Origin of the sequence: Arthrobacter sp. RAF14 (assembly GCF_052114185.1) — a bacterium.
GTDB lineage: Bacteria > Actinomycetota > Actinomycetes > Actinomycetales > Micrococcaceae > Arthrobacter_E.
The window spans coordinates 1-55,066 of sequence record NZ_JBFREG010000003.1 but is presented as its reverse complement, the minus strand read 5'-3'; the positions used below and the strand labels follow the sequence as shown (position 1 = coordinate 55,066).

Below are 55,066 nucleotides of genomic sequence, written 5' to 3'. Positions count from 1 at the left end.
CGCACCCGCCGCCCAGCGCATAGCCGGACACCGCCGCGATCACGGGGATCCTCACCCGGGAGAGCTCCTCCCAGCCGCGGAACCAATCGGCCCGGTACATCTCGAGATGGTCCTTGGACGCCATCTCCTTGATGTCCGCGCCGGCCGCGAACGCCTTGGCCGATCCGGTCAGGACGACCGCTCCCGTGCCGGGATCCGCATCCGCGGCGCGGACCGCCTCCACCACCTCGGTCATGGTGGCCAGATTCAGCGCGTTGAGCGCCTCCGGCCGGTTGAGGGTCACGATCGTGACGCGTCCACGGCGCTCCACCAGGATGTTCTGCATGCGTGCTCCTTCGCAATCGGCGTCTGAAGAATGGGGTCGGATGGGTTCGCCTCCGGCGTCAGAGGTTCAGGTCTCCGCCGTCCGTCTCGCCGGGTTCGAACGGCGCGAAATAGGAGCCGACCAGATCCGGGCTGACGTCGGTCAGGGCGGCGTGCTCCCAGTGCGGGGTGCGGTCCTTGTCGATCACCTGGGCGCGGATGCCCTCCCGCATGTCCGGGGACGCGAGGCACCGCACGGCCACACGGAACTCGTCCCGCAAGGCCTCCTCCAGCGTCCCGGAGCAGTGCCGCCGCACGGCTTCGAGCGCCACGGCGACCGAACGCGGGGACTTGGTCCGGATGGTCGCCGCTGCCGCCTGGGCCTGCGGGTCCGGGTGGGTCTCCAGGCGGCTCAGGATGACGGCCGCGGAGGCGTCGCCGGACAGGGCGCCCGCATAGCAGTCCTCGATCCAGGAGGCTGCCCCGTCAGCGTCCCCGGCCGCGCCGAGTTCCGCATGCGGCGCCGCACCGGCGAAGCGTGCCACGGCGTCGTCGGCGGTGTCAGTCTCCAGGAACGCCAGAAACTCCGGAAGGCTCGCGGCCGGCACGAACGCGTCGGCGAGTCCCAGATGGATGGCGTCCCCGGCGCCGACGTGGTCGCCGGTCATGACGGCGTGGACACCCGCGGCGCCGGCATGGCCCAGCAGCCAGGTCCCACCGACATCCGGGACGTATCCGATGGTGACCTCCGGCATGCCCATCCGCGTGCTCTCGGTGACCACACGATGTGAGGCGTGCGCGGAGATGCCCACCCCGCCACCCAGGACCAGACCGTCCTGCACCGCGATCACCGGCTTGGGATAGCCGAAGATGAGCGAGTTCATGCGGAACTCCGCCCGGAAGAAGTCGTGGGAGGCCCGTTCTCCGGCCACCATGTCCCGGTACATCGCGACGACGTCACCGCCGGCACACAGCCCGCGCTCCCCCGCGCCGGTGATGACCACGTGCTCGATCGACGGGTCCGACGCCCAGGCCCTCAGCTGCGCGTCCACGGCCTCGACCATGTGCTGGTTGAGCGCATTGACCGCGCGTGGCCGGTTGAGCACGACGACGCCGGCGTGCCCGCGCTGTTCGAACATCACCTCCGAGAACATCACCTCCGCGGGAGGCTGCTCGGCCGTGGGGCCGGGGGCGGAGACGGCGGACGGGGCGCTGGTACTGGAAGGCTCCATGGCTCTAGCTTGCCCGAAAGGCGTTCCAGTTTCATCTGCGGCGGCCCGTCATGTGGAAAAGCCCTCCTCACCCTGCCGGGCGGCAGGGTGAGGAGGGCTGCCCGGCGACAGTGCCGGGCCGTGCTGACGCGGGCCGTCCTCAGGCGGCGAGTTCCTGCGGCTTCTCGCCGAGGTCGGCGGTGCGGACCTTGTAGGTCTCCCGCAGGCCGAGAACGCACAGGACCAGGATCAGGCAGGCCGCACCGGAGTACAGGGCGATGCCGAGGGAACCGCGGTTGAAGGCGATGAACAGCGCCGTGGCGATGCTGGCCGCCGTGCCACCGCCCAGCGCGGCGCCGGTCTGGTACGTGGCCGAGATCGAGGAGTACCGGCTCTCCTTGGAGAACTGCTCCCCCAGGAAAGCGGGGATGCAGCCCTGCGGCATCGCCATGAAGACGTTCACCAGGATGAAGGCGACCGTCGCCAGGAAGGCCACCTGGCTGTCCACCATGCCGAAGAAGACGAAGAAGAACACCGCGTAGATCACGGCGCCGCCGGCGATGACCTTCTTCCGCCCGATCCGGTCCGAGAGCAGGCCCATGAACGGCGCCGCGAGCATGAAGGCGAAGGAGCCGGCCACCTGGAAGAGCAGAGACTGGGTGTCCGTGTAGCCGCGTTCCTCGGTGTACGTGACCGTGAAGAGCGAGCCGATGTAGGCGATGGTGTTGTAGCCGAACGCCACACCGATGGCCAGGAGCATCTGCTTCGGGTGCTTGCGGATCGCGTCCAGGAGCGGCACCCGGGGAGCGCTCTCCTTGTTCACGGTCTCCTGCGGCATCCGGGTGCGGGCGATGATGCCGACCAGGACCAGCAGGCCGCCCAGCCAGAACGGGACGCGCCAGGCCCAGGCCGTGAGTTCGGACTCGGGCAGGAGCGTCATGACCGTGAAGACGCCCGTGCCGAACAGGCTGCCGATGCCGATGCCCGTGCTGGTGAAGCTTCCCCAGAGGCCACGGCGGTTCTCCGGCGAGTTTTCGATGCCGAAGAGGGACGCGCCGCCCCATTCACCACCGGCCGCGAAGCCCTGCACCAGGCGCAGGACCACCAGCAGCACGGGAGCCAGGAGGCCGACGTTCTGGTACGTGGGGAGGCAGCCGATCAGGAAGGTGCTGCCTCCCATGAGGAGCAGGGTCAGGACGAGCATCGACTTGCGGCCAATGCGGTCGCCGAAGTGGCCCACCACGATGCCGCCCAGGGGCCGCACGATGAAGCCCGCGCCGAAGGCCGCGAACGCCACCAGGGTGCCGGTGAGACGGTCGGTGGCCGGGAAGAAGAGCGTGGGGAAGACCAGCGCGGCGGCCAGGCCGTAGACGATGAAGTCGTAGAACTCCAGGGCCGTGCCGAACCCGGAGATGAAGAAGGTCCGCACGGCGGTGGTGGCCTGTGCGCCCAGCTTCGAGGCATCCTGCGGGGCCGGGGCGGCCGCCGGGGAGGACTTGGTGTGGGACATGGGAGTGGTTCCTTGAGGAGATGAAGCGGGGAGGGGGTCAGAAGCGCGCAAGGCCGTGAACGGCGGCTTCGTCGGGACGGCCGGCGAAGTAGTCGAGAGCGAAGCGCTCGACGTCGACGCCGATGGTCAGCAGGGTGCCCCACTGGTCGATGAGGGGCTTGGCGGTGTCCGGGGTCATGCAGATGGCGGCGGCGGATCCTTCGCCTCCGCAGGCGGCGCGGACACGGCCGACGGGATCCAGACCCGTCAGGTTTCCGCGGACGGCGTCGAGGTGCTGGTAGCGCTCGGCCGTGGTGGAGTCGGCGGGCATGGTGTCGCCCTGGAACAGCTCGGGGTCGAGGAAGTGGTTGGTGTGGAAGAGCCAGCCGTCCTCGCCGGGGCGGACGACGCCGAGACCCGCCGGGGCGAGCTCGAGGCTCACGGCGCGCGAGTCGCCGTCGTGGAATTCGAAGACGGTGAAGACGGTGGAGGCGCTGACGGTGGCGCTCGCGGCGATGGCCTGCGCCTCCTCCAGCGTGGCGGCCTCCTCCAGGATCCGGCGGGCGATGGCGTGGACCGGGACCCCGCCCTGATCGGAGTCGCTGCGGTGGGACAGGATGTTGAAGTGCAGGCCGAGCCCGGCGTCGTTGACGCCGATCTTCGCGGCGGTGCCGAATTCGGTGAACATCTTGACCCGGCGGCCGGTGGGGGTGGTGAGGTCCAGGAGCAGCCCGTCGGGGACCAGGAACTCGTGCCAGTCCCAGGTCTGCATGGTCTCCGGAGCCCGGCCTTCGCCGGTGAGGACCGCGGTGGAGCATTCGCCTTCGCCGCGAGGCGGCTCGGCGGCCAGGACCTCGGTGCGGGCGCCGACGGCGGCGAGCTGCCAGAGCTCGAGACCGGCGGCCGAGGCGATGGCCTCGGTCTCCGCGGCCAGCCCGGGCGCCCAGGCGGCGAGCGCCGCGTGGCTCGTCTCGGCGATGCGCCGGACGGTCTGTTCGGAGATCTTCAGGGCTTCGAAGTGCCGGAGGTAGAGCTCGGTGCTCCGTTCGAAGCGGTCACCGAATTCCAGCCCGAGGTCGCGGCCGCGGACGGCCGGATCCTGGGTGGTGGACGTTGCGGTGAAAAGCTTCATGGGATGTTCCTTCGACGGTGCGTTTACTGAGGTGTGGATCACATTAGGGACGTAAAACGTTTTATGCAATCATGGATTTCACCGTCGCCTTCCGGGAACCGCTTGCGGGCTGTTCCGTCCCTGGTGAAAGGTGGGTACGAACGATCACAGGAGGGTCCATGGCACGGGGCAAAGGAGTGACCATCCGGGACGTCGCACGCCGCGCGGGGGTGTCCATCACCGCGGTCTCGCACTCGTTGAACGGCAAAGGGACCATCAGCGAAGAGACCCGCGCCCGGGTGAAGGCCGCCGCCGACGAGCTCGGGTACCAGGCGGACGCGTTCGCCCGCGGCATGCGCCAGGGCAGCATCGGCGCGATCGGCCTCGTGATGCGCTCCCTGGACGCCCTGGGCGACTACACCCCGGCCGGCGTCGACGTCTTCGAGCGCTTCGCCGGGATCCTCTCCTCCCGGGCGCTGGCCCGCGGCCTCAGCCTCACCCTGGTGCCGGATCTGACCAGGAGCCCCGTCCCGCCGCTCGCCTTCTCCATGGACGGCTACGTCATCATGAGCCCCAATGCCCAGGACCCTGTGATCGACCTCCTGGAACGGCGGGGCATCCCCTACGTCTGTTACGGCAAACGCCTGGACAATGCGGACTTCACCCACTGGTCCTCCGAAGACGATCCCCTGGCGGCCCGGCAGATCCTGGCGCATTTCGAAGCCGCCGGGGCCCGTGAAGTGGTCCTGGTCTCCGGAACGGACCGGAACGCCTGGAACGCGGATTTCCTCCAGGAGTACCTGGCGTGGTGCGGACGCCACGGGGTGACCCCGAGGGTCTATGAGCAGTCGGAGCGGTCCGGTCTGGACGGCGGGCGCGACGCCGGACTCCGCATCCTGGCGGACGGCGTCCCCGAGGCGGTGTTCTGCATGACGGGGCGGCACGCGGCCGGTGTGCAGCAGGCGATCCTGGCGGCCGGGCTGAACGTGCCGGGCCAGGTCATGATCGCCGCCGCGTCCGATTCCGAGCACGCCCGGTCCAGCCGGCCCGCCATCACGGCGTTCGAACTCAATCCCGCCGGAACGGCGGACCTGCTGCTCGACATGCTTCAGGAGCTCCTCAAGACCGGCCAGACGGTCGGCCCGCGGCTGACCCGCGCCCGCCTCCGCCCCCGGGCGTCGACCAGGACCTCGGCCCGTCGCGAGTGAGGCGCTCCCCCGGGCCCACTGATGCGTGGGGAGAACCGGCGGGGTCTCAGGGACGCGACTCGATGATCCTCACGATCTCCGTGAAGCCCATCCGCCGCGCGTTCTCCAGTGCCGTCCGCCCCTGAGGATCCCGGATGCCCGGGTCGGCCCCCGCCGCCAGGAGCAGCCGCACCGCCTCCTGCTGGCGGGGTCCACCGGTGTTCAGCAGGATCGCCTCCTGCATCCCGGTCCAGCCCAGCCGGTTCACGTGATTCACCGGAACGCCCGCGGCGATCAGGATCCGGATCGTCTCGACGTGGCCGTGCTCGCAGGCCGGAATGAGCGCCGTGCCGCCGTAACGGTTGATGCTCTTCACATCGGCCCCGGCGGCCAGGGTCAGCCGCAGGACCTCGTTGAACCCCTCCGCCCCGGCGTAGAGGAACGCCGAGTCCTGGATGGAGTCCTTGGCGTTGACATCACCGCCCCGCTCGATCAGCTTCCCGACCTCGGCCGGGTCGTTCCGTTTCGCGGCCCGGATGAGGTCCTGATCCAGCTGTGCACGCTCCGCAGGGGTCAGGCGGCCGCGGGCAGCCGCGCGCGCAGCCGCACGTGCCTGGGCCGCGGGCGTCGACGGAGCGGACGACGGCGTGCCGCCGCCCTCCGCGAGCGGCGACCCTCCCTGAGTCGGGGACGCCGCCGGAGATGAGGCTGCCGCGGAGGGCGCGGCGTCGTCGTTCTTCTGTGCTGTTCCCGCAGGCGACGGGCCAGGGGCGCAGGCGGCGAGGAGCCCGGCGGCCAGGACCGCCAGGCCCCCCTTCAGCACTGCGCCACGCGTCGGCATGGCATTCATCATGGGTCCTAGCGGCCCAGGATCGCCTCGGCGCCGGCCGTGGCGCACGCCTCGTCGAGGGCGCCGTCCGGAGCGCCGCCGACGCCGATGCCGGCCACGGACACGCCGTTCACCTTGAGCGGGACGCCGCCGGCCAGGAAGAGGGTGCCCGGCAGATCGGCGATGGAGGGCTTGCCGTTGCCGCTGATCCGCCCGGCCAGCTCACTCGTGGGAGCGCCGAACGCAGCAGCCGTGTAGGCCTTCTGCTTCGAGGCTTCGAGGGTGTGCTGAGCGGCGTTGTCGCCGCGCAGCACGGCCTGGACGGTGCCGAAACGGTCCACGACCGTGACGGACACGAACGGGAGCTTGTCCGCCACGCACTTGGCCAGCGCGGCCTGGCCGGCCTTGGCGGAGGCGGTGGCGGAGATCCGGTTCTGGGCCACCGTGGTGCCCTCGCCTGCGGGGATGTCCGCGGTGGGGAAGCGCTTGGCGGACTCGGCCGCCGGAGCTGCGGCGGGCTGCGAGACCTGTCCGGCGTTGGCGGCCGCGGTGACGCCGCCGGTGAGGAGGAGCGCAGCCGCAGCGGCGGAGAGGACCTTGATGTTGCTCTTGCTGATGGCCATGGTGTGCCTGCCTTTCGGGAACGGATCGAGTCCGATGGATCAGAGTGCGAGCTCACGGACCCCGGCGCGCCGGGGGCATGCCCGGCCTTCCTGGCGAGTCCGTGAACTCCTGACATCCATCCTTCCGGGGCGGGGTCTCCGGCACATCGGCTGATCCGGCAGGGGTTCCTCATGCCTTCGGGTGGCCGTATCAGCCAAAAGGATGAGACGCGTCTTTCCTGTCGGAGCCGTCTCGTAGAGTGGCCCCATGATCACCGCACCCGCAGCAGGCCGCGAGCGCTATCTGAGCGTGGCCGTCCACTGCGGATTCGCGGTGCTCCTGACCGCGTCCCTGATCCGTTACGTGCTGCGGCACGGGCCGGATGAGAATTCGCTGGTCCTGGTTCTGGCCGCCGCACTCTGCGCGCTGTACGCGGCGGCGGTCCGGCTGCGAGGCCCCGCGCGCCCGGTCGTCACCTGGGTCCTGGTGGCGGTCTGGGCCGCTCTGGTCATCCTGGCCCCGAGTTTCGCCTGGTGCGCGTTCGCGGTCTTCTTCGTCTGCCGTTCCGCCGTGTCCGGGAAGGCCGCGGCACTGGCCACCGGCCTGACCGCGCTGAGCACCGCCGTCGGGCTGTTCAAACTCAGCGGGTACACCGACGTGGCAGCTCTCCTCGGCCCTGCGGCGGCGGCACTCGTCCTCACGCTCGTCTATGACCGGCTGGAGGACACTCTGGCCCGGCAGGCCCAGCTGAACACGGAGCTGCGCACGGCGCAGGCCCAGACGGCCGCCGCCGAACGGGCGGCCGGAACACTGGCCGAACGCGAGCGCGTGGCCCGCGAGATCCATGACACCGTGACGCAGGGGCTCGCCAGCACCGTGCTCCTGCTGGAAGCGGCGGACCGCACCGAAGGGCTCAGCCCGGAGGTCCGCCAGGCCACCGAGCAGCTCCGGGTGAATCTGGCGGAGACCCGGGGGCTGGTGCACAATCTGGCGACCTCCCCGGAACCCGATCTGCCGCTGGAGGAAGCTCTGTCGGTTGCCGTCCGGCGTCACGTCCCGGACATGAGGATCAGCGTGACCGGCACCGTGCGGCCGCTGCCCCCGGACGTCCGGCACGCGGTCGTGCGGATCGCCCAGAGCGCCGCCGCGAACGTCGAGCGGCATGCGTCCGCCCACGCTGCGAGCGTCACGCTGGGCTATCTGCCGGGGTCGGTGACGCTGGACGTGTACGACGACGGCGTGGGCTTCCAGCCCGCCGCCACCTCGGCGCCGGGGCCGGGTGGCGGGTACGGGCTGCGTGCCATGCGGCAGCGGGTGGAGCAGCTCGGGGGTACCTTTGCGGTGGAGTCGGCGCCAGGCGAGGGAACGGTGATCGGGGTGCAGATTCCGGCCGGGGACACCGGCACGGTGGAAGGAGGAACGGCATGATCACGGTGCTGCTGGTGGATGACCATTTGGTGGTGCGGAGTGGGCTGCGGGCACTGCTCAGCACTCAGCCGGACATCGAGGTGGTGGCCGAAGCCTCCTCGGGTGAGGACGGCGTGACTGCGGTCCACGAACACGAACCGGATGTGGTCCTGATGGACCTGGCGATGGGGCCGGGTATCGACGGCATCGAGGCGATCCGCCGGGTGCGCGCACAGCGCCCGGCACAGGCCGTCCTCGTGTTCACCACCTACGATTCGGACGCGGACATCGTGCGTGCGGTTGACGCCGGAGCCATGGGATACCTCCTCAAGGACGCCGCCCCGGACGAGATCTTCGCGGCGGTGCGGGGCGCGTCGCGGGGGCAGAGTCACATGAGCGCACCCGTGGCGAGCAGGCTCTTCCAGCAGATGCGGAACCCGGACGAGGCGCTGACACCCCGGGAGGCCGAATTGCTGACCCTGCTGACCCAGGGCCTCTCGAACAAGGAGCTCGGACGGAAGCTGTTCATCTCCGAGGCCACGGTGAAGACCCACCTGGCTCACATCTACGCGAAGCTCGGGGTGGATTCACGGGCCGCCGCCATCGCCAAGGCGCTGCGCCGCGAGGGCATGCGGTGACGGGTCTCGCCGACGGGGTCGCCGGGCTGGTGTCCCGGCGCGAGGGAGCCGTGCGTTTCCTCCTGTTCGCGCCCGGGGTGATGGACCATCCCCTGGACGATCACGACGACGTGTTCGTGACCGCAGTCGAGGACCTGGGCGGGGACGCCGTGCTGCTGGGCGAGACTCCCCTCCTCTTCGCCGGGTTGCAGGCGAAGAACCTGTTCGCCAGGACCGTGGAGAGCGTCGGATTCCTGGTGACGGACCAGGCCGTGCACGTCCGGGACGCCCCGTCCACGCCGTTCGAGCCGGCCGTCCCGCGGGCGGTGCCGATCCTCGCGGACCCTGACCCGGCGCAGGCGGCCCGGAGGATCGTTCGCCGGGCCTCGGCGACCTTCGACCGGAAGTGGGCCGAGACCCTGAGCGACGCCGCCGCGCTGCAGGAGGCGCTCGACGTCGTGCGCGAGGTGGTCGAGCTGGTGCTGACCGCGGAGTGAGCTCACCCGCGGTGTGCGCGAGTTCACCACGAAACGGCGGGTTCTTCGCCCCGGAGCAGGCCGCTCCGATGCAACACTCGTGTCATGCGCTCAGTTCACCTCACGTCCGCATTCATGGCCATGGGGCTCGGCCTGGTCACGGGGATCCTGCTCTTCGTCCCGTTCGTGGCCGCCAGCTACCGGCGGCGGGGGCGGCTCACCGCCGGACGGTTCGTCCTCTGGGGCGCGGCACTCGTGTACTTCTGGGCCATCTGGACGTACACGCTGCTGCCTCTGCCCGACCCGGCCGGCTACCAGTGCGTGGGGGCGAACGTTCAGCCGTTCGCGTTCGTCCAGGACATCCGGGATTCACTGGCGTCGTCCGGCGGCGGCCTCCGAGCGGCGGTCATGGACTTCGCGGTCCTGCAAGTGGTTTTCAACGTGGTGCTGTTCATGCCACTCGGGTTCTTCATCCGGGTGCTGGGCGGACGGGGCGTCGCGGTCGCGACCCTGACCGGCTTGGCGACGACGGCCCTGATCGAGTTCACCCAGCTCACCGGGGTGTGGGGACTGTACCCGTGCGCCTACCGTTTCTTCGACGTCGACGACCTCATGGCCAACACCCTCGGCGCGCTGCTCGGCTCCCTCATCGCGCTGCCGTTCTTCGGGCGGCGGCGCCAGCTGGCCGAGGCCGCCGACGTCGCGCTTCCGGTCACCAAACCGCGGCGCTTCCTCGGCATGCTGTGCGACTGGATCGCGTTCACCCTGGTCAGCGTGTCCATCACGGTGGGCATCCGGGCGTTCCTGCTGTACGTCCTCAACGACCGCGAAGCGCTCCTGCAGGACGGCTACTCCTCAGCCGTCGGGACCGGCGTCGCCTTCCTGCTCTGGCTCGTGGTCACGGTGGCGAGCGGCCGCACCGTCGGTGACCACGCGGTCCAATTGCAGTACGACGGCGGCCCCCTCCCCCGGCCGCTCGCTCGGCTCCTGCGTCTGCTCGGCGGGATCGGCGGCTACGCGCTGCTGGAGTTCCTGCCGGAGGGGCTCGGCTGGGTGGGATCCCTGTTCGTCCTCGTGTCTCTCGCAGCCCTGGTGTTCAGCGCCAAGGGCCGTGGTCTGCCCGGCCTGGTGTCGGGCCAGGGGATCCGGGACGCGCGGGAGACCCCAGCACTGGTCCCGGCCGGCTGACAGAACCGGCCGGCTGAGAGACCCCTGCCCCACCCCTGAAACAGTGAGTTCCCGTCGAAACCGCGTGTTAAACACACTGTTTCGACGGGAACTCACTGTTTCAGCGGGCGGGACGCCCCGGCCTGGGCCGGAACCTCACCTCACCAGTGCGCGCGCCAGTACTGCGGCGCGTACGGGGTCTTGTCGAGCGGCTCACCGAGGGAACGGGCGGCGAGCGCGGCCCAGTTCGGCTCCTTGAGGGCGGCGCGGGCGATCGAGACGCCATCCGCCTGGCCGTTCACCAGGACCTGCTCGGCCTGCTGGGCCTCGTTGATCATGCCGACGGCGGTGACGAAAGCGTCGTTCTCCACGCCCCGCTCGTCGGCGTCCGCGGCCAGGGCCTTCTTCACCTCGTCGGCCAGCGCGATCTGATACCCGGGTCCGGTCGGGCCGTGGTAGGCGCCGATCCCGCCGCTGGACAGGTCGAACACCGTGACGCCCTCGGCCCGGAGCTCCACCGCGAGACGCGCGGTCTCCTCGATGGTCCAGCCACCCTCGACCCAGTCCGAGCCGGAGAACCGCACACCCAGGGGCTTCTCGTCCGGCCAGACCTCGCGCACGGCCGCCACGACCTCCCGCAGATACCGGGTGCGGCCTTCGAAGGACCCGCCGTAGGAGTCCGTCCGGGTGTTGCTCAGCGGTGACAGGAACTGGTGCACCAGGTAGCCGTGGGCCGCGTGGATCTGGATGAAGTCGAACCCGGCCTCGTCGGCCCTGCGGGCGGCCGCGGCCCAGGACGCCACCGACTCCTGGATCTCGTCGACGGTCAGCTCGTGCGACTCGGCCAGGCCATGGATCGAGGTGACGGACGGTGCGACGGTGACCCACCCGCCGTCGGCCACCGGGACCGACCCGGTCAGGCCCTGGTCCACCCAGCGCGGCAGCCAGCCATACGTGGAGGCCTTGCCCCCGGCATGGGCCAGCTGCACGCCGGCGGCGGCGCCCTGGCTCTTGATGAAGGCGGTGATCGGCTTGAAGGCCTCCACCTGCTCGTCGTTCCACAGGCCGAGGTCCTCCGGGGAGATGCGGCCCTCCGGCACCACGGCCGTGGCCTCGGCGATCACCATGCCGAATCCGCCGGCGGCGCGGGCGCCCAGATGCACCTGATGCCAGGGGGTCGGCACGCCGTCGCGCGCATCCACGGAGTACATGCACATGGGGGCGAGGAAGGTCCGGTTGCGCAGCGTGAGCTGGCCGGACGGGGCGGACAGGACTGCTTCAGTGAAAAGTTGGCTCACGTTCATGGGCAACCCCGTGCCGCCGGATCGTATTCCGGGGGTGACGCCGTGCGTCACCGAACCGCGGATCGCCAAACTGTCAGTCCGCTTTGATAGCTTGGAAGCGTGAAGATCGCCACCTGGAACGTCAATTCCCTCCGTGCCCGCGCAGACCGGGTGGAAGCCTGGCTGGAGCGCAGTGACTGCGATGTCCTGGCCATCCAGGAGACCAAGTGCAAGGACGAGAACTTCCCCTGGGAGCTCTTCGAGCGCATGGACTATGAGGTGGCGCATTTCGGCTTCAGCCAGTGGAACGGCGTAGCCATCGCCTCCCGGGTGGGCCTGGAGGACGTGGAGCGCACCTTCCCCGGCCAGCCGACGTTCGGCAAGGGCGGCGTGAACCCGGAGCAGGAGGCCCGCGCCATCGGCGCCACGTGCGGCGGCGTGCGCGTCTGGAGCCTCTATGTGCCCAACGGCCGCGCGCTGGAGGACGAGCACATGCCGTACAAGCTCGAGTGGCTGGACACCCTGAAGGTCAACGCGGAATCCTGGCTGGACGCCGACCCGGCCGCCCAGATCGCGCTCATGGGCGACTGGAACATCGCGCCCCAGGATGATGACGTCTGGAACATCGACTACTTCATCGAGGAAGGCCTCACGCACGTCTCCGCCCCGGAGCGCGCCGCCTTCCACGCCTTCGAGGAGGCCTCCTTCTCGGATGTGGTCCGCCCCCTGAACCCGGGCCCGGGCGTCTACACCTACTGGGATTACAAGCAGCTCCGTTTCCCCAAGAAGGAGGGCATGCGCATCGACTTCGTCATGGCGTCCCCGGCCCTCGCCTCCCGCGTGACCGGCGCCGTGATCGACCGTGAGGAGCGCAAGGGCAAGGGAGCCAGCGACCACGCCCCCGTGATCGTCGAACTCGCGGACTGAGCGATGCCCAGCGCGCGGCCGGGAAGCCGATGACCTTCTACGACTCCCCCATGGGGTTCCCTTACATCTCCGCCCTGCGCGTCTACCAGCCGCTCGACGCCTTCGGCGCCCCGCAACGGCGTGCCATCGTCGCGCAGTACGGCGATCTGACCGAGCGCGCCATCCTCAGTGCCTCGGAGCTACGGCAGATGCGCGACGACGTCGAGCGCCGCGAGCTGCGGAGCACCTTTCACCGGCTCCTGCGTAAGCCCAACGACCCGTACCCGGGCAGCCGCGCCGAGCTTTCGCGCGCCCTCGCCGATCCCAGCGAGCGGGGTGTTCTGCTGTACTGCCCGAACCAGACGGTGCTCCGTTCCGCACTGGCCGCGGAGGAGCTGACGGACGGGTCGAGCTCGGAAAGTCTGGAGCGGATCGTCCCGGTGGACGCTACCGAGCGGCATCAGGAACGGCTCAAGACTTTGGTGGACTCCGGTCTGATCGACTCGGATCTGCTGTTCACCCGCACCGCCACTTGGGGCGTTCCGTTCGCGTGGTTCATCTTCTTCCACGAGGCGGACCGCCAGGAGATGCTCAACAACCGGGACGGCAGCATCGCCACCCTGCGCCTCTACACCCCGGTGGCGGAGGCGATCTCGCGTTCCCGCACCCTCGTGGCCGCGCTCTCTCTCGGCGCCCCGGAGCTGGATTTCCTGGACGAGATGACCCGGGTGGTCGCGTGGCTGGAGCGTTTCCACACCAGCAGTGTCCTGGAACTGGACTACGGCGCCCTGGCGGACCGGGTCTATCCGGATGAGTCCCCCAGCGATGTCCGCATGGGCATCGAGTGCCTCGCGGAGGGCGATATGACGGGCGCGGCCGCCGCGTATCAGCGTCTCATCACGCGATGGGTGCCGCTGCGGCACCTCGGCCGCGCCAGCTGAACCAGACCCGCGCCGACAAAAGAGCTACGACAGCGGCGCGGTGGACGTCCGGCTCTTCAGCTCGAAGTCCGCGTGCACATCGTGGACGGATCCCGCCTTGCCGGCCAGCTCGTCGAGCAGCATGCGCGTCCCGAGCCGTGCCTGAGCCACCGGGTCCTGGGCCACGGTGCTCAGCCCCATGACCGGTGAGAACTCATGGTCGTCGATCCCGATCACCGAAAGATCCTCCGGCACTCGCAGTCCACGGCGCTGCGCCTGCAGGATGACGCCCATGGCCATCTCATCGGAGGCGCACATGAGGGCCGTGGGCTTGGGGCCGGGCCGGCCCCAGAGTTCGTCGAAGGCCTCCGCCCCGCTGGCCAGGGTGAAGTTCCCCCGCACCTCCCACTCCGGGCGATCGACCGCGCCGAACCGGGCCATCTCCTCATGGAATCCGTTCACCCGGAGTTCCGGGACCTGGAAGTTGAGGTCCTCGTCATCGTCCTGACCGTGCAGGACACCGATGTCCCGGTGGCCGAGGTCCAGCAGGTGGCGGGTGGCCAAAGCGGCCGCCTCGACGTCGTTGATGCCGATGCTCGGGCAGCCCTCCACCGGACCCCCGACGGCCACCAGGGGGATGTCCAGACGGCGGAGCTCGGTAATCTCATCCATGGACAGCGCCATGCAGAGCACCAGAAGGGCGTCGATGTGTTTGGCCACCATCGTCTTGCTGAAGGTCCGCTGCCGTTCGCCGGACCGGCTGTCCAGACTGAACAGGGAGAGGTTGTAGCCCTGCTCGTGGAGTTCGCGCTCCACGCCCTCCAGCGCCTTGTAGAAGAACCAGCGGTCCACGTACGGCGCCAGCACCCCGATGGTCCGGGTGCGGCCGGTCGCCAGTCCGGATGCCGCGGAGGAGGCGACGTACCCGAGTTCCGACGCGACGTTCAGGATGCGCTGGCGGGTCTGTTCGGACACGCGGGGAAGGCCCCTGACGGCCCGGGAGACGGTCGCTGTCGAGACACCGGCCGCAGTGGCCACGTCCTCGATGCTCACGCCATGATGCCCACCACGGGCGGCACGCGCAGCCATGCAGTCACACTCCTCAGGTACCCCGAATCATGAATTGAACCACGCGTGCCATGTCACGTCACAGTCGATGACGCCTCACGGTCAGTTGCGACGGCCCATGGCCCGGGAGGGCAGGCGCTTGCGGAGCCTGATCAGGCCCCAGATCGCGAGAACGGCCGCGAGCAGGCCCAGCGCCCAGCCGAGCGCCGGCTGCCCGGTGAGCTCCATCCAGACCGTGGTGCCGAACAGCACCACCGCCCAGAAACCGAGCATGCCCAGGACGATGTCCAGGTCTTCGGCGCTCCTCAGGAGGCGACGGCTGGGCTTGCGCTCCGGCTCCTCCTTGACCGGGCCCTCCCAGCCGCCCACGGCACGCCCGCGGGCGACGACGGCGCGGCGGCCGTCGTCGTCCGCGGAGGGCTGCTGCTTGTTGCTCACTTGACCGCGCCTGCGGTCAGACCGGCCACAATCTTGCGCTGGAACACCAGCACCAGGATGACCAGCGGAATGGTGACGACCGTGCCGGCTGCCATGACGGCCGTGTACGGCTCCTGGTGCGGCTGGGAGCCCGCGAAGGAGGCGATGGCCACGGTCACGGTCTTGGTGGCGTCCACCGAGAGCTGGCTGGCGATCAGGAACTCGTTCCAGGCCCCGATGAAGGTCAGGATCGCGGTGGTGAACGTGGCGGGCGCGGCCAGCGGAAGGATGACCTTCCGGAAGGCCTGGCCCTGCGTGCAGCCGTCGATCCGGGCGGCTTCTTCCAGCTCCCACGGCATCTCGCGGAAGAACGAGGTCAGCGTGTAGACCGCCAGCGGGAGGGAGAAGGAGATGCTCGGGATGATCAGCGCCTGGTAGGTGCCCATCCAGCCGATCCCGGTGAAGAACTGGAAGAGCGGCGTGATCAGGGCGACGGCCGGGAACATCGAGGCGCCGAGGATGAATCCGAGCACCAGTTCCTTGAACCGGAACTTCAGCCGGGCCAGGGCGTAGGCCGCGAACACGCCGACCACCAGGGAGATCACGGTGGTGGTGCCCGCGACGATCAGGCTGTTCAGGAGGTTCTGGGCGAAGTGATTGCCCAGGCTCTCGTCGAACACGGTCCGGAAGTTGTCGAAGGTGACGTGGGTGAAGAACGGCGTCGGGTCGAAGGTGAATCCCACGTCGCGGAAGGCGGTGACGATCATCCAGTAGAAGGGCGCCAGGCACCAGACGAGGATGACAGCGGCCTGGATGTACGTCCGGGCAGGGGCCCAGCTGAAGGCACGACGGCGCGTGGTGGCGGAGGCGGTGCTGACTGCGTTGCTCATGTCACTTCTTCTTCGGTGCGGCGGACTCCACGGCGTTGGCGCCGAGGAAGCGGACAAAGATGAATGCCACCAGGAAGATCACCAGGAAGGTGATGGTGGACAGCGCCGAGGCTCCGTTGAGCCCCTGTCTGACCTGCTGCACCACCAGGATGGAGAGCGTGGTGGTGTTGTTGGCGCCGCCGGTCATGATGGCGGGCAGGTCGTACATGCGCAGCACGTCGAGGGTGCGGAACAGGATGGCGACCATCAGGGCGGGCTTCACGAGCGGGAGCGTGATCTGGGTGAAACGCTGCCAGGCGCTGGCGCCGTCCACCTTGGCCGCCTCGTACACCTCGTCCGGGATGAGCTGGAGGCCGGCCAGGATCAGCAGCGCCATGAACGGCGTCGTCTTCCAGACATCGGAGATGATGATGGCCCAGCGGGCGGGCCCTTCGGAACCGGTCCACAGGATCTGGGTGCCGAACAGCTGGTTGATGATGCCGTCGAAGGCGAACATGAAGAAGAAGAGCTTGGCCGTGACGGCGGTGGGGATGGCCCACGGCACCAGAACGGCGGCACGGATGACGCTGCGGCCCTTGAACGCGCGGGCCATGATGATCGCCATCCAGAATCCGAGGATGGTCTCCAGGATCACCGTGATGACGGTGAAGAAGAAGGTGGTGCCCATGGCGTTCCAGAACTGGGAGCCGAGGGTGCCGGGAGGGCAGGTCTGGCCGTTGCACTGCTGCAGGAGCCAGTGGACGTAGTTGTCGGCGCCGGCGAAGCCGCCCTGGACGAAGAAGCCGGTGGCCGGGTCGAGGCCGGCGTCCTTCTGGAAGGACATGATGACGGCGTTGATGATCGGGTAGACGATCACCACGGCCAACAGGATCAAGGTGGGTGTGAGCAGCGTGTAGGCCCAGCGGCCCTGCGTCACTTCGCGCCGGTCGGCGCTTTCCGCGCCGGCCAGGCCGGGTCCGCCTTTGGACCCTTTCCCCGCGCCGCCGCCGGTGGTGGTGCCCCGCGTCTGCGAGGGGGCATCTGTGGACATGGTGACTCCTCTGTGGTGTTCCCCTGGTCGATGGCCCCGCACGGGGGCGATGGTCGGGGCCCGCCCGTGAGCGGGCCCCGACCTGGTCGGCTACTTGGCTGCGCCGGCCGCTTCGATGGCGGCCTGCATGTCGCTGAGTGCCTGATCGACGGTCTTCTCACCCTTCAGGGCGGCATAGGAGTTGTCCTGAACCGCCTTGGTGACTGCGGGGTAGAAGGGGGTGACCGGACGCGGAACCGCGTTCTGGATCGAGGTCAGCAGCGTCGGCATGTACGGGAGCTTGGCCACGATGGCCGGGTCCTTGTACAGCTCGGAGCTCACCGGGGCCAGGGAGCCCTGGGTGGCGAAGAACTTCTGCTGCTCGTCCTGGATCAGGAACGTGGCGAAGTCATGCGCGGTGGCCTTGTTCTTGGAGTACACGCTGATGGCCGCGCTGTGGCCGCCCAGCGAGGAGGCGCCGGGGCCGTCCTTGCCCGGGAGCGGTGCGACGCCGAAGGTGTCCTTCACCTTGGAGGCACCATCGCTCTTGGCGAGGTTGTAGACGTACGGCCAGTTGCGCAGGAAGAGGAGCTTGCCGTCTTCGAATGCCTGGCGGCCCTGCTCCTCCTGGTAGGTGATGCCTTCCTTGGGGATGTTGCCGTTCTTGTAGGCGTCCACGAGCTTGGAGAGACCGGCCTTGGCCTCCGGCGAGTTCACGGTGGCCTTGCCCTGGTCATCGACGATCTTGCCGCCGAAGGTGTTGATGGCCTCGGCCGCGTTGACCGTCAGGCCTTCGTACTTCTGGTACTGGCCCGCGTAGCAGCTCATGTTGTGCTGCTTGGCGATCGAGCACATGGACATCATCTCGTCCCACGTCTTCGGCGGCGTGGGAACCAGGTCCTTGCGGTAGTACAGGAGACCGCCGTCCGAGGAGTTCGGCACGGCGTAGAGGGTGCCGTTGTAGGTGGCCGCCTTGACCGTGGCGGGCAGCAGCTTGGCGGTGTCCACCGCCATCTTGTCCTTGAGCGGCTGGAGCCAGCCCTTGGCAGCGAATTCCGCGGACCAGACGACGTCCACGGTCACGACGTCGTAGTTGGCGTCGTTGGCCTGGAAGTGCTGGACCAGATCGTCGTGCTGCTGGTCAGCGTTGTCGGTCTGTTCCTTGAGCGTGACCTTCTGGTCCGGGTGAGCGGAGTTCCAGCGATCGATCGTGGGACGCCAGACGTTCGAGTTGTCCTTGCCGGTCACGAAGGTGATGGGGCCGCGTCCGTCGAGGCCCTGTGATGCGGCGTCGCTGCCGCCTCCTCCGTTGCCAGACCCACTCCCGCCGCCACAGGCGGTGAGGGTTACAGCCAGAACAGCGACCGCTGCGGCCGGCACAAGGAATTTACGTGGTTTCATTGCAGATGACTCCTCAGTGAGCGAAGCACGTCTTCCCAGTCGGGTTGATGTTGCGTAGCTCACATTAGTAAGCTTCCATCGTCCGATGCAAGCGTTTACATAGAATCGTTAGGAAGGTTCTCCCGTGCCGCAGACCGCACCCGAATCCCACGAGGCACATCCCCGCACCTGGTGGTCCGATGCAGTGGTATACCAGGTGTACCCGCGCTCGTTCGCCGACGGGAACGGCGACGGCATGGGCGACATCCCCGGCATCACCCGGCAGCTCCCCTACCTCGCGAAGCTGGGCGTCGACGCCGTCTGGCTGAGCCCCTTCTACACGTCGCCTCAGGCGGATGCGGGCTACGACGTGGCCGACTACCGCGTGGTCGATCCACTGTTCGGGAGCAACGAAGACTTCGACGGAATGCTGGAAAAGGCCCATGAGCTGGGCCTGAAAGTGATCGTGGACCTGGTGCCCAACCACACCTCGGACGAGCACGTCTGGTTCCAGGAAGCACTCGCAGCCGCTCCGGGCTCCCCCGAACGGGCCCGCTACATGTTCCGCCCGGGGAAGGGCGAACACGGCGAGATCGAGCCCAATAACTGGAATTCCATTTTCGGCGGCCCGGCCTGGACCCGGACCACGAACGCCGACGGAACCCCCGGCGAGTGGTACCTCCACCTCTTCGACACCAAGCAGCCGGATCTCAATTGGGATAACGACGAGGTCCGTGAGGAGATGCGGTCCGTCCTCCGCTTCTGGCTCGACAAGGGCGTGGACGGCTTCCGCGTGGACGTCGCCCACGGCATGATCAAGGCCAAGGGCCTCCCTGACTGGGAAGGGGCCGCCGCCATGGTGGAAGGCAACATCACCGAGGGTGAGGCCACCCAGGAGAAGCCCACCGGCAGCGGGCAGGACCTGTCCAAAGCACCCTTCTTCGACCAGGACGGCGTCCATGAGATCTACCGTGACTGGCACCAGCTCCTCGCCGGCTACCCGGGCGACCGGATGCTCGTGGCCGAGGCCTGGGTGGAGCCCGCCGAACGGCTGGCCCGCTATGTGCGCCCCGATGAGATGCAGCAGGCCTTCAACTTCGACTTCCTGCTGGCCGGCTGGGACGCCGAACGCCTCGCCACCTCCATCGACGCCTCGATCGAAGCCGTGGCCGCCGTCGGCGCCCCGGTCACCTGGGTGCTGAGCAACCACGACACCGTGCGGCACCCCAGCCGCTTCGGCCTGAGCGACCCCACCACCTTCCCCAAGGGCATCGCCGCCGAAGATGAACAGCCCGACGCCGCGCTGGGCCTCGCGCGGGCCCGCGCCGCCACGCTGGTGGAACTCGCCCTGCCGGGCTCCGCGTACCTGTACCAGGGCGAGGAGCTGGGTCTGCCGGAGCACACCACCCTGCCCGCCGAGGCCCGCCAGGACCCGTCGTTCTTCCGCACCCATGGCGAGGAGCGCGGCCGTGACGGCTGCCGTGTCCCGCTCCCCTGGACCGCGGACGCCCCCGGATACGGATTCAGCCTGGACGGCCCGAAGAACGATGCGAAGCCGTGGCTGCCCCAGCCCGAATCGTTCGCCGAGCACGCGGCGGATGTGCAGGACGGCGTCGACGGCTCGACCCTGGAGCTCTACCGCGCGGCGCTGGCCTTCCGCCGGGAACACGGCCTCGGCCGCGGATCCCATCTCTGGTCCGCCCTCCACGACCCCTCCCACGGCGTCGTGGCGTTCCTGAACAATGGCGTGCTGATCCTGACCAACATGGGCGATGCCCCTGTCGCGCTGCCGGCAGGGTTCTCGCCGGCCCTCGCCAGCGGCCCCGTGGAGGACAAGGTGCCGTCCGACACCACGGTCTACCTGGTTCCCAGCAGGAACTGACCACAGGCCGTCTGACCCGAGCCGCCTCGGGGCGCATGACGAAGGGCGGGTGCCGGAGTGATCCGGCACCCGCCCTTCGCGGTGTTCTGGGTTACTTGTCGCCCTTGAAGAATCCGGCGATCTTGGCGCCGAGACCCTTGGCGTTCTCCACCGCGTCGCCCGCGAACTCCTTGACGTTCTCGGCGGCCTCCCCGGCGAACTCCTTCACGTTCTCGGCGGCGTCGCCCGCGAACTCCTTCACGTTCTCGGCGGCGTCGCCCGCGAACTCCTTCACGTTGCCGACGGCGTCCTCCGTGAAGTTCTTGACGTTCTCCACAGCGCCGTCCACGAATTCGTGGGTGCCCTCGGGTGCGTTCTGGGCCGCATTCTCAGCCGCGTTCTTCACGGCTTCGCCTGCATTGTCGGCGGCGTTGTTGACTTCCTCGGCGCCCGGAATGTTCTCACTCATGATGACTCCTGCGTGGTCGGTGGCGGCGCAAGCGCCGGTCGGCTGCTTGCCCGGTGTCAGGCTGACTCCACCTTCAAGCTAGACGGGACGCCGTTCAGGGGCAAGACCAATCCGGCCTGGGACGCGGTCACAGCAGGTCACGCGTCTTCCGGGGACACACGGCAGGCCGTTGCACCCGCTCAGCGCACGCGTTCCTCGCGGGTGAAGAGCGCCCTGGTGCCGGCGCCCAGATGGAGGAGCACCGGAGTGTGCTGGCCGACGACGACGTCCAACCCCTGCAGGAGCACGCCCACCTCGCGCACAAGCTTCTGCGGTGACGCGCCCTTCCGCGGATACAGCCGCACCCGGAGCCCGGTGACGCCCCGGTACTGGTACGTCCCCACGGACAGACCCAGCAGATCGCTCCGCCCGGCGAGCGCCGCGCGGAGCATCTGCTCCGCGACGTTGCCGCTGATGGTGACGTCGCCCGGTGTCAGCGAATCGTCGGCCCGGTCCACCAGAAGGCTCACCCGCCCCTGGCCCTGGCCGGAGATCCAGCGGACCGTGAGCACGACGATCACCAGCAGCACGGCCACCGCCACCAGGTAGATCCAGCTGCTGGCCAGAAGCGGCGTCGATTCGTAGCTGCGGTGGAACCATGCGACCCAGGTGGTCGCCACCTGGTGCCAGGCCTGTGCCACGGCGGGCACGGCCGAGACCACCATCAGGAAGACGCCGCCTGCCACCAGCAGCAGTCCCACCAGTCCGGTGAGAACACGATTGAGCCTTCTCGGCGTGCCGTTCATGCGCCCACCACTCCCGTGCTCGCGATGTTGACCGTGACACCGGGCCGCGGCTCCAGACCCATGTTTCCGAGCTCATCCGTGACGGCCCGTTCCACCGCGTCCGGGGTCACCCGCAGACCCGAGGTGGGGCGGACGTTCACCACCACCTGAGACTGGGCCACGGTGACCATGACCTGCGCGGAGGAGACATTGGCTGCCAGCCGGGCCCTGCGTGCCAGGGTGGAGGCGACCACCTCGTCGTCGACCACCACGGCCATCGCTGGATGAGGCATGCTGTGCCGGGCCCTGCGGCCCGGGAACACGGCCCCGAGCAGGAAGAACAGACCCACCATGGCGAGGACGGCCCCGCCGAGCGCCAGGACGGGCGCCGGACCGCCGCCGGGCAGTGTGGCGATCCAGTCGAGGGCACGGTCCGGGTCGATCAGCCAGCCGGGCAGGCGGAAGAACGCCAGAACGGACTCGAGCATGAGGTAGACGCACAGCAGGATGACCAGGATCCCGGCCAGCAGGGCCGTGAACGACCGGGACGGGGTCAGCTCACGGCGGGTGACCTCGTCGAGGAAACGGCGCTCGTCGTCGACGGACAGCGGTTCAACGGACACGCCCACTCACCTGACCCTTCCCACGGTGCGGTGCACCACGCCGGAGATCCGGATGTCCACGCGGCTCAGTTCTGAGCCGCTCAATTGCATGATGCGCGCCCGGATGGCCGCCTTGGCGTTGACGGCGCGGTCCCAGATGCTCCCTCCGACGAGCACCGAGGCGTCACGGACCACGTCACTCAGCGCCGGGATGCTCACGGGGCTGACCACGCTCAGGGCGAGGAGGCCGTCGTCGTCGCGCCATTCGACGCGCACATCCTGCGCCGGCACGTCCAGGGCTTCGGCGCAGGCCGCTTTCGCCAGGCTGGTGAGGGCCTGCGTGCTGAATCGGTTGTGACCGGCCAGGACACGCTGCTGCGGTGCGGGGGTCCCTGCCGGTGCCACGGCGGCGTCGGTCATGAGGAGGAGCGCCGTCCCGTCAGGGCGTCCAGGACACGGCGGAGGTCGATCCGGCCTTCGGCCGCGCGCCCCAGGATGGCGCCGACGGCCATGAAGATGATGGAGACCAGGAAGCCCCACCAGCCGAACTGGAAGGACATGAAGGCCAGGAAGGCTCCGATGGCGATACCGCTCAGGGTGTGGTTCATGGGACTCGCTTTCCTTCGACGACGGCGTCCGGCCCGGTCCCCTGCGGAAGCTCCTGTGGGGTCTGGCCGGCTGCGCCACGGGCGGCGCGGCTCTCCTGCTTGGTTCCGGGCAGCTGGACGTCGTTGATCTCGATGTTGACTTCGATCACGTCCATGCCCACGAGGTCCTCCACCGCCTGGTAGACGGCGGCCCGGACGGCGTTGGCGATGTCATGGAAGCGGTACCCGAATTCGGCCACCAGGGTGATGTCCACCGCCACCTGGGTCTCCCCCACCTCGGCACGCACACCGGCCACATGATCCGGGTTGCCCACCGCGTCGCGGATGGCGCCCAGCGCACGGGGTGTGCTTCCGGTCCCGAGGGCGTGGACACCCGCGACGGCGCGCGCGGCGAGGCCTGCGACCTTGGCCACCGCTGAATCTGAGATCACGGTCCGACCGCCTGCTGTCTGCTGCTCGAATTCAGTGTCCACTGCGCTCCCTTTCGCTTGTCCCCCAGCCTAGTACGCGAGGGGTCCCCGGTGGCGAGCCCGCAGCGTTGGAGCGGCCGCCGGAGCCATATTCCCGGCACGGTGTGACGAGGCTCCCAGGATTTTTTCAGGACCGTGGAAAAACCCCGGAATCATGGGGTTCTTCGTCCGGTCATTTCCCATCACAGGAGGTGTCTTGAGGCCCCTCGATTCCATCAAATTGCGTCAACGGGACTAAACTTGAACGTCATCGCGGGGCTCGGCCCCGCACAGAAGTGCAAGTCGCAAGCAAATGACCTCCCTCAAGGAGAAGCCCAAATGCCCACAGACCCAGACTCACAGAAGACCGTGACGGCCCCTGGTGACCGAATCAACGAGGACGCTCACGGCGCCCGTCCGGCCTTCGCCGGCGGCTCCGAAAACGTCGTCCCCGCTGCCGCACCGAGGCGCCCTGGGGGGCCCGCCCGCAAGTTCCGCCTTCCCAGCTACCGGCTGAAGGTCTCCGACGTCAACGTCGTGAACAAGCCCATGCTCAAGAAGGCGATCGGCGGCACGATCGTCGGCAACACCATGGAATGGTACGACGTCGGCGTGTTCGGCTATCTCGTGACGGTCATGGGTCCGGTCTTCCTTCCGGACGCCGACCCCGCCATCCGTACCCTCTTCATGCTCGGCACCTTCGCGGTCACCTTCATCGCCCGTCCGCTGGGCGGCATCGTCTGCGGCTGGCTCGGTGACAAGGTGGGCCGCCAGCGCGTGCTCGCGGCGACGCTCACCATGATGGCCGCCAGCACCTTCGCCATCGGCCTGCTGCCCGGTTACGCGCAGATCGGCGGCTGGGCCGCGGCTCTGCTCGTCACGCTGAAGCTGGTGCAGGGCTTCTCCACCGGCGGTGAGTACGCCGGCGCCACCACCTTCGTCTCGGAATACGCCCCGGACAAGAAGCGCGGCTTCTTCGCCAGCTTCCTGGACATGGGCTCCTACCTGGGCTTCGCCGTCGGCGCCGCCCTCGTCTCGGTCCTCCAGCTCACCCTGAGCCCGGCCGACATGGAGGCCTGGGGCTGGCGTATCCCGTTCCTGCTCGCCGGCCCGCTGGGCCTGGTCGCCATCTACTTCCGGAGCAAGATCGAGGAGTCCCCGCAGTTCCAGGCCACCCTGGATGCTCAGGAGGCCAAGGTCAACAGCGCCACGGAGAAGGATCCGACCACCAACACCGGTCCCATCACGCTGGTGAAGACGTACTGGCGCCAGATCATCCTCGCGATGATCCTCGCCGCCGCGGCCAACACCGTCGGCTACGCCCTGACGTCCTACATGCCGACCTACCTCACAGATTCGAAGGGTTACGACCCCGTCCACGGCACCCTGCTGACCATCCCGGTCCTGGTGATCATGGCGGCGTGTATCCCGCTGACCGGCCGCCTGTCCGACCGGGTGGGCCGCCGCCCGGTCCTGTGGGTCGGCGCCGGCAGCACCATCGTGCTGTCGATCCCGGCGTTCCTGCTGATCGGCGTCGGCGAGGTCTGGTCCACCCTGCTGGGCCTGGCGCTGGTCGCGTTCCCCGTGACCTTCTACGTGGCGAACCTGGCGTCCGCACTCCCGGCCCTGTTCCCGACGTCGAGCCGTTACGGCGGCATGGGCATCGCCTACAACTTCTCCATGGCGATCTTCGGCGGCACCACGCCGTTCATCGTGGCCTCGCTCATCCAGGCCACGGGCAACGACATGATGCCCGCGTACTACCTCATGGCCACCTCGGTGATCGGCGGCATCGCGATCTACTTCCTGCCGGAATCGGCACGGCGGCCCCTGCCCGGCTCCATGCCGAGCGTGGCCACCGAGGAAGAGGCCCGCGAGCTCGTGGCCACCCAGGAGGACAACCCGCTGCTGGACCTGGACACCCTCCCCTTCGAGGACCGCCCGCTGGCCGGCGCCGGAAAGTAACGCACCGTACCGTCGACTGCTCCGCACGATGCCTGAAACGCCGCGAAAGGGCGTGAAACGGCATCGTCCGGAGCAGTCGATGGTGCTTTAAGGGCTGGAGGGTGTTTTCAGGGCTGGTCCAGCGGCTTCCGTGCCGGCCCCCGGGTGAATCGCGCGGGCAGGAACCGCGTCCCCGCCACCAGCACCTTGTACCGCAGGCTCGGGATGGACACCGCCTTGCCCCGGACGTTGTCGGCGAGACCGACCCGGACCACGCGGCGGGCGTCCAGCCACATCCACCGGGGCATCGCGCCCTTGTCGATGCCCATGCGCTGGTGGAACTCCGTGTGCGTGAAACCGGGACAGAGGGCCGTGACCTTCACGCCGGACGGCCCGTAATTCACGTTCGCCCAGCGGCTGAAACTCAGCTCCCAGGCCTTTGCCGCGCCGTAGGTGCCACGGGTGGCGAAGGCCGCCACGCTGGCCACGTTGATGATCCGGCCGGCGCCGCGCGCCAGCATCCCCGGCAGCGCGGCATGGCACAGTTCCAGCGTGGTCTGCACGTGGAGCCGCAGATGGCGCAACTCGTCCTCCACCGGGTTCTGCTCGAACGGCCGCGGCAGACCGATGCCCGCGTTGTTCACCAGCACGTCCACCGGGCGGGAGGCATCCTGCAGACGCGCGACGACGGCGGCCACCCCAGCGTCGTCGGTCAGGTCCGCGGGCAGCACCTCCACCGTGACCCCGTAGTCCCGCTCGAGGCGGGCGGCCGCGGCCGAGAGGCGCCCGGCGTCGCGCGCCACGAGGACGAGGTGATGGCCCTCCTCGGCGAGCTGGCGCGCGAATTCCGCGCCCAGCCCTGAGGAGGCCCCGGTGATCAAGGCCGTGTAAGCATCCGCTCGTGCCGTCATGAACCCAGGGTAGCCCCGGGCGGTTCCCGGCCCGCGGAGGGACGGGAACCGCGCCCGCTCACCGGTCCCGGAACGCCGCCAGCGGGTTCTTCAGCATCCCGGCCTTCTGCAGCCCGCCGGACGGATCGTCCAGATCCAGCATGTGCTGGTTGTTCCGCAGCTGGAGCCGGTTCAGGCAGGAGAGTTCGAACTCCGGCACGAACAGGTCGTGCCGGGTGAACTGCTTCGCCAGTTCCGGATGCCGTTCCTGGTACTCGTGGAGAGCCTCGGCTGCCGTCCTCCAGAACGCGTCCTCCTCCAGCACCCCGTCCTCCGCGAGCGTTGCGGCCAGGAAACGGAAGATGCAGTCGAAGACATCGGTGAAGATCGCGGCGGCCTTGTCCTCCTCGGGAATGGGCGCCTTGATCCGGGCCACCTCTTCCGGGACCTCGACACGGTCACCCATCAGGACGATCTCCTCGGCGATGTCCTTCATGATGGCCCGGACGGGCACGCCGTCCTCCAGCACCAGGATCACATTTTCCCCGTGCGGCATGAAGGCCAGTTCATACGCGAAGAGGCAATGCGCCAGCGGCACCAGATAGGCGTCGAAGTACCGGCGCAGCCACGCCTCCGGCTCCAGGCGCGAACGCTCGATGAGTTCCGAGACGAAGGGCCGGCCCTGCTGATCGGCGTGCAGGAGCGACGCCATGGTCGCCAGCTGCTGCCCGTCTTCCAGCAGGTGCAGCGGGCTCTCCCGCCAGAGCGCCGAGAGCATCTTCCGGTAGGGGGAGCCCTTGGCGGACGCGGCCTCGTAATAGTGGTTGTGGTAGCCGAGCGCGGCCTTCTCCTTGATGAGCGCCAGGCCGTGCCGCTGCAATTCGGCGTCCTGGCGGATCAGGTCCTCCAGCCAGTCGTTGATGGCCGGCGTGGCCTTCATGTACTGCGGTGAGAGGCCCCGCATGAAGCCCATGTTCACCACGGACATGGCCGTCTTGACGTAGCTCTTCCCGGGCGCGGACACATTGAAGAACGTCCGGATGGACTGCTGCGCCTGATACGAGTCGGTGCCCGTGCCCAGAAGAACGATCCTCCGCTGCGCGATCTCCGCCGCGAACGTCACCGTGATCTTGTGCTCCCACTGCCACGGATGCACCGGCATGAAGAAGTAGTCCTCCGGGTCCAGGCCCGCGGCGGACAGCTCCGCGTCGAAGAACGCCATGGCGTCATAGCCGAGCTCATCCGTCAGATGACGCCGGTATTCCAGTCCCTCCTCCGAGCTGAACACGGCGCGGCTGCGGTGCACGGCGATCCACTGCAGACGCACCGGGGCTCCGGTCTCCGGGGCGAACGCGTGGTAGTCGGAGATCCCGAAGCCGAGCCGGCCGTTGTTGGCCACGAAGCATGGATGCCCCTCGGTCATGCCCCGCTCGATCGCCTGGAAATCCGCCGCCACGTCGGCGCCGCCCGTGACACCGCGCGCCAGGGACTGGGAGCTGACGCCGCGGCCCTGCTTGTAGGCGTGCCCGGACAGCGTGCTGCTGATCTCCTCGAGGTACACGGGCAGCTGTTCCAGCCGGATCGTCAGGCTGGTCTGGAACTCGGTGATGAATTCGAGCGCATCCAGCGGGAGTTCCTGACCCTGCCCCGCCCGGTGGCGGCTGATGGTCTCTCCGGGGATGCTCCAGTGGTCCAGCCCGCGGAGCGTCGCCTCGAAGCGGTACTCCACGCCGCCGTCGTCGCTCAGGACGCGGTAGGCGCCCCGTCCTCCGGCACCGTCACCCGTGCGTTCGGGAGCGAGGAGCCGCTCGTGGGAGAACTCGGCGAGCGCCTTGCGGATCAGGTGCCGGTTGGCCACCTCCCAGCGGCCGGGTTCCAGATGGGCCACACCGCCGGCTTCCTGGCCCGGAGCGGCGGGCTCGCGGAGGCCGTGCTGGGCGCGTGCTTCATGAGCGCGGCTTTCCTGATCGAGAGCGGTGGAGGTCATGCGGAGGCTCCTTCGGTGGCGGTGGTGGCGAGCGGGGTGAGGGTGGCGAGGAAGTCGTCCCGGGCGCAGAAGCTCAGCAGGGCCTCCTTGGCGCTCTCGGCGGGATCCACCGGCGGCAGCGTCACCACGGAATGCGCGTGGAACCCCACCCGCTCGTTGAGCACGTGGATCTTGTGGTTGCGGACATCGGGTTCGACGACGACGCGTTCGGCGCCCGTGTGCTCGAACAGCCAGGCCATGACGGACTGCATGACGCCGAGCGTGAAGCCGGGGATGGCGCCGGACGACGGCGGGGCCACCAGCAGGTGCATGCCGACGTCTCCCGGCTGGACCTGGTAGACCGCGTTGAGGGGCGATTCCGCCGGGCGGTACCGCTCCACCAGGAATTCGGGGACTCCGTCCTTCAGGCCGAGGAAGGCCTCGTGGTGTCCGGTGGCCGCCAGGTTCTCATATTCCTCCCGGACGTCCTGCACGGAGGCTGCGAGCATGCCCCAGAACCGGGCGTAAGGCTGCGTGACCCAGCCGTGCAGCAGCTCGGCGTCGGCGGCGGGGTCGACGGGGCGGAAGGTGTGGTTCATGCCGTCACCGCCAGGGACTCCGGGGCCTCCGCGTGCGCCGGCGCCGGTACACCGAACTGCTGGAAGGCGATGCTGCGCTCCACCGGGTACACCTCGGTTCCGAGGACCTCGCGCAGGATGCAGGAGTTCCGGTAGGCGGCCATCCCCAGGTCCGGGGTGACGAAGCCGTGGGTGTGCAGCTCGGCGTTCTGGACGAAGATCTCCCCCGGTTCGACGCCGACGCCGTAGTGCCGGTCGACATCGAAGCGGCCACGCTCATCGCGCTTGATGCGGTCCGCGATCCCGGCCAGGAAGGCGGGTTCCTGGTAGGAGTAGCCGGTGGCGAAAACGACCGCCTCGGAGTCGAGGGTGAACTCCCCGCCCTGTTCGGCATGCCGGAACGTCAGCGTGTGGGTGCCGGCGCCGTCGTCCCAGGAAGCCTCCAGCAGCTCGGAGTGGGTGAAGAGCCGGGTGTCCACCATCCCGTGGAGGCTCTTGGCGTACAGCAGGTCGTAGATCTCGTTGATGAGTTCCGAGTCGATGCCCTTGTACAGGTTCTTCTGGTTCGCGATCAGGTGGTCGCGCTGCTCGGCGGGCAGGCCGTGGAAGTAGTCGACGTACTCGGGGGACGTCATCTCCAGGGTCAGCTTGGTGTATTCGAGCGGGAAGAAGCGGCCGCTGCGGGTCACCCAGTTGAGCTGGTAATCATGGACGTCGATGTCCTGCAGAAGGTCCAGATACACCTCCGCGGCGCTCTGACCGCTCCCGACGACGGTGATGCTCCGCCGCGCCTGCAGCTCCTCCTTCCGCTGGAGGTACCCGGCGTTGTGCAACGCGGGACCGCCGGCGTCCAGGACGCTCCGGGCGGCTTCGGGGACGCCGGGGGTGGTGCCGGTGCCCAGCACGAGCCGCCGCGTCCTGACCTGTTCCGTGCCGCGGGGGCCCTGGACCGTGAGGGTGTAGACGCCGTCGTCGTAGCTCGCATTCAGCACCTCCGTGCTGAAACGGATGGAATCCAGCTGCCCGGCCACCCACTGGCAGTACTGGTTGAACTCGGCGCGCAGCGGGTAGAAGTTCTCCCGGATGTAGAAGCGGTAGAGGCGACCGGTCTGCTTGAGGAAGTTCAGGAAGGAGTATGAGGAGGTGGGGTCCGCCAGCGTGACCAGATCGGCCATGAAGGGCACCTGGAGGTGGGCCGGTTCGAGCATCATGCCGGGGTGCCAGTCGAAGCTCTCGCGGCGTTCCAGGAAGAGGTGGTCCAGGCCGTCGAGCGGCTCGCTCAGGGCGGCGAGGCCCAGGTTGAAGGGGCCGAGGCCGATGCCCACCAGATCGTGGATACGGCCATCTGCGGTGTGTTCCGGGGTGTTGTCGGTGGTAGTCATGCGGAGGGGTCCTTCCGGTCCGTGTCGAGGGAGCCGAGCATCTCGGCGCCGGTGCGGCGCAGGAGCTCGATGATGTCCTGGATGTCGCTGAGGTGGGCTTCGGCGTTCAGAAGCGTGAACTTGAGGTGATGACGGCCGTGGACCGTGGTTCCGGCCACCACCGCCTCGCCGGACGCGAACACGGCGGAGCGGATGGCCGGATTGAGACGGTCCGCGACATCCTCGTCCAAGAGGGCGCCTTCCCGCACCGGGCGGTAACGGAACACCAGCGTGCTGAGCTGGGGGTCGGCCGCGAGTTCGAAGTCCGGGTCCTCGGCCAGGAGAGTCCCCACACGGGCGGCGAGATCGATGGCCTCGTCGAAGAGAGCGCCGACGGCGTCGGCGCCCATGGTCCGGAGGGTGAGCCACAGCTTGAGGGCGTCGAAGCGGCGCGTGGTCTGGATGCTCTTGTCCACCTGGTTGGGGATCTGCGCCCTGGCCGCGCTCTCGGGGTTGAGGTAGTCCGCGTAGTAGGTCACGTGGCGGAGCATGGCGCGGTCCCGGACCAGGACGGCGCTGGAGCTGACCGGCTGGAAGAAGGTCTTGTGGAAGTCCACGGTCACGGAGTCCGCGAGGTGGATGCCGTTCAGGAGACCCCCGTGGCGCGGGGACACGAGCAGTCCCCCACCGTAGGCGGCGTCTACATGCATCCAGGCCTCGTAAGCCTGAGCCAGGGCGGACACCTCGTGGAGCGGGTCCACCGCGCCGAAGTCGGTGGTTCCTGCCGTCGCCACCACGGCCATCGGGATCAGCCCGGCCTCCTGCGACTCGGCCAGGGCGGCCGCGAGCGCCGCCGGATCCATCCGGTGGTCCGCCGTGGTGGGCACCGGGATGACGGCGTCGAAGCCGAGGCCCAGCATGGCGGCGGACTTCTGGATGCTGAAGTGGCTGTCCGCCGAGGTGAAGATCCGCAGCCGGTCCAGGAGCAGCGGAAGGCGCAGCTCACGGTGCTCCGGGGACTCCGCGCGGAGGCGTGCGACGGCATGGTTGCGGGCCATGAGGAGCGCCTGGAAGTTGGACTGGCTGCCGCCGGAGGTGAACACGCCGTCCGCGTCGGGCCCGAGCCCGATCCGCTCCGCGGTCCAGTCGATGAGACGCCGTTCGATCAGGGTGGCTCCGGCGCTCTGGTCCCAGGTGTCCAGGGAGGAGTTCACGGCCGACAGGATGGCCTCGCCCACGAGCGCCGGGATCACGACGGGGCAGTTGAGGTGCGCGGCGTACCGGGAGTCGTGGAAGTAGACGGCGTCCTTGAGGTAGAGCTCGTCGAGTTCTTCGAGCGCCGCGGTCAGGTCCGGGAGCGGCTGATCGAGTTCGACGTCGACCACCTGGCGCTGCAGCCCGGCGGGCGTGACACCGGTGAACGGTCGTGAGGTGCGCTGGATCTTGGTGGCCACGGCGTTGACGCCCTGGAGGACCTGCGCCACGTAATTCGGGGAGTTCCTGGCGTTGAGGAGCTGGTTGCTGGCCGCCAGCGCGAGTTCGACGCCGGAACCGAAGTCCTGGCCTGGGGAGAGTTCGACACGGGACGATGTCACAGGACACTACTTTCCGTCGGGGATCGGGGATGCCCAACGACAGGGAGCAACGTTAGGCAAGCCAAGCCTTACTTAGGCTCGCCTTTACGTCAAATTAGCGTGCCGTAATTCACGCAGTATATGTCAGGGCGTGACCTCTCCGCACCAAGGGGTTCCCGGGATGGAACAAGGGCGGCCATCGGTCACGGATCAGGCCGTCGGGGCTGAGAGAGAAACGCCTCAGCGTGACCGCACGGGCCGCCGGGGGATCCAGCAGCGCACCGTCTCCCGGTAGCGCCGGTACGGCTCGCCGAACCGGGCCGCCAGGTCGCGCTCCTCCAGCGGCCGGATGCCGTAATTCCAGAGCACCGCACCACCCACGGCGTAGACCACCACGAGCCAGGACCCGAGGATCAGTCCCACGCACGCCGCCTGCGTCACGCCCGCGACCGCCATGGGATTGCGGACCCAGCGATAGGGTCCCGCGATCACCAGATGGTTCGGCATCGCCGCCGGCAGCGGGGTGCCCCGCCCCCGTCCCGACATGACGGCCGCCGAGCAGATCCCCAGCACGCTGGCCAGGGCGAAGATCACCCAGCCGACGACGCCGGCGGCCTCCGGCAGAGCGAGACCCACCTTCCAGCGCTCCTCCAGAGCACGGATGACGAGCGGGATGATCCCCAGGAAGAGACCCCAGAAGAACACGAGCTGAGCGAAGGTCCTGGCGACGTGACCGGCCGGCCGGCGCCGCGCGTCGGCCGCCCGGAAAGCCAGCGGGCCTCGAGTGAACCATTCAGTGGGGATCCGCCCCAGGACCACGAGGCTCAGCGCCAGCAGGGATGCGATCGCAGCCGCACCCATGATGACCACACCCCACCCCGCCTCGGTGGTCAGGGTGGCGTACACCGCCATCAGGATCGTCACCAGAAGTGTCCACCCCGTGTTCACCCGGGCCGCCGCTCGCGAACCTGCCGCCGCCAGCCCGGCCGCGGCCACGAAGAGGGGCAGGTCGAAGGACGCCACCAGGACCGGGTCCAGCGAGCCCAGCGTGATCCGGCGGACCAGCGGTGACGACGGGACGGCGACCCACCAGAGCAGACCTGCCGCGGACTGCACGGCGAAGTAGGCCCGGCCCCACCGGACGGCGAGCGGCACGGGTGCGGTCATCAACGGTCCCCCACGGCTGTTTGGATTTCTTGCGGTCAGGACGACTTTAGCCGCGGCAGGCGGCGCCGCGTGGACGCGGAGCGGGTGCATGCGGGCGGGTGCACCCCGGAAGGTTCTTAAACAGAAAAACCGCCCCGGAAGGCGGTTCGTGAAGCAGTCTCAGGGAAACCGCCGTTAAATTGAAGAAGCCCTCGCCATGTAGAAGCTAGGCGAGGGTTTCAGTGGCTCCGACCGGCGTCGATCCGGTGACCTTTCGATTTTCAGTCGAACGCTCTACCAACTGAGCTACAGAGCCTCGGTGACTTGTCACCATGATCGCCGGATAACTCCAGCCATCAAAGCGACCCTGACGGGACTTGAACCCGCGACCTCCGCCGTGACAGGGCGGCGCGCTAACCAACTGCGCTACAGGGCCTTGGTGGTATTTCTACCGTTGTTTTCACCGGAATCGCTCCCGGCTCACAAGATTTCATCTTAGCAGATCTTTCGATCTGCTTTCAAATCGCATCTCATGCGTACCCCCAACGGGATTCGAACCCGTGCCGCCGCCGTGAAAGGGCGGTGTCCTAGGCCGCTAGACGATGGGGGCCTTGACACACCTGCTTGGTTCCCGGCGTTGCCGTATTCCTCGCGAAGTGGACCAGTAAAACTTTAGAGCATGCTCCGGGAATTTCCAAAATGCGGTCCAGAGCAGCGGGAGGGACCGGGCGGCTACCGTGGAGTGCATGGACAGAAGCCCCGCCCCGGACCCCGCCCAAGGACTCCCCCGTGGCCTGCCCCTCCGCATCTGGCCGCCGGGGCCGCGGTGCACCCTCCGCGGCGAACCCGGGTTCGGCCACCTGGAGCACACCGAGGCCGCCACCCTGAGCCTCGACGAGTTCCAGTCCCTCGCGCTCCAGGCGCTGGAGGACCTGCCACCCGAGATCTCCCGCCACATGGACAACGTCATGCTCTTCATCGAGGACGACGGCGTCGATCCCGACACCGGAGAGCCCCTGCTCGGCCTGTACGAGGGCACGCCGCTGACGGAACGGGACGACGCCTGGGCCTCGGGCTCCCTCCCCGACCGCATCACGCTCTACCGCCGCCCCATCCTCGACATCTGCGCCAGCCGCGCCGAGGTCCTCTACGAGATCCAGGTGACGGTCATCCACGAGATCGCCCACCACTTCGGCGTGGACGACGCCCGGCTCCACGAGCTCGGCTGGGGCTGATCCCGCCACCGTGCGCCACGCTCCGGAAAAGGAGCAGAGGACCTCCCCACCCGCGTCCACCGGACGCCGGATCGGGCCTCCCGGAACGGCCCCTCCGGAACCCGCCGGACACCCCCGAAATCCGCGCCAGCACTGCGAATGAGTCGCATTCCGGACATGCTTTCCGTGGCGTCCGAAGCTAGCCTGGAAAGCATGGGCCACAACCACGATCACACTCAGGGCATGACGGGCACCGGCAAGCACCGGAAGCGCTTGATCATCGTCCTCTGCATCACGCTCAGCGTCGTCGTCATCCAGGTGGCGGGCGCGGCCCTCTCCGGTTCGCTCGCTCTGCTGGCCGACGCCGGCCACATGCTCTCGGACGCCGCCGGGGTGTTCATCGCCCTCCTGGCCTCCTGGATCGCCACTCGCCCCGCCACCGATCAGCGCACTTACGGCTACCAGCGCGCCGAGATCCTGGCCGCACTGGCCAATGCGCTGATCCTGATCGTGATCGCCGTGATCATCGCCCTCGAAGCCGTGCGCCGCTTCGGGGAGACCCCGGACATCCGCACGGACACCATGCTGATCGCCGCCATCATCGGCGCAGTGGCGAACGGCGTCTCACTCCTGATCCTTCAGGGCGGGCAGCAGGAGAGCCTGAATCTCCGCGGCGCCTACCTGGAGGTCCTGGGCGATCTGCTCGGCTCCCTGGCCGTCATCGCGGCGGCGCTCGTCATCATGTTCACAGGATTCACCGCGGCGGACCCCATCGCGTCCCTGCTGATCGCGGCCATGATCCTGCCGCGGGCCTGGAGCCTCCTGAAAGACGTCGTGGACGTCCTCCTGGAAGCCACGCCCAAGGGGGTGGACGTCGGCATGATCCGTGAGCACATCCTGGCCGTGGACGGCGTGCAGTCCGTGCATGACATCCACATCTGGACCATCACCTCCGGCGTTCCGGTGTTCTCGGCCCATGTGGTGGTGGACGACCTGGCTCTCAGCCCGGAATCCGCGGACCGGATCCTGGACCGCATGCAGCGCTGCCTCGGCTCGCATTTCGACACCGAGCACTGCACCTTCCAGCTGGAACCGGCGTCCCACCAGGCCCACGAGGCTCACCAGCACGCCTGAGGCGTTCCAGGCGCCGGCGTCCGCGCCCCTGCCGACTCCCACCCGGCATCCACGACGACGCCGCGCGGCACTTCTCCGGCACTCACCGCGGGAGCCGGGCGCCGTCGTCGTGCGCCGGTGCCGGTGCCGGTGCCGGCGAAAGGGCGCCTCCGGAGGGCCGCCCAGAGAACCGGGAATTCGCGCGACACGCCGTATGACCAGCGATGAAATCACAGCGATGTTGTTTATGTTGATGGTGGGACCAATGTTGCCAATGTTACTTTTGAGGCCGTACTCTCGGTAGGGCTGGGTGTTCTCCCAGCGATATCGAGGCAGGTGTACATGGCAGTGGCGAAGCGTGGAAAATACGCAGCGATCCTCTACTCCTCCGCTCTGAGCGCGAGCGTTCTGCTCGGCTCCGGCGGCATCCCCGGCGCCGTGGCCGCACCCCTTCCGGCGTCGCACCTCACCATCCCGGCCGACCAGTCGGACACCATTCCCAGCGAGTCGGACATCGCCGCCGCCAAGAAGAACGAAGGCAGCGCGAAGGCCGCACAGGCCCGGCTCGAAGGCCTCATCGGCACCCTCGCGGACCGCCAGTCCAGCGCCATCACCGCGAGCATGCGCGCCAACGACTCGTACACCAACGCCCTGCTGACCCTCAAGGCCAAGCAGGAGGCCGCCCAGACCGCCAAAGCCAAGGCCGCGGCCGCCCAGGACCAGGCGAGCAAGAGCCGCAAGGACCTGGGCACCCTCGCCAGCTCCATCTACAAGACCGGTGGGCTGAGCCCCGCCGTGGAGGGCGTGCTCAACGGCGACGGTGGTGATCTCCTCGGCCGCGCCACCACCCTCGACGCCATCAGTCAGAAGCAGAGCGAGACGTTCAACCGCGCCATCTCCTCCGGCCAGGCGAACTCCGCGCTGTCCGCCGATGCCGCCGCCGCCCAGAAGGCCGCCGACGACGCCGCCCGTGACGCCGACCAGGCCCGGGCCAACGCGGAGTCGGCCCAGACCGCTGCCACCCAGGCGCTTCAGAACGCGTCCAAGGAACGTGAGACGGTCATCGCCAAGCTCGCGTCACTCCGCAACACCACGGTCGCTCTGGAGACGCAACGCGTCCAGGGCCTCGAGCAGCAGCGCGCCGCGGCGGCCCTGAAGGCCCTGCAGGAACGCGCCGCTCAGCAGCCGGTGCCCACTCCGCAGCCCCCGGCACAGGGCGGGAACACCGGAGGGAACTCCGGTGGCGGGCAGCCATCACAGCCCCAGCCCCCGGTCGTCCAGCCGCCCGTGGTCCAGCCGCCGGTGGTCCAGCAGCCGGCTCCGCGGCCGCCGGTCGTCCAGCCCCCGGCGCCCCGTCCGCCCGTGGTGCAGCCACCTGCTCCGCAGCCCCCGGCGCCTCGGCCACCCGCACCTCAGCCGCCGGCTCCCCGGCCGCCCGCACCCCAGCCACCGGCGCCTTCCCCCGGCGGAAGCGCGGCGCAGACGGCCATCAACTTCGCCATGTCCAAGGTGGGCGGCCCGTACGTCTGGGGCGGCAACGGCCCGGTCGGTTACGACTGCTCCGGCCTGTCCAGCGCGGCCTTCGCCGCGGCAGGCGTCTACATGCCGCGCACGGCGACGGACCAGTACTTCTCGGCTCCGCGCTACATCCCCATGGGCCAGTGGCAGCCCGGCGACCTCATCTTCTGGGGCGACGGCGGCTCGTTCTACCACGTCGGCATCTACATCGGCGGCGGTCAGGTGGTCAACGCCCTGAACCCCGGCTCCGGCATCACCGTGTCCCGCATCGACTGGATGATCGGGATGCAGCTCTGGCCGACCGCCGCCCGGTACTGGTGACCTGCCGCCGGTGATCCGGACAGACCCGTTCTGACCGGCAAGCCCTTCTCAGATGAACATGCCGAAGGCCCGGCCGGTTCCCAGGAAGTCCTGGGAACCGGCCGGGCCTTCGGCATGTGCTTGCGGCAGAGCCCGCCGGGTCTCTCAGCCGCCCAGCACCGGGCCGAAGCTGGCCCGGTCGGCAAGCCGCGGGTCTTCACGGTCCGGCACCACCATGACCGGCCCCTGGGCGTGATGCAGGACGCCGTCCGACGTCGAGCCCAGCAGCATGCCTGCGAAACCGCCGCGGCCCCGCGTGCCCACCACCACGAGTTCCGAATCCCGGCTGGCATCCACCAGCACCTCGACCGGCGACCCGTCCACCAAGCGGGTGGTGATCTCCAGCTCGGGGAAGTGGCTCTTGAGCCAGAGGACCCCGGCGTCGAGCTGGGCCTGGATGTCCGCGAAGATCGCCTCCCGGTCCATGGCGGCCGGCACCCATGCCAGGCTGCCGCTGTACTGGGGCACCGCACACAGGATCTGAAGCTCGACGCCGAGCCGCTGGGCCTGAGCCGCGGCCTCCAGAACGGCCACACGGGCCTGGTCGGAACCGTCGGCGCCCACCACGACCCTCGGCTTCACCGGCTCCAGCGGCTTCTTGGCGAGCTCGGCCTTCACATGCTTGTCCGTCACGTCCTGCCCGAAGCGACCGGCGCAGATCATCGGCACCACCACGGTGGGGCAGCTCGCGTGCGCCGGCAGGGCCGAGCTCACTGAGCCGAGCAGCCGGCCGACGAAACCTCCCCGGCCCCGGCTGCCCACTACGAGCAGATCGGCCTCGCGTCCGAGTTCCAGCAGGACGCCCGAGGCGTCACCGTTCTCCACGGACGCGTCGACGTCGATGTCGAAGTCCTTGATCTTCTCCAGCGCGTCCTGGAGAACGCTCTCCGCACCCTGCCGGATGACGGAATCGTCGACGGCGGCGTACCCGCCGTCGAGACCCGAGGCCGCGTAGATCGGCACCGAGTACGCGGTGATGAGATGAAGGGTGGTGCGGCGGCGTTCCGCCTCCCGGGCGGCCCAGCTCAGAGCGCACTGTCCGTGCTCGGACCCGTCCACTCCCACGATCACCCCGCCGTGGATCTCCTGGGGTGCTGTCTCCGGCGTATCCGTGCTCACGACTCTCGCCTCCTCATCGCTGTGGGCGGCCTGCGGAGACGGTCCCTGCAGCTCTCCTACCACCCACGCTGGCTTACGTCCCACTATTGCCGTTTGTGCTGGTCGTTTCAAGAAACGCCGACTCCTCGGGGCGTTCCGGCGTGCGCCCGGGGCGCATTTCCGGGGGTGGCAGGAGGCCTTGGAAACGGGTCGTCCGGTACCGTTCGCCGAGGGCTTCACCCAGCCTCTCCGCCGGCCTGTTCAGGCGCCCCCGAGGGGAGTATTCTCAGTTGCACAGTGGGAGGGGACCCATGGTGAATCGCGACGATTCCCTGGGTCTTTTCTGCGCGCTGTGAGTTTCCGGTCCGCCCGGAACACCACGGCCGGGCCCCTGCCGCACCGACTTGCCGCACCGACGTCCTGACACGAAGGAGGATGGAATGCCACGCAGCGCCAGCAGAGTGCCCGGCGGGTCTCCGGAAGGCGCCATCACCGTGACGGACGTGGTGGTGGTCGGCACCGGAATGGGCGGCCTCGCGGTCGCGACGCAGCTCCATCGCAAGGGCATGACGGTGGTGGTGATCGACGGTCTGCAGCAGGAGAGCCAGGAGGCTGCCGGAGCCCTGCGGCACGCCACCACGGAGGAACTCGAACGGGTCGCCATCGGAGACCCGGCATCCCACCGCGAGCGCCGGGACATCCTGCGCCAATTGCACGGCTATGCCAAAGGCCACCAGCTGGACATCCGCCGCGGTGTGGTGGCCGGCGCCCTGAACCCCGCCACCCGGACACGTGGCACACTCCCGGCGTCCCCCGAGGGGAACACCGCACCGGTCCGGCGCTGGGCACTTCCCACCCCGGGCGGCCTCATCCTCTGTGACTCCGTGGTCATCACGGGAGTCTCCGGGCGCCGTCGTGTGCGTCAGTTCCTCAAGGCCGTGGGCCAGGAGACCAGCGACAACATGGCCGCCGCCCTGCGCCAGGTGGGCATCTATCTGGTGGGTGTCGGCCAGCAGGTCTCCGCCGGTCACCGTGAGGTCCTTCACCAGGCCCGCCTGGTGGGCAACGCGATCGCCGGCGGCGCACAGCGCATACCCGCCTGAGAGCCGGGCACTCCGGGAATGTCCGGGCTCATCCGCACACGGGTTTCCCGGCTCCTGTACACATACGGCGAATCCACTATCGAAAGGCCATCGTCTTTAGATAAGCTGGCCAGGACTAGCATCAGGAGACGCTCATGACACACCCCGCCCCTCCGGCACGCCAACGCTCACGCACCGCGACGATCGCCCTCGGACTCTCAATCAGCATGCTCGTCGCCGCGGCGGTGCTCGGCGGGATCTTCATCATCCTCGGAGACCAGGCCAATGTGGCCGGACGCGCCTGGCTCACCCTGCTCCTGGTGGGTCTGTTCGCCGGAGCGGTGGTGCTCGACGGGAGCATGCCGGAAGGCCGGAACCGCTGGTACCTGGCGGCGTCCACGATCCTGAACGTGATCCTCCTGGCGATCGGCCTGCTCAAGATCTGGAACGGCTGGCTCCAGCCGGCCGACACCGCGAGCGCCGCGGTGTGGACGGGACAGATCGCCCGGTTCGTCTCCATCATCCTGCTGATGCGCGTGGCTCTGCTGCTGACGCAGCTGTACGTGCCGCGGTTCCTCACCGGCGCGACGAAGACCGGTGTGCGGATCTCCTCACTGGCCACCCTGGTGTTCGCATGGCTGACCGTGCTGGAGCTCGCCCTGCCCGCCGCGTTCCCCGCGGCCGACTGGCCCTCCTGGTGGTGGCGGACCGCAGGGGCCACGTCGCTGATCGCGATCGTGGGTCTGGTGATCCCGCTGGTGCTCCGGGCGTTCGAGCCCAAGCCGCCCGCGCAGGAGCTTCCCCCGCAGGAGTACCCGCAGCAGCAGTGGAATCCCCAGTGGACGGGGTACGCGCAGCAGCCCACCCAGATCCAGCAGCAGGCCTACCCCCAGCAGCAATGGCCGCAGCAGGAGTACGTCCAGCAACAGGCTTACCCCCAGCCGGGTTACCCGCAGGCGGGTTACCCCCAGCCCGGGTATCAGCAGTCGGGCTATCCGCAGCAGGGGTACGCCCAGCAGGAGTACCCGCAGCAGGCCTACCCGCAGACGGAGCAGTACGGCCAGCAGCCGGACGGCTGGCAGCAGCCCGCCGAGGCACAGCAGCCCGCACCGTCCGCGCCACAGCAGGCCCCTGAAACCCAGCGGCCCGCCGAGAACGCATCCCGGCCGGATCGACAGCCCGGGGAATCCCCCCGGCAGGATCAGCCGCCCGCCTGAGCGGGAACCGCGTCGCCACGCACCGGCGGGACGGGCCCCTAGGAGTCTTCGGACCCGCCGGTGAGCTTGCGGCGAGCCAGCACGCCCACGATCACCAGCAGGATCACGGCCACCACACCGAACACCACGATCATGACCGGGAACGGCTCGCCGTCGGACTGCTGCTGTTGCGGCGCGTCGGACGCGGTCGCCAGCGGCTGAGGCGTCGAAGCCCCGGGGGCCGTCGCCGCTGACCCGGACGTCACCACATAGCTGAAAGTGCTCTCGATCGGGTGCGAATCCGACGACACCACGCGCCACTGCACCGTGTACGTCCCGGCGGGTGCACCCGGCTTCAGCTTCTGCGTGACCACGTTGTCCAGGATGTCCACCCCGCCGTCAGCCCAATTGGCGCCCGAGGAGTCCTTGACGACCACCTCCGAACCGATCGCGATGGGATTGTTGGAGAACGTCAGCGTCACCTTCTCCGGGGCCACGCCCACCTTCTGCTCGTTCTTCGGGGTGGTCCCCTCCAGGACGTCGTGAGCCGAGGCGGGTGCGGCGAACCCCAGCGTCAGCAGCGCCGCCCCGAACAGCGCGACGACGGCGATCCCGGCACGGCGCGCTGCGGCTCGCCAGGCGCCCGGGGAGAGGCTCCGCGCGGGGTGGGCGGGCGCCGTCGTGGGCTGAATCATGCTCGGCATGAGGGGTCTCCTGAGGGGTGTTTCCGGGGGCCGAAAGGCCATTGAGTCCTACACCACCCTATTCTGCTTTTCAAGAGTTGCCCTGGGGGGAATATGATTTTCTCGGAAATCCCCAGCAAATTCCCTGGAAGGCATCCCCATGTTCAAAGCCGGTTCCGCACTGGACCGCTACTTCAAGATCTCTGAGCGTGGCTCCAGCTACTCCCGCGAGATCCGCGGCGGCTTCGCCACCTTCTTCGCCATGAGTTACATCGTGGTCCTCAACCCCCTCATCCTCTCCGGCAAGGACGCCAACGGCGACATCCTGGGTTTCACCAGCGTCGCCGCCGTCACGGCCTTCGTGGCCGGTGTCCTGACCATCCTCATGGGCGCCTGGGCCAAGCACCCGTTCGCCCTCGCCACCGGCCTGGGCGTGAACGCGTTCGTGGCCGTGACCATCGCAACCACCCCCGGTCTGGCCTGGCCCGATGTCATGGGCCTGGTCCTGCTCTCCGGTCTGACCATGATGGTGCTGGTCCTCACGGGCTTCCGGACCGCCGTGTTCAAGGCCGTCCCCGAAGGACTCAAGACGGCGATCGTGGTGGGCATCGGCCTCTTCATCGCACTGATCGGCCTGGTCAACGCCGGGTTCGTCCGCCGCATCCCGGACGTCGCCGGCACCACCGTGCCCGTGGGGCTGGGCTTCGACGGCAAGCTGCTCGGCTGGCCCACCCTCGTGTTCGTCTTCGGGCTGGTGCTGACCATCGTGCTGCTGGTCCGCAAGGTCAAGGGCGCCATCCTGATCGGCATCATCGCCTCGACCGTGCTGTCCGTGATCCTCGAGTACACGCTGCACATCGGACCGAGTTTCGACGGCAAGACCCACAACCCGGCGGGCTGGTCCCTCGTGGCGCCGCACTTCACCGAATGGGCTCTGCCGGATCTCTCGCTGATCGGCAAGGCGAATCCGGTGGGCGCCTTCCAGCACATGGGCGCCATCGCCGCCCTGCTCATGGCGTTCGTGATCCTGCTGTCCATCTTCTTCGACGCCATGGGCACCATGGTCGGCCTGGCGAACGAGGCCGGGAACGTCGATGAGAACGGTGAGATCCCGAATGTGGACCGCGTCCTGATCGTGGACGCCTTCGGTGCGATCGCCGGTGGCGGTTCCTCGGTGTCCTCGAACCAGATCTTCGTGGAGTCCGGCGCCGGCATCGCCGAGGGCGCGCGGACCGGTTTCGCCTCGATCATCACCGGTCTGCTCCTGCTGGCCTCGATGTTCCTGACGCCGCTGATCAACCTGGTCCCGTTCGAGGCCGTGGCTCCCGCCCTGGTGGTGGTCGGCTTCATGATGGTCTCCCAGGTGTCCCGCATCGACTGGAGCGACTGGGGCATCGCGATCCCGGCCTTCCTGACCTTCACGCTCATGCCGTTCACCTACTCGATCGCCAACGGCCTCGGCGCCGGCTTCATCGCCTACGTGGTGCTGCGTTCCGCGCAGGGCCGCGCGAAGGAGGTCCACCCGCTCCTCTGGGTGGTGGCCGCCGCGTTCGTGCTGTTCTTCGGCATCGGCGTGATCGAGCAGTTCCTCGGGGTGAAGTAGCCTCTTCCCCTGCCGCTCTGCCCTGCCGCTAGCCTCCTCGCGAGCACGCGAGTGGCCGGGGTCCGCGAGCCGCCAGTAGGCGCCGTTATCCGTCACGGATTCGGGCGCCTGCTGGCGGCTCGCGGCGTTGGGGACGATGTCGGGGGCGATGTCGAGGTGGCGGCACGGGGCGTGCGACAGGCGGAACTCAGAGGCGGGCGTAGGGTGGAAAAGCCATGCCAGTAGCCGAACAGCCCTTCAATTTCCGTTCCGTCGCACTTTCCGTCTACCTGCCCACGATCCTGTTCTCGACAGGTGAAGGCGCCGTCCTGCCCATGATCCCGATCATGGCCCACGCCCTCGGGGCCTCCATCCCCTTCGCCGGAGTGATCGCAGCGATGGTGGTGGTCGGCGAGCTTCTGGGCGACATCCCCGCCGGGTGGTTCGTGGCCCGTTTCGGGGAAAGAACCTCCATGATCGGAGCCGCAGGCCTCGCCCTGGCCGGGATCGCCCTGAGCCTCCTCGCCACGGGCCCCTGGGTGCTCATGGTCGGCGTCCTGCTGATCGGCCTCGCCACGTCCGTCTTCGCGCTGGCCCGGCACGCGTTCATGACGACACGCGTCCCCCTGCGGTACCGGGCCCGTGCACTCTCCGCGCTGGGCGGGATCTTCCGGGCCGGCTGGTTCATCGGCCCGCTGATCGCCGCCGCCGTGATCGCGGGCACCGGCACGCCGCAGGCCGCCTTCTGGATCTTCGCGATCGGATGCGCGTCCGCCGTCGTCGCGCTTCTGGTGCTTCCGGATCCGGAGAAGCAGACCGGTCCCCCGCCGTCCGTGGCCGAGGCGGCGCCGCGTCCCGGGCTCTTCCGGACCATCCACGCGAACCGCGCCATCCTGCTCCGGATGGGGTCCGGCGTCGCCCTGGTGGGAGCGACCCGCGCCGCGAGGATCACCCTCCTGCCGCTCTGGGCGCTCAGCATCGGCATGAGCGAGGCCAGCACGGCCCTGGTGATCGGTCTGGCGGGCGGGCTGGAGTTCGCCCTGTTCTACACGAGCGGGCAGCTCATGGACCGGCGAGGCAGGCTGTGGAGCGTCATGCCGTGCATGGTCGGACTGGGAATCGGCTTCCTGGCCCTCGCCTTCCTGCACGACGTTCCGGGACGGGAGGCCTGGTTCACCGGTGTCGCCTTCGTGCTGGGCGTCGCGAACGGGATGGGCAGCGGGATCGTCATGACCCTCGGCGCCGACCTCGCGCCGAAGGACAATCCCGCCGCGTTCCTGGGCGCCTGGCGATTCTCCAGCGACGCCGGTCAGGCGGCTTCGCCCCTGCTGATCGCTGCGCTCGCGACGGTGTCGCTGTCGCTTGCGAGCGGTGTCATCGGGGTGCTGGCGCTGGTGGGCGCCGGGCTGCTGGCCCGCTTCATCCCCCGCTACATCCCACACCACCGGCATCGCTGAGCCCCCAACTTCAACTCTCCGCGCGAAGTAACAGTTGATGCCCCTAAAACGCGGTTTCAGGGGCATCAACTGTCACTTCGGGACGTGCGGAGGGGTCAGAAGGCCAAGAGCACCTTGGAGGAGACCGAGGCGTCGGCCGCCGTGGCGAAGCCCTCCAGAGCATCGGCTGCCGGGACCACGTGAGTCACGATCCCGTCCGTCCGGAGGCTGCCGTCACCGAGGGCTTCGAGAACCGCGTCGAACTCACCGGCGAAGCGGAACGACCCGGTCAGCGTGAGCTCGCGGGTGATCGCCGTGGCCATCGGCACCTCGATGTTCCCCGCCCGCTGCAGGCCCAGCATCACCACGGTCCCGCCGCGCACGGCTGCAGAGATCGCCGCGGACAGGCCCGGCACCGTGCCGCTGGATTCGATCACGACGTCGGCGTGCAACTGGGCGATGGCCTCCGCATCACGCGCGTCCAGAGTCCGCGCACCGTGCTGTCCGGCGATGGCCCGCGGGACGTCGAAAAGGTCTGTCGCGATGACCTCGGCCGCTCCGTGGTGGAACGCCGCCGCGATGACCAGCTGTCCGATGGGCCCGGCTCCGATCACGGCCACTCTCTTGCCCCGCACGTCCCCGGCGCGCTCCAGGCCGTGCCATGCCACCGCGGCAGGTTCGGCCAGCGCCGCCGCCTCGAGGGAGAGTCCGTCCGGAACGGCGTGCAGCATGCGGGCCGGGAGTGCGACGCGACGGGCGAAGGCGCCCTGTGTGTGCGGCAGGTGCATGGCGGAGCCCAGGTAGGTGGAGGCCGGGGCGAGGTTCGGCCGGTCCTCCGGGTACGGGGTGGCGCCGTCGCCGTGCGGGGTGAGGGGGTGCGCCGCGACGCGGGTTCCGGCCGCCGGGCCGGTGCCGTCCGCAGCAGCCTGGACCACGGTCCCGGACACCTCGTGCCCCAGGATCATGGGTTCCCGCAGGATCGACGCCCCGGCCGCACCGTGCTTCCAGTAGTGCAGATCGGATCCGCACACACCGCCGAAGGCGATCTCCACCACGGCCTCGTCCGCGGCGGGCACGGGTTCCGGGAGCACCTCGATGCGCAGGTCCTCGGCGGCGTGGGCCACCGTCGAAACAGTGATCACAACACACTGTTTCGACGGAAAACCACTGTTTCAGCCGGGTCCAGGTTTCAGCTGGTCTGGGTGGCCAGGACCATGCCCGCCACCTCGATCTCCACGAAGGCCCCCGGTTCCACGCTGAAGTTGGACCGTGGCGCGCCCGTCATGATGACGTCACCCGGTCCGAGCCGCAGCCAGTGGGTCACATAGGCCAGGCATTCGCGAATGGACGCGGGCAGGTCCCAGGTGCCGGTGGACACCCGCTCCACCCCGTCGATCCGGACCACCATGGGCACATCGTCGATGCCGGCGTCCGTGTCGATCCACGGTCCCAGCGGCGTGTACCCCGCGCCGCCCTTGCCCTCGAAATTCCGGGGATCCAGGACGGCACGGTCCGGGCTCGACACATCGTTCACGGCGGTCACCCCGAGGACGTATTCGTGCGCGTTCTCCGCGGTGAGGCCCTCGGTGTCCTTCCCGATCACGACGGCGATCTCGCCCTCGATCGCCGGCACGCCCGCGTCCCGGCGCAGGGCCACCGGGGTCCCGCTCGCCACGACGGTGCGGGGGCTCTTGAGCCAGGCCTGGACCGGGCTGTGGTGCTCCGGGCCGTTCTGGGCGATGCCGATCACCAGGAGGGGTTCGCACGGCGCCAGGAACCGGCCGGCCACGGGAGCGGCCCCGGCGACATCAGCGGGAGCCTCTCCGCAGGCGAAGGCCGCGAAGGGGTCCTCCACCGGCACCCACGCGGAGCCTTCGGCCCGGGCCCAGCGGGCGCCGTCGCGAAGCGGCGATTCGTCGGTCAGGAGACGGGCGAGCCGCATCAGACGACCGCCGTCATGCCGCCGTCGACGAACAGTGTCTGACCGTTGACGAAATCACTCGCGGAGCTCGCCAGGAAGACGAGCGCGCCCACCAGGTCCCGGGTGTCGCCCCAGCGGCCCGCGGGGGTGCGCCCGCGGACCCAGGAGGAGAACTGCTCATCGGCCACGAGGGCCTGGGTCAGTTCGGTGGCGAAGTACCCCGGGGCGATCGCGTTGGCCTGGATGCCGAGCGGCGCCAGGTCGGCGCAGAGGCCCTTGGTGAGCATCACGATGGCGCCCTTGGTGGCCGAGTACGGCGCGATGCCCGGACGGGCCAGCTGGCTCTGCACGCTGCCGATCTGGATCAGCTTGCCACTCCCCCGCTCGACCATGCCGCGGCTGACGCGGCGCGAGAGGTAGAACGCGCTGGAGAGGTTGGTCGCCAGGAGGGCGTCCCAGTCCTCGTCGCTGAACTCGCCGATCGGGGAACGGCGCTGGATGCCGGCGTTGTTGACCAGGATGTCCGGCGTGCCGGACTCCGCCTCGAGCGCCGTGATCCCGGCGTCGACGGCGGCCGGGTCGGTCACGTCGAAGGTCACGCTGCGCGTCGGGGCACCCGTCGCCGCGGCGATCTCCTCCGCGGCGCGGGCGGCCTTCGCCGCGTCACGTCCGTGGACGACGACGGCGGCGCCCGCCGCGGCGAGCCCCTCCGCGAGGGTGCGGCCGATGCCCTGGCTGGATCCGGTCACGAGGGCTGTCCTGCCCTCCAGGCTGAAGGCGGAGATTCCTGTGGGAGTGCTCATGCCTCAACCTTTACCAGGCGCTGGGTGGTGGTTTCCACGCCGTCACCGGCTTCGGTGCGGGAGACCTTGACCGCGTCGTCGGTGCGGAGGAGATCACGGCGCAGCGTCTCCGGGACCAGGAAGGTGGAGCAGGTGGTGATGATCGCCAAGGTGGCCATGTAGATGGCCAGCAGGAGCCAGTTCCCGTTGCTCACGGCGATGATGTAGGCACCGAGCACACCGGCCAGGCCGCCGGCCAGCACGGCCGAGATCTCGCGGGCCATGGCCACGCCCAGGTAGCGGTGCTTGTTGCCGAACAATTCTGGGAGCATGGCACACTGCGGGCCGAGCATGGTGTTCACGGCGACGCCGATGCCGACGGCGACCACCAGGATGGCCACCACGTGGTTGCCCAGGGAGAGCAGCCACCAGGCAGGGAACGAGTAGAGCAGCATGAAGACGGCGCCGAAACGGTACACCGCGCGGCGGCCGATGCGGTCGGAAAGTGCGCCGGCGAACGGCACGGAGAAGACGCCGATCAGGGATCCGATGGTGACGCCCCAGGCCAGCAGGCCCTTGTCCGCGTTCTTGCCGACCACGGAGACGAAGAAGCTCAGCGCCAGGGTCTGGAACATGTACGAGCCGCCGTTCTCGGCCATGCGCAGGCCGATGCCGACGATCACGCCCGGAAGACCCTTGGTGAAGATCTCCTTGACCGGCTTGTCCTGGACCTGCTGGTGCTTCTCGAGTTCCACGAAGGTGGGGGTCTCACGGAGCTTGGTCCGGATGAGGATGGCCACGATGATCAGCACGAAGGACATCAGGAACGGCACGCGCCAGCCCCACGTCATGAGCTGGTCCTTGGGCAGCAGCGAGATGGCGCTGAAGACCAGGCCGGCCAGGAGGGTGCCCGCCTGGATGCCGATGAACGGCAGGGCCGAGAAGAAGCCACGGCGCTTGACCGGGGCGTACTCCGCCATCAGGACGGTAGAACCGGCCTGCTCGGCGCCGGCGCCGAAGCCCTGGAGCAGTCGCAGTGCCACGAGGAGGATCGGGGCCCAGATGCCGATGGCGTCGTAGGTGGGCAGAAGGCCGATGGCCGTCGAGGCGCCTCCCATGAGCAGGATGGTCACCACCAGGACCCACTTGCGGCCGAGCCGGTCGCCGAGACGGCCGAAGAACAGTCCACCGAAGGGGCGGGCCAGGAAGCCGACGCCGTAGGTGGCGAAAGCCGCCACGGTGGCCATGGCCGGATCGTTCTGCGGGAAGAACAGCAGATTGAAGATCAAGGCCGTCGAGAGGCCGTAGAGCGCGAAGTCGAAGTATTCGAGGGCGCTGCCGACGCTGGATGCCAGGGTGGCGCGCTGGAGGTTCTTGGCGTAATCAGGGTCCGAAGACCCTGGATGCTGGACCGTGTCCTGAGTGGTCACTGCCATCTCCTTTGATTGGCTGAAACGTGGTTGCCGGCGCGTCGATGCGCTGCGGCCTGTGACCGAGATTACCAACCCCTTGAACTCAGTTCAATACTTTGAACAGAAATTGTGTGGCCGATGCCACAGGGGAGGTGTTTGAGGAGCGCTTCGGGAGGTATTCGAGGAGGTGGAGCGCGAGCGCAGCGCTTGGAAGACCCCCGGAACACGCTGAGTCCGCTATCGAGCCCGTGAGTCAGCTACGACTGGTAGCGGATTCACGGGCTCGATAGCGGACTCGGCAAAGTCACGGATGGCCGGCGCGGGTTCCGGAACGGCCTACTTCCGGGCGGACGCACTCAGCGGGTTCGTGAGCCCACGGGCGGCGTCCTTCAGGGCGTCGGCGACGCGCTCGATGTGCTCGGGGGTCGCCCGGGCCTCCTGGATGGCCACACCGAGAGCGAGCGGCGGGTCGCCCGGAGCCCAGCCCTCGAGCGGCACGGCGACACCGTAGAGGCCCTGCATGCCCTCGCCCGGATCAAGGGCGTAGCCCCGGGCCCGCGCGGCGGCCAGCTTCTCGAGCAGCTCCGGCATCTCCCGGACACTGTTCTCCGAGGCCCGCGGAAACGGGACCTGATCGGACATGATCTCCTCCACCCGGGAGTCGTCCATGACCATCAGCAGGGCGTTGCCGGTCGCACTGAAGGCCGCGTGGATGCGGGAACCCAGCGGCGTGCCGAACCGCACCGTCCGGGACCCCTCGTGCCGCGCCAGATAGAGAGCGTCGTGGTCGTCCAGCATCGCCACCTGCACCACCTCGTGGCGCAGCACGGGCGAGGCCTCACAGACCGCGTAGAACTCCCGGATCTGGTTGAACTGCGCCGCGAAGGCACCGCCCAGCTCCGCATTGCGGCGCCCCAGCTGGTACCCCGCCGGCACCCGTTGGATCATCCCGCCCTCTTCCAGGGCCAGGCACAGATTCATGGTGGAGGACTTGGCCAGCCCGAGCGCCGTCGCGATCTCCGTCAGGGTCTGCGGACCGTCAGCCTCGGCGAGGACGCCCAGGATCTTCAGACTGCGGGTGACGGCCGGCGCAGGATCGCGCGTCACGCGGTCCGGAACGTCGACGGCGGCAGGCTCGGCCATGGGGTCTCCCTTGAACGGTGGTCAGGACGCAGTGATCGGGGTGCTGAAGCCGCGGGAACCCTCAGTAGAACTCCACGGTGTTGACCACATTACGCAATGGCCGCCCGTCGAGGAGTCGGGAGGCGTTCTCCGCGAAGAGGCGGGCGATCCGCTCCTCCTCCTTGGAGTTCAGGGCCGCCGTGTGGGGGCTGACCAGCACGTCATCGCGGCCCCAGAGCGGGGACTCGGCGGGCAGGGGCTCCACTTCGAAGACGTCCAGGGCGGCGAAGGACACGCGGCCGCTCTCCAGTGCCGCCAGCAGCGCTTCCTCGTCGATGACCGTGCCACGGCCGACATTGCTGACGATCGCTCCGGGCTTGATGTTGCCCAGGACCTCGTGGCCCACCAGATGGTGCGTCTGCTCCGTGCCCGGCAGGGTGACGACCAGCGCGTCGGCCTCGGCCGCGGCCTGCGCCAGCTCCTCGACAGGAATGAGACGGTCCACGCCCTCGACCGGTTCGCCGCTGCGCGTGGTCCCCCAGACGGTCGCGCCGAGGGCCTTGAAGCGGCGGGCACACTCGGCGCCGATGCCACCGAGACCGACCACGAGCACCGTCATCTCGTCGAGCTGCTTCATCTCCCAGCGGTCGCTCCACTCGCGATTCCGCTGCTGCGCCTGGAGACGGGGAAGGGACTTGGCGCCCGCGAGGACGCCGAACACCGCGAATTCGGCGAGCGGGCCGCCATGCACGCCGGCCGACGTCGTGAAGGTGATCCGCTCCAGCGCCTCCGCCGGGAGATCGGCGGCCTTGACCTGACTGCCGCCGCCCGCGGCGGTGGTGTGGACCCACTTCAGGGCCGGGTTGGCGGTGATGGTGCGCGCCAGGGCCGCCGCGTCGACGTCGGGGATGCCGAAGAGGAACTCGGCGGAATCGACCAGCTGCTCGAAAGCACGCTGCTGCTCCTCAGTGCGGACGTGGTCCGGATCGCCCGACCAGTCGGCGGCGCCGCGCATGGGGTGGTACAGCTGGTGCTGCCGGATCACGTCGAGACGCGGTTCCAGGCGCTCGATCAGCTGGCAGTGCTCTTCGGAGAGCGGAACCGCGACGACGGCGCGGGCTTTCTCAGACATGGTTTCCCCTTCTTTGCGGCAGTCCAGGCTTCGCCCCGTGACGGGGCACACAACTTCTCCAAGGGTAACGCGAATTCAACCAGTTGAACACTGTTCGAAATATTGGATTTGTCCTAGGCTGGGCTCATGACCAACACCACACTCGGCATCATCGGGCTCGGCGCCATGGGGGCGCCGATGGCCCGGCACCTGCTCGACAGCCATGGAAGCCTGACGATCACCGCCCGACGCCCTCAGCCGGACCTCGTGGAGGCCGGCGCCACCTGGGCGGAGACACCCCGCGAACTCGCGGCCTCCGTCGGCGCCCTCCTGGTCATGCTCCCAGACCTTCCCCAATTGGAGGAAGTCCTGTCCGGCGATGACGGGATTCTGGCGGGCGTCCGGGACAGCGGCCTGCTGCTCCTGATCGGCTCCACCAGCTCCGCGACCGGCGTCCGCGCCCTGGCGGAGCGGCTGAGCACGGAGACCGAAGGCCGCGTGCGCGTGGTCGACTGCCCCGTCTCCGGCGGAGAAGACGGCGCAAAGGCCGCCACGCTGTCCATCATGCTCGGCGGAGCCGACGACGACGCCGCTCTGGCCACGGAGCTGCTCGCCCCCTGCGGAACGCCCGTTCACCTGGGGCCGCTGGGCGCGGGCCAGGTCGCCAAGGCGTGCAATCAGATGGTGGTCTCCGCGACGATCCTCGCGCTCGGCGAGGCGACCGTGCTGGCCGACCGCTCCGGCATCGACCTCGACAAGATGTGGGGACTGCTCTCCGGCGGGTACGCGGGGTCCCGGCTCCTGGAGTCGCGGCGCGAGAAGCTCGTCACCGGCGACGACTCCCCCTCCGGCGTCGCCAAGTACATGGTCAAGGACCTCGCCTCCGCCGCGGAGATCGCGGAGGCCACTGGGACCAACCCGGTTCTGCTGCCGACCCTGCGTGCCGCCTTCGACGAGATCGTGGACTCCGGCCTGGGCGACCAGGACATCGCGGTGAGCCGGAGGTTCGTCGCGGAGCGGTGAGGCCCGTCCTTCCACCCTCGTTGTGTGCTCAGTTGTTGCGGGTGTTTCCGGCTGGAACCCGCAACAACTGAGCACGCAACTCACGGGTTTGGGACGCTCGGCACTTGTATCTCCCGATTGGTACAAGCAGAATGGCTTTGTACCAGTCTGCGGATACAAGGGGGATGTCATGTACTGGGTGTTCTTGATCGGCGGGGCAGCACTCACGCAGCTCGCGTATTGGGTGGAAAAGCGGCCGCACCCCCGCTCACGCTTTCGCTCCATGGCTCTTGCCGCGACGGGGGACCTCAGCATGTTGACTGCGATGGCCTGGGTCTTCACGACGACCATGCCCACCTGGCACGGTCTCCCTCTCGCCTGCGCACCGGGAATTGCAGCGATCCTGATACTGGGGGATCTGGGCGTGCGGCCTCGCGATAAGGGCGGGATGCCCGCGGTTCGTTCGGCCAGCCTGGCGCCCCGGCCTCCGGTTGCAGAGCTCACACCGGAGCGCTTCATCCGGCTCGTGCTCCTGGGCACGGTGATCATCGTCGGCTCCATCATTCTGGGACAAGGGTCATCCGCTGCCGAGGATGGTCTCTTCACGGCCTACACCTACATGTCGAGCCAGGGGCCGGTGATCGTTCAGCCTTATCCGGGCTGGCTGTTCACCTTCACCTTGATCGGCATGCTCCCGCTCCTTCATCTCAGTTCCTGGCTTGCTGCGCGCCGGGTCAACCTGCTCCCAGTGCTCTTCACCGACCCGACGCAGGACATCGTCTGGCGTGGCCGGCTCGGCGAACTCGTCCTACGGGTCCTCGAGGCAGGTCTTCTGTCCGAGATCGGCGTCCTGCTCTGGATGCTCGGACCCTTGTTCCAAACCATCGGGGCTGACGGCGGCGCGGTCCTGGGTGCCCCCGCGGTCTTGTTCGGCATTGTTATTCAAGGAGCAGCAGTCGCACTCTGGGCGGTGTCCGCAATCCGCGTGATCCAACAGGCCATCAGAGTTCGTTCCGCGATCCTTCCTCAGCCCTCGCTTCAGGCCGCCTAGATGCTCATCACCGTCGACGTCACGAGTCCCGTCCCCGTCTTCGAGCAGCTCCGGGAGCAGATCGCGGCCCAGATCATGCTCGGCGCGCTGCCCGTGGGAGAGCGACTTCCCCCGATCCGCCAGCTCGCCTCCGACCTCGCCCTCTCCCCCGGCACCGTCGCGCGCAGCTACGCCGCCCTGGAGGCCGCGGGCATGATCGTGACGATGCGCGGCCAGGGCACCAGGGTCGCTCCGCTGGACCGCGTCGTCGACGCGGACCTCAACGCCACCGCGGACGCGTATCTGCAGGCCGGGCGGAAGTCCGGGCTGGGCCTCAACGAGCTCATCGCCCTGCTCCGGGCCCGGCACCGCTGAAACCCGCCCCCCTGAAACCCGTCCCCCTCCTGCACGTGAGTGCTCAGTAGTTGCGGATGTTTCGGCCCGGAACCCGCAACTACTGAGCACTCAAGGTGAGCGGGCGGACACGCGACTCACCCCCGTCCGGGATGCCGGACACGCCCGGCCCGGATCCCCTCGGCTTCCGGGCCGGAAACAGGTGGAATGGAAGCATGACCCTGCGCGCACCCTCCGTCGACGTCCCCCCTCAGCCCTGGACCGGCCGCCACGATGGCGACGGCCCCGAGCACGCCCGCCACTGGCAGCGCGTCCAGGCCCTCTCCGGCGCCATCGAGACGGCCGGCCGGCCCGCCGTCGTCGTCGGGTTCGCCAGTGATGCCGGGGTGGCCCGCAACAAGGGACGCGTCGGCGCCGCAGCCGGTCCCGCCGCGATCCGCGCCGCGCTCGGCCCGCTCGCCGTGCACGACGGGCGCGTGCTCGCCGACGCCGGCGATGTGCGCGTGGAGGCGGACCGGCTGGAGGACGGCCAGGCGCGGTTCGGCGCGGCGGTCGCTCAGCTGATCGACGACGGCGCGCTGACGGTGGGCCTCGGCGGCGGCCATGAGATCGCATACGCCAGCTACCGGGGCGTCGCCGGAAGTGCGAAAGTCACCGGCGGCGCACGCTGGGGCGTGCTGAACCTGGACGCCCATTTCGACCTCCGGGATGAGGAGAACCCCAGTTCAGGAACGCCTTTCCTCCAGATGGCCCACGAGGAGAAGGCGCTGGGCCGTGAGCTGAACTACGCCGTGCTGGGCATCAGCCGGCCGAACAACACCCGCGTGCTGTTCGACGAAGCCGACAGCCTCGGTGTGACCTACCTGCTGGACGAGGACTGCACGCGGGAGGCGGCGGAGGCGTTCGTCGCGGAGTTCCTGGACGGCCTGGACGTCGTCTACCTGACGATCGACCTGGACGTGCTGCCGGCCGCCGTCGCGCCCGGAGTCAGCGCCCCGGCCGCCTACGGCGTTCCGCTGGAGGTCATCAACGCCGTCTGCCGTCAGGTGGCCGCGAGCGGCAAACTGCTCCATGTGGACGTGGCCGAGCTCAACCCGGCCTTCGACATCGACGCCCGCACCGCCAAGGTGGCCGCCCGGCTCCTCGATACCATCCTGGGCGCGGCGCTCAACGGCTGACGTCCCCCGGAGCGGGCGGAGCCTGAGGGGGCGGAGCCGGGGCCGCTGATGTCGGCGAGGTGGTCGTGGGGCGGCTCGCATCACCCTCGGCCACGGTGAACTTCCGGGCGGCGAACGCTCCGGACACCGTGGTCGCCGCAATGGTCACGAGCGCCCCGAGGATCAGCGCACTCGCCTCCCCCGGCGCCAGCAGGTGATTCTGCGTGCCGATGGTCGCCGCGGCCACGGGCACCCCGAGCTGCGCACAGGCCAGGACGGCCAGTGGAAGGGGCGCACCGAGGAAACGGCCCACCGCATGGCTGAGGACGGCGCCCAGTCCCAGAGCCACCCCGAGCCCGATCATGGCCGGGTTCACCGCCAGTTCCCTCATGTTCAGCGAGGCGCCGAGCCACACGAAGAACAGCGGACCCAGGAATCCCTCCGTGATCGCGAAAAGTTGCCGCGCGAGCCTCCGGGGCTCCCCCACCGCGGACACGGCCAGGCCGAAACCGAACCCTGCCAGCATGATCGAGACGTGCGTCAGCGTGGCCAGCGCCGCCAGAGCGAACAGGACCGCCAGCTGCACGCGCAGCTCCACCGCGAAAAGCCGCTCTTCGGACACGGCGTGGATACGGCGCCGGATCCCGCTCCGCTCGCCCTGCCGCAGCACGAAGAACAGCACGACGGCGCAGACACCCACCGCGAGCGCGCCGAGGGCCGCGCGGGGTGCGTGAGCCGGGTCGATCGCCAGGGGCAGCGCCACGATGGCGGCCGTGTCCGCGAGGGCGACGGCCGCGACGGTCTGGAGCACCTGCGGACCGCCGAGACGGAGACCGTCGACGATCGGCAGGACCAGCGCCGCGGAGCTCGAGGCCAGCAGCACCGCGTACAGGGGAGCATGCGCCAGGCCGAAAAGCGCGGCGATGCCGAGCCCCAGGACCACCGACACCAGGGCCGTCACGCCGAAGCGGACGGCGCCCCGTCCCAGGGCGCCGCGGATCCGGGCGTCCCGCACCGGGACATGGGTGCCTGCCACGAACATGATGAGCGCGAACCCCAGGTCCGCCAGGAAGGTGAAGGTCTCGTCCGAGGCGTCGACCAGCCCGAATCCGGTCCGCCCGATGGCCAGCCCCGCCACCAGCTCCCCGAGCACCAGCGGAAGGTGCCATTTCCGGGGCAGCGCGAGCAGCGGACCCAGGAGGGCCACCAGCACCACCAGCGACAACGCAGGAAATCCCATGGGCTAACTGTAGGCCGCGGGTTAAGCGCCGAAACAGTGGGTTTCCGCTGAGACAGCGTGTTGTGATCGCTGTTTCAGCGGAAACTCACTGTTTCGGCGGGTGGACGGCGGGCGGACGGCCGACGGGGCGGGGGCCCGGCCGGGCCGGCGGGGGCCCGGTCGGCGGGG

General features: G+C 68.9%; 53 protein-coding genes and 3 tRNA genes (1 of these 56 cut by a window edge). 20 read left to right on the top strand and 36 right to left on the bottom strand.

The window, feature by feature from the left end; translation table 11 throughout:
- The 4 genes from AB4Y75_RS10545 to AB4Y75_RS10530 form a co-directional block, all read right to left on the bottom strand.
- Window positions 1–325: the start of an enoyl-CoA hydratase gene (locus AB4Y75_RS10545; RefSeq protein WP_441435837.1), read on the bottom strand. It extends 443 nt beyond the left edge of the window; the window shows 325 of its 768 coding nt (coding positions 1–325); it begins with the start codon at window positions 323–325; the stop codon falls past the left edge of the window.
- A 58-nt stretch (window positions 326–383) separates the two neighbouring features.
- Window positions 384–1,535: an enoyl-CoA hydratase/isomerase family protein gene (locus AB4Y75_RS10540; protein WP_441435836.1), complete on the bottom strand. Its 1,152-nt coding sequence runs from the start codon at window positions 1,533–1,535 to the stop codon at window positions 384–386.
- A gap of 139 nt (window positions 1,536–1,674) precedes the next feature.
- On the bottom strand, window positions 1,675–3,024 hold the full coding sequence (locus AB4Y75_RS10535) for an MFS transporter (RefSeq protein WP_441435835.1): 1,350 nt from the start codon (window positions 3,022–3,024) through the stop codon (window positions 1,675–1,677).
- 37 nt (window positions 3,025–3,061) lie between these two features.
- Window positions 3,062–4,135: a C45 family autoproteolytic acyltransferase/hydolase gene (locus AB4Y75_RS10530; protein ID WP_441435834.1), complete on the bottom strand. Its 1,074-nt coding sequence runs from the start codon at window positions 4,133–4,135 to the stop codon at window positions 3,062–3,064.
- A 158-nt stretch (window positions 4,136–4,293) separates the two neighbouring features.
- Here AB4Y75_RS10530 and AB4Y75_RS10525 point away from each other — a divergent pair, with 158 nt between their 5' ends.
- Window positions 4,294–5,322 carry a LacI family DNA-binding transcriptional regulator gene (locus tag AB4Y75_RS10525; protein WP_441435833.1) on the top strand — a complete coding sequence of 343 codons (1,029 nt, stop codon included), beginning with the start codon at window positions 4,294–4,296 and terminating at the stop codon, window positions 5,320–5,322.
- Window positions 5,323–5,368: 46 nt separating this feature from the next.
- On the opposite strand, the gene AB4Y75_RS10520 is transcribed toward AB4Y75_RS10525, so the two are convergent.
- Both AB4Y75_RS10520 and AB4Y75_RS10515 read right to left on the bottom strand, forming a co-directional pair.
- Window positions 5,369–6,154 (bottom strand): ankyrin repeat domain-containing protein, encoded by a 786-nt coding sequence (locus AB4Y75_RS10520; protein WP_441435832.1) that lies wholly within the window; start codon window positions 6,152–6,154, stop codon window positions 5,369–5,371.
- A 5-nt stretch (window positions 6,155–6,159) separates the two neighbouring features.
- Window positions 6,160–6,753, bottom strand: a complete 594-nt coding sequence (locus AB4Y75_RS10515) for a GlcG/HbpS family heme-binding protein (RefSeq protein ID WP_441435831.1) — start codon at window positions 6,751–6,753, stop codon at window positions 6,160–6,162.
- Between the two features lie 247 nt (window positions 6,754–7,000).
- Between AB4Y75_RS10515 and AB4Y75_RS10510 the strand changes: the two genes are divergently transcribed.
- The 4 genes from AB4Y75_RS10510 (at window position 7,001) to AB4Y75_RS10495 (ending at window position 10,421) form a co-directional block, all read left to right on the top strand.
- Window positions 7,001–8,161 (top strand): sensor histidine kinase, encoded by a 1,161-nt coding sequence (locus AB4Y75_RS10510; protein ID WP_441435830.1) that lies wholly within the window; start codon window positions 7,001–7,003, stop codon window positions 8,159–8,161.
- Complete coding sequence (locus AB4Y75_RS10505; RefSeq protein WP_441435829.1) at window positions 8,158–8,778, top strand: response regulator; 621 nt, start codon at window positions 8,158–8,160, stop codon at window positions 8,776–8,778. The genes AB4Y75_RS10510 and AB4Y75_RS10505 overlap by 4 nt, the downstream gene beginning before the upstream one ends.
- The gene (locus AB4Y75_RS10500; RefSeq protein WP_441435828.1) at window positions 8,775–9,254 is read left to right on the top strand and encodes a hypothetical protein; all 480 of its coding nucleotides are present in this window, start codon (window positions 8,775–8,777) and stop codon (window positions 9,252–9,254) included. Before AB4Y75_RS10505 ends, AB4Y75_RS10500 begins: the two co-directional genes overlap by 4 nt.
- Window positions 9,255–9,338: 84 nt before the next feature.
- Complete coding sequence (locus tag AB4Y75_RS10495) at window positions 9,339–10,421, top strand: VanZ family protein (protein WP_441435827.1); 1,083 nt, start codon at window positions 9,339–9,341, stop codon at window positions 10,419–10,421.
- A gap of 140 nt (window positions 10,422–10,561) precedes the next feature.
- Here AB4Y75_RS10495 and AB4Y75_RS10490 read toward each other — a convergent pair whose 3' ends face one another.
- On the bottom strand, window positions 10,562–11,704 hold the full coding sequence (locus AB4Y75_RS10490) for an NADH:flavin oxidoreductase/NADH oxidase (RefSeq protein WP_441435826.1): 1,143 nt from the start codon (window positions 11,702–11,704) through the stop codon (window positions 10,562–10,564).
- A gap of 99 nt (window positions 11,705–11,803) precedes the next feature.
- Here AB4Y75_RS10490 and AB4Y75_RS10485 point away from each other — a divergent pair, with 99 nt between their 5' ends.
- Window positions 11,804–12,610 carry an exodeoxyribonuclease III gene (locus tag AB4Y75_RS10485; protein ID WP_441435825.1) on the top strand — a complete coding sequence of 269 codons (807 nt, stop codon included), beginning with the start codon at window positions 11,804–11,806 and terminating at the stop codon, window positions 12,608–12,610.
- Between the two features lie 50 nt (window positions 12,611–12,660).
- Window positions 12,661–13,530 carry a hypothetical protein gene (locus AB4Y75_RS10480; protein WP_441435824.1) on the top strand — a complete coding sequence of 290 codons (870 nt, stop codon included), beginning with the start codon at window positions 12,661–12,663 and terminating at the stop codon, window positions 13,528–13,530.
- Between the two features lie 24 nt (window positions 13,531–13,554).
- On the opposite strand, the gene AB4Y75_RS10475 is transcribed toward AB4Y75_RS10480, so the two are convergent.
- From AB4Y75_RS10475 to AB4Y75_RS10455, 5 genes are all read right to left on the bottom strand, one after another.
- Window positions 13,555–14,598 (bottom strand): LacI family DNA-binding transcriptional regulator, encoded by a 1,044-nt coding sequence (locus tag AB4Y75_RS10475; protein ID WP_441435823.1) that lies wholly within the window; start codon window positions 14,596–14,598, stop codon window positions 13,555–13,557.
- A gap of 81 nt (window positions 14,599–14,679) precedes the next feature.
- Window positions 14,680–15,015, bottom strand: a complete 336-nt coding sequence (locus tag AB4Y75_RS10470; RefSeq protein WP_441435822.1) for a hypothetical protein — start codon at window positions 15,013–15,015, stop codon at window positions 14,680–14,682.
- Window positions 15,012–15,884: a carbohydrate ABC transporter permease gene (locus AB4Y75_RS10465; RefSeq protein WP_441435821.1), complete on the bottom strand. Its 873-nt coding sequence runs from the start codon at window positions 15,882–15,884 to the stop codon at window positions 15,012–15,014. Before AB4Y75_RS10465 ends, AB4Y75_RS10470 begins: the two co-directional genes overlap by 4 nt.
- A 1-nt stretch (window position 15,885) precedes the next feature.
- Entirely contained in the window at window positions 15,886–16,914 is a 1,029-nt protein-coding gene (locus AB4Y75_RS10460; RefSeq protein ID WP_441435820.1) for a carbohydrate ABC transporter permease, read from the bottom strand.
- A 90-nt stretch (window positions 16,915–17,004) separates the two neighbouring features.
- Window positions 17,005–18,294 carry an ABC transporter substrate-binding protein gene (locus tag AB4Y75_RS10455; RefSeq protein WP_441435819.1) on the bottom strand — a complete coding sequence of 430 codons (1,290 nt, stop codon included), beginning with the start codon at window positions 18,292–18,294 and terminating at the stop codon, window positions 17,005–17,007.
- A gap of 235 nt (window positions 18,295–18,529) precedes the next feature.
- Between AB4Y75_RS10455 and AB4Y75_RS10450 the strand changes: the two genes are divergently transcribed.
- Window positions 18,530–20,155, top strand: a complete 1,626-nt coding sequence (locus tag AB4Y75_RS10450) for a glycoside hydrolase family 13 protein (RefSeq protein WP_441436027.1) — start codon at window positions 18,530–18,532, stop codon at window positions 20,153–20,155.
- A 91-nt stretch (window positions 20,156–20,246) separates the two neighbouring features.
- Here AB4Y75_RS10450 and AB4Y75_RS10445 read toward each other — a convergent pair whose 3' ends face one another.
- The 6 genes from AB4Y75_RS10445 to AB4Y75_RS10420 all read right to left on the bottom strand — a co-directional run bounded on the left by AB4Y75_RS10445 (window position 20,247) and on the right by AB4Y75_RS10420 (window position 23,050).
- Window positions 20,247–20,603 (bottom strand): hypothetical protein, encoded by a 357-nt coding sequence (locus AB4Y75_RS10445; RefSeq protein ID WP_441435818.1) that lies wholly within the window; start codon window positions 20,601–20,603, stop codon window positions 20,247–20,249.
- A 179-nt stretch (window positions 20,604–20,782) separates the two neighbouring features.
- Window positions 20,783–21,388 (bottom strand): hypothetical protein, encoded by a 606-nt coding sequence (locus tag AB4Y75_RS10440; RefSeq protein WP_441435817.1) that lies wholly within the window; start codon window positions 21,386–21,388, stop codon window positions 20,783–20,785.
- Entirely contained in the window at window positions 21,385–21,990 is a 606-nt protein-coding gene (locus AB4Y75_RS10435) for a DUF6286 domain-containing protein (protein WP_441435816.1), read from the bottom strand. Before AB4Y75_RS10435 ends, AB4Y75_RS10440 begins: the two co-directional genes overlap by 4 nt.
- A 6-nt stretch (window positions 21,991–21,996) precedes the next feature.
- On the bottom strand, window positions 21,997–22,389 hold the full coding sequence (locus AB4Y75_RS10430) for a hypothetical protein (protein WP_441435815.1): 393 nt from the start codon (window positions 22,387–22,389) through the stop codon (window positions 21,997–21,999).
- Entirely contained in the window at window positions 22,386–22,577 is a 192-nt protein-coding gene (locus tag AB4Y75_RS10425) for a hypothetical protein (RefSeq protein WP_441435814.1), read from the bottom strand. Before AB4Y75_RS10425 ends, AB4Y75_RS10430 begins: the two co-directional genes overlap by 4 nt.
- Window positions 22,574–23,050 (bottom strand): Asp23/Gls24 family envelope stress response protein, encoded by a 477-nt coding sequence (locus AB4Y75_RS10420; RefSeq protein WP_441435813.1) that lies wholly within the window; start codon window positions 23,048–23,050, stop codon window positions 22,574–22,576. The genes AB4Y75_RS10425 and AB4Y75_RS10420 overlap by 4 nt, the downstream gene beginning before the upstream one ends.
- A 315-nt stretch (window positions 23,051–23,365) precedes the next feature.
- Here AB4Y75_RS10420 and AB4Y75_RS10415 point away from each other — a divergent pair, with 315 nt between their 5' ends.
- The gene (locus tag AB4Y75_RS10415; RefSeq protein WP_441435812.1) at window positions 23,366–24,991 is read left to right on the top strand and encodes an MFS transporter; all 1,626 of its coding nucleotides are present in this window, start codon (window positions 23,366–23,368) and stop codon (window positions 24,989–24,991) included.
- Window positions 24,992–25,098: 107 nt separating this feature from the next.
- Here AB4Y75_RS10415 and AB4Y75_RS10410 read toward each other — a convergent pair whose 3' ends face one another.
- From AB4Y75_RS10410 to AB4Y75_RS10370, 9 genes are all read right to left on the bottom strand, one after another.
- On the bottom strand, window positions 25,099–25,881 hold the full coding sequence (locus AB4Y75_RS10410; RefSeq protein WP_441435811.1) for an SDR family NAD(P)-dependent oxidoreductase: 783 nt from the start codon (window positions 25,879–25,881) through the stop codon (window positions 25,099–25,101).
- A 58-nt stretch (window positions 25,882–25,939) separates the two neighbouring features.
- Window positions 25,940–27,847, bottom strand: coding sequence for an IucA/IucC family protein (locus AB4Y75_RS10405; RefSeq protein ID WP_441435810.1), 1,908 nt, complete (start codon window positions 27,845–27,847; stop codon window positions 25,940–25,942).
- Window positions 27,844–28,425: a GNAT family N-acetyltransferase gene (locus AB4Y75_RS10400; protein ID WP_441435809.1), complete on the bottom strand. Its 582-nt coding sequence runs from the start codon at window positions 28,423–28,425 to the stop codon at window positions 27,844–27,846. Before AB4Y75_RS10400 ends, AB4Y75_RS10405 begins: the two co-directional genes overlap by 4 nt.
- The gene (locus tag AB4Y75_RS10395) at window positions 28,422–29,786 is read right to left on the bottom strand and encodes a lysine N(6)-hydroxylase/L-ornithine N(5)-oxygenase family protein (protein WP_441435808.1); all 1,365 of its coding nucleotides are present in this window, start codon (window positions 29,784–29,786) and stop codon (window positions 28,422–28,424) included. Before AB4Y75_RS10395 ends, AB4Y75_RS10400 begins: the two co-directional genes overlap by 4 nt.
- Window positions 29,783–31,360 carry a pyridoxal phosphate-dependent decarboxylase family protein gene (locus tag AB4Y75_RS10390; RefSeq protein ID WP_441435807.1) on the bottom strand — a complete coding sequence of 526 codons (1,578 nt, stop codon included), beginning with the start codon at window positions 31,358–31,360 and terminating at the stop codon, window positions 29,783–29,785. Before AB4Y75_RS10390 ends, AB4Y75_RS10395 begins: the two co-directional genes overlap by 4 nt.
- Window positions 31,361–31,579: 219 nt before the next feature.
- Window positions 31,580–32,506 (bottom strand): methyltransferase family protein, encoded by a 927-nt coding sequence (locus tag AB4Y75_RS10385; protein ID WP_441435806.1) that lies wholly within the window; start codon window positions 32,504–32,506, stop codon window positions 31,580–31,582.
- A 222-nt stretch (window positions 32,507–32,728) separates the two neighbouring features.
- Window positions 32,729–32,801: transfer RNA gene (locus AB4Y75_RS10380), tRNA-Phe, on the bottom strand.
- 46 nt (window positions 32,802–32,847) lie between these two features.
- A tRNA-Asp gene (locus tag AB4Y75_RS10375) sits at window positions 32,848–32,921 on the bottom strand.
- A 101-nt stretch (window positions 32,922–33,022) separates the two neighbouring features.
- Window positions 33,023–33,095, bottom strand: a tRNA-Glu gene (locus AB4Y75_RS10370).
- Window positions 33,096–33,231: 136 nt separating this feature from the next.
- Here AB4Y75_RS10370 and AB4Y75_RS10365 point away from each other — a divergent pair.
- The 3 genes from AB4Y75_RS10365 (at window position 33,232) to AB4Y75_RS10355 (ending at window position 36,651) form a co-directional block, all read left to right on the top strand.
- Window positions 33,232–33,720 (top strand): metallopeptidase family protein, encoded by a 489-nt coding sequence (locus AB4Y75_RS10365; RefSeq protein ID WP_441435805.1) that lies wholly within the window; start codon window positions 33,232–33,234, stop codon window positions 33,718–33,720.
- 192 nt (window positions 33,721–33,912) lie between these two features.
- A complete protein-coding gene (locus AB4Y75_RS10360; RefSeq protein WP_441435804.1) occupies window positions 33,913–34,833 on the top strand; it encodes a cation diffusion facilitator family transporter in 921 nt (306 codons plus the stop codon).
- A 321-nt stretch (window positions 34,834–35,154) separates the two neighbouring features.
- A complete protein-coding gene (locus AB4Y75_RS10355; protein ID WP_441435803.1) occupies window positions 35,155–36,651 on the top strand; it encodes a C40 family peptidase in 1,497 nt (498 codons plus the stop codon).
- Between the two features lie 144 nt (window positions 36,652–36,795).
- On the opposite strand, the gene AB4Y75_RS10350 is transcribed toward AB4Y75_RS10355, so the two are convergent.
- The gene (locus tag AB4Y75_RS10350; RefSeq protein WP_441435802.1) at window positions 36,796–37,809 is read right to left on the bottom strand and encodes a universal stress protein; all 1,014 of its coding nucleotides are present in this window, start codon (window positions 37,807–37,809) and stop codon (window positions 36,796–36,798) included.
- 419 nt (window positions 37,810–38,228) lie between these two features.
- Between AB4Y75_RS10350 and AB4Y75_RS10345 the strand changes: the two genes are divergently transcribed.
- A complete protein-coding gene (locus AB4Y75_RS10345; RefSeq protein WP_441435801.1) occupies window positions 38,229–38,891 on the top strand; it encodes an FAD-binding protein in 663 nt (220 codons plus the stop codon).
- 134 nt (window positions 38,892–39,025) lie between these two features.
- Window positions 39,026–40,087, top strand: coding sequence for a hypothetical protein (locus AB4Y75_RS10340; protein ID WP_441435800.1), 1,062 nt, complete (start codon window positions 39,026–39,028; stop codon window positions 40,085–40,087).
- A 38-nt stretch (window positions 40,088–40,125) separates the two neighbouring features.
- On the opposite strand, the gene AB4Y75_RS10335 is transcribed toward AB4Y75_RS10340, so the two are convergent.
- Window positions 40,126–40,770, bottom strand: a complete 645-nt coding sequence (locus AB4Y75_RS10335) for a copper resistance CopC family protein (RefSeq protein WP_441435799.1) — start codon at window positions 40,768–40,770, stop codon at window positions 40,126–40,128.
- 139 nt (window positions 40,771–40,909) lie between these two features.
- Here AB4Y75_RS10335 and AB4Y75_RS10330 point away from each other — a divergent pair, with 139 nt between their 5' ends.
- Both AB4Y75_RS10330 and AB4Y75_RS10325 read left to right on the top strand, forming a co-directional pair.
- Window positions 40,910–42,352, top strand: coding sequence for an NCS2 family permease (locus tag AB4Y75_RS10330; protein ID WP_441435798.1), 1,443 nt, complete (start codon window positions 40,910–40,912; stop codon window positions 42,350–42,352).
- Between the two features lie 215 nt (window positions 42,353–42,567).
- Window positions 42,568–43,788 (top strand): MFS transporter, encoded by a 1,221-nt coding sequence (locus tag AB4Y75_RS10325; RefSeq protein WP_441435797.1) that lies wholly within the window; start codon window positions 42,568–42,570, stop codon window positions 43,786–43,788.
- A 95-nt stretch (window positions 43,789–43,883) separates the two neighbouring features.
- Here the strand turns inward: AB4Y75_RS10325 and AB4Y75_RS10320 are convergent, their stop codons facing one another.
- The 6 genes from AB4Y75_RS10320 to AB4Y75_RS10295 form a co-directional block, all read right to left on the bottom strand.
- A complete protein-coding gene (locus AB4Y75_RS10320) occupies window positions 43,884–44,906 on the bottom strand; it encodes an alcohol dehydrogenase catalytic domain-containing protein (protein ID WP_441436026.1) in 1,023 nt (340 codons plus the stop codon).
- A 50-nt stretch (window positions 44,907–44,956) separates the two neighbouring features.
- Complete coding sequence (locus tag AB4Y75_RS10315; protein WP_441435796.1) at window positions 44,957–45,709, bottom strand: fumarylacetoacetate hydrolase family protein; 753 nt, start codon at window positions 45,707–45,709, stop codon at window positions 44,957–44,959.
- On the bottom strand, window positions 45,709–46,491 hold the full coding sequence (locus tag AB4Y75_RS10310) for an SDR family oxidoreductase (RefSeq protein ID WP_441435795.1): 783 nt from the start codon (window positions 46,489–46,491) through the stop codon (window positions 45,709–45,711). The genes AB4Y75_RS10315 and AB4Y75_RS10310 overlap by 1 nt, the downstream gene beginning before the upstream one ends.
- Complete coding sequence (locus AB4Y75_RS10305) at window positions 46,488–47,906, bottom strand: MFS transporter (RefSeq protein ID WP_441435794.1); 1,419 nt, start codon at window positions 47,904–47,906, stop codon at window positions 46,488–46,490. The genes AB4Y75_RS10310 and AB4Y75_RS10305 overlap by 4 nt, the downstream gene beginning before the upstream one ends.
- 312 nt (window positions 47,907–48,218) lie before the next feature.
- A complete protein-coding gene (locus AB4Y75_RS10300) occupies window positions 48,219–49,025 on the bottom strand; it encodes an IclR family transcriptional regulator (RefSeq protein ID WP_441435793.1) in 807 nt (268 codons plus the stop codon).
- Between the two features lie 61 nt (window positions 49,026–49,086).
- A complete protein-coding gene (locus tag AB4Y75_RS10295) occupies window positions 49,087–50,136 on the bottom strand; it encodes a D-2-hydroxyacid dehydrogenase (protein ID WP_441435792.1) in 1,050 nt (349 codons plus the stop codon).
- A 126-nt stretch (window positions 50,137–50,262) separates the two neighbouring features.
- Here AB4Y75_RS10295 and AB4Y75_RS10290 point away from each other — a divergent pair, with 126 nt between their 5' ends.
- From AB4Y75_RS10290 to hutG, 4 genes are all read left to right on the top strand, one after another.
- Window positions 50,263–51,138 carry an NAD(P)-dependent oxidoreductase gene (locus tag AB4Y75_RS10290; RefSeq protein ID WP_441435791.1) on the top strand — a complete coding sequence of 292 codons (876 nt, stop codon included), beginning with the start codon at window positions 50,263–50,265 and terminating at the stop codon, window positions 51,136–51,138.
- Between the two features lie 169 nt (window positions 51,139–51,307).
- On the top strand, window positions 51,308–52,168 hold the full coding sequence (locus tag AB4Y75_RS10285) for a hypothetical protein (protein ID WP_441435790.1): 861 nt from the start codon (window positions 51,308–51,310) through the stop codon (window positions 52,166–52,168).
- Window positions 52,169–52,522: a GntR family transcriptional regulator gene (locus tag AB4Y75_RS10280; RefSeq protein ID WP_441435789.1), complete on the top strand. Its 354-nt coding sequence runs from the start codon at window positions 52,169–52,171 to the stop codon at window positions 52,520–52,522.
- Window positions 52,523–52,716: 194 nt separating this feature from the next.
- Window positions 52,717–53,679 (top strand): formimidoylglutamase, encoded by a 963-nt coding sequence (gene hutG, locus AB4Y75_RS10275; RefSeq protein WP_441435788.1) that lies wholly within the window; start codon window positions 52,717–52,719, stop codon window positions 53,677–53,679.
- Here the strand turns inward: hutG and AB4Y75_RS10270 are convergent.
- Window positions 53,669–54,898 (bottom strand): cation:proton antiporter, encoded by a 1,230-nt coding sequence (locus AB4Y75_RS10270; protein WP_441435787.1) that lies wholly within the window; start codon window positions 54,896–54,898, stop codon window positions 53,669–53,671. The genes hutG and AB4Y75_RS10270 overlap by 11 nt on opposite strands.
- Window positions 54,899–55,066 lie beyond the last annotated feature (168 nt).

Bases quoted from the DNA above. Each gene is read 5' to 3' on its own strand.
- AB4Y75_RS10540 (WP_441435836.1), bottom strand. From the start codon at position 1,535: ATGGAGCCTTCCAGTACCAGCGCCCCGTCCGCCGTCTCCGCCCCCGGC.
- AB4Y75_RS10535 (WP_441435835.1), bottom strand. From the start codon at position 3,024: ATGTCCCACACCAAGTCCTCCCCGGCGGCCGCCCCGGCCCCGCAGGAT.
- AB4Y75_RS10530 (WP_441435834.1), bottom strand. From the start codon at position 4,135: ATGAAGCTTTTCACCGCAACGTCCACCACCCAGGATCCGGCCGTCCGC.
- AB4Y75_RS10525 (WP_441435833.1), top strand. From the start codon at position 4,294: ATGGCACGGGGCAAAGGAGTGACCATCCGGGACGTCGCACGCCGCGCG.
- AB4Y75_RS10520 (WP_441435832.1), bottom strand. From the start codon at position 6,154: ATGATGAATGCCATGCCGACGCGTGGCGCAGTGCTGAAGGGGGGCCTG.
- AB4Y75_RS10515 (WP_441435831.1), bottom strand. From the start codon at position 6,753: ATGGCCATCAGCAAGAGCAACATCAAGGTCCTCTCCGCCGCTGCGGCT.
- AB4Y75_RS10510 (WP_441435830.1), top strand. From the start codon at position 7,001: ATGATCACCGCACCCGCAGCAGGCCGCGAGCGCTATCTGAGCGTGGCC.
- AB4Y75_RS10505 (WP_441435829.1), top strand. From the start codon at position 8,158: ATGATCACGGTGCTGCTGGTGGATGACCATTTGGTGGTGCGGAGTGGG.
- AB4Y75_RS10495 (WP_441435827.1), top strand. From the start codon at position 9,339: ATGCGCTCAGTTCACCTCACGTCCGCATTCATGGCCATGGGGCTCGGC.
- AB4Y75_RS10490 (WP_441435826.1), bottom strand. From the start codon at position 11,704: ATGAACGTGAGCCAACTTTTCACTGAAGCAGTCCTGTCCGCCCCGTCC.
- AB4Y75_RS10480 (WP_441435824.1), top strand. From the start codon at position 12,661: ATGGGGTTCCCTTACATCTCCGCCCTGCGCGTCTACCAGCCGCTCGAC.
- AB4Y75_RS10475 (WP_441435823.1), bottom strand. From the start codon at position 14,598: ATGGCTGCGCGTGCCGCCCGTGGTGGGCATCATGGCGTGAGCATCGAG.
- AB4Y75_RS10465 (WP_441435821.1), bottom strand. From the start codon at position 15,884: ATGAGCAACGCAGTCAGCACCGCCTCCGCCACCACGCGCCGTCGTGCC.
- AB4Y75_RS10460 (WP_441435820.1), bottom strand. From the start codon at position 16,914: ATGTCCACAGATGCCCCCTCGCAGACGCGGGGCACCACCACCGGCGGC.
- AB4Y75_RS10455 (WP_441435819.1), bottom strand. From the start codon at position 18,294: ATGAAACCACGTAAATTCCTTGTGCCGGCCGCAGCGGTCGCTGTTCTG.
- AB4Y75_RS10450 (WP_441436027.1), top strand. From the start codon at position 18,530: ATGGGCGACATCCCCGGCATCACCCGGCAGCTCCCCTACCTCGCGAAG.
- AB4Y75_RS10445 (WP_441435818.1), bottom strand. From the start codon at position 20,603: ATGAGTGAGAACATTCCGGGCGCCGAGGAAGTCAACAACGCCGCCGAC.
- AB4Y75_RS10440 (WP_441435817.1), bottom strand. From the start codon at position 21,388: ATGAACGGCACGCCGAGAAGGCTCAATCGTGTTCTCACCGGACTGGTG.
- AB4Y75_RS10430 (WP_441435815.1), bottom strand. From the start codon at position 22,389: ATGACCGACGCCGCCGTGGCACCGGCAGGGACCCCCGCACCGCAGCAG.
- AB4Y75_RS10425 (WP_441435814.1), bottom strand. From the start codon at position 22,577: ATGAACCACACCCTGAGCGGTATCGCCATCGGAGCCTTCCTGGCCTTC.
- AB4Y75_RS10415 (WP_441435812.1), top strand. From the start codon at position 23,366: ATGCCCACAGACCCAGACTCACAGAAGACCGTGACGGCCCCTGGTGAC.
- AB4Y75_RS10410 (WP_441435811.1), bottom strand. From the start codon at position 25,881: ATGACGGCACGAGCGGATGCTTACACGGCCTTGATCACCGGGGCCTCC.
- AB4Y75_RS10405 (WP_441435810.1), bottom strand. From the start codon at position 27,847: ATGACCTCCACCGCTCTCGATCAGGAAAGCCGCGCTCATGAAGCACGC.
- AB4Y75_RS10400 (WP_441435809.1), bottom strand. From the start codon at position 28,425: ATGAACCACACCTTCCGCCCCGTCGACCCCGCCGCCGACGCCGAGCTG.
- AB4Y75_RS10395 (WP_441435808.1), bottom strand. From the start codon at position 29,786: ATGACTACCACCGACAACACCCCGGAACACACCGCAGATGGCCGTATC.
- AB4Y75_RS10385 (WP_441435806.1), bottom strand. From the start codon at position 32,506: ATGACCGCACCCGTGCCGCTCGCCGTCCGGTGGGGCCGGGCCTACTTC.
- AB4Y75_RS10365 (WP_441435805.1), top strand. From the start codon at position 33,232: ATGGACAGAAGCCCCGCCCCGGACCCCGCCCAAGGACTCCCCCGTGGC.
- AB4Y75_RS10360 (WP_441435804.1), top strand. From the start codon at position 33,913: ATGGGCCACAACCACGATCACACTCAGGGCATGACGGGCACCGGCAAG.
- AB4Y75_RS10355 (WP_441435803.1), top strand. From the start codon at position 35,155: ATGGCAGTGGCGAAGCGTGGAAAATACGCAGCGATCCTCTACTCCTCC.
- AB4Y75_RS10345 (WP_441435801.1), top strand. From the start codon at position 38,229: ATGCCACGCAGCGCCAGCAGAGTGCCCGGCGGGTCTCCGGAAGGCGCC.
- AB4Y75_RS10340 (WP_441435800.1), top strand. From the start codon at position 39,026: ATGACACACCCCGCCCCTCCGGCACGCCAACGCTCACGCACCGCGACG.
- AB4Y75_RS10335 (WP_441435799.1), bottom strand. From the start codon at position 40,770: ATGCCGAGCATGATTCAGCCCACGACGGCGCCCGCCCACCCCGCGCGG.
- AB4Y75_RS10330 (WP_441435798.1), top strand. From the start codon at position 40,910: ATGTTCAAAGCCGGTTCCGCACTGGACCGCTACTTCAAGATCTCTGAG.
- AB4Y75_RS10325 (WP_441435797.1), top strand. From the start codon at position 42,568: ATGCCAGTAGCCGAACAGCCCTTCAATTTCCGTTCCGTCGCACTTTCC.
- AB4Y75_RS10315 (WP_441435796.1), bottom strand. From the start codon at position 45,709: ATGCGGCTCGCCCGTCTCCTGACCGACGAATCGCCGCTTCGCGACGGC.
- AB4Y75_RS10310 (WP_441435795.1), bottom strand. From the start codon at position 46,491: ATGAGCACTCCCACAGGAATCTCCGCCTTCAGCCTGGAGGGCAGGACA.
- AB4Y75_RS10305 (WP_441435794.1), bottom strand. From the start codon at position 47,906: ATGGCAGTGACCACTCAGGACACGGTCCAGCATCCAGGGTCTTCGGAC.
- AB4Y75_RS10300 (WP_441435793.1), bottom strand. From the start codon at position 49,025: ATGGCCGAGCCTGCCGCCGTCGACGTTCCGGACCGCGTGACGCGCGAT.
- AB4Y75_RS10295 (WP_441435792.1), bottom strand. From the start codon at position 50,136: ATGTCTGAGAAAGCCCGCGCCGTCGTCGCGGTTCCGCTCTCCGAAGAG.
- AB4Y75_RS10290 (WP_441435791.1), top strand. From the start codon at position 50,263: ATGACCAACACCACACTCGGCATCATCGGGCTCGGCGCCATGGGGGCG.
- AB4Y75_RS10285 (WP_441435790.1), top strand. From the start codon at position 51,308: ATGTACTGGGTGTTCTTGATCGGCGGGGCAGCACTCACGCAGCTCGCG.
- AB4Y75_RS10280 (WP_441435789.1), top strand. From the start codon at position 52,169: ATGCTCATCACCGTCGACGTCACGAGTCCCGTCCCCGTCTTCGAGCAG.
- hutG (WP_441435788.1), top strand. From the start codon at position 52,717: ATGACCCTGCGCGCACCCTCCGTCGACGTCCCCCCTCAGCCCTGGACC.
- AB4Y75_RS10270 (WP_441435787.1), bottom strand. From the start codon at position 54,898: ATGGGATTTCCTGCGTTGTCGCTGGTGGTGCTGGTGGCCCTCCTGGGT.